Source organism: Bacillus sp. AFS018417 (assembly GCF_002560985.1).
Taxonomy (GTDB): domain Bacteria; phylum Bacillota; class Bacilli; order Bacillales; family Bacillaceae_G; genus Bacillus_A; species Bacillus_A rhizoplanae.
On the sequence record NZ_NTTM01000024.1, the window covers coordinates 115,343 to 168,872 of the forward strand.

Here is a 53,530-nt window from a genome sequence, read left to right on the forward strand (position 1 = left end):
CTGAAGATCAAATTGTAAAGAGCAAACCAAATCATTATGGAACTGAGGAAAATCAACCGGCATACGATATTTGGGGACAAACGATTTCGCAAAAAAAGGCGAATGAGTTGTTGAAGACGAATGAAGGCAAAACGTTATTATCACCACAAAACGGAGCAGTGAAAATTGACAATAATTTATTAAAAGTGGGGAGAGAGTCTTTTTATGAAGAAACATTTGGAAATGAAGTGTTTCTTACAGACATAATGGGTATTTTAAATGGAGCGTTAACTTTAGAAAATATTAAAAAAGCAATTTACGACTTGCATGGAAAAGGGACAACAAATTTACGTGTTGAACTGGCGAAAACTGTGAAACTAGGAGATAAAACGTTTGAAAAAGGAACAAAGATTGATACTGGTTTAGATGTTGCAAGTGGTTCTAATGAAGTGTTAGGGATGCCTATTATTAAGCCTGAAGGAAGAGAGAAGATAGGAGTAAGCTGTGCTGCATGCCATGCAACGGTAACTAGGGATACAAAAAAAGTTATTGAAGGTGCTGTAAATAATGATTTTAATGGCGGTCTCATTTTAGCACTAGGGACAAATTCAGCAGCTTATTTTTCTCGTGCAGAAATTCAGTCATTACAAGACTATATAAAAGATTTAGGGCGAACAGTAGTAACTTCTGATGGAAAAAAAGCTCCACTTCCTGATCCAGAGATGATAGAGGAGACTGTAGATCGTACTTTATTAAAATGGCCAAGAGGAAATTTTGATGCGAGTAGTGATTTGGTGAATAATCCAACACAAATTCCAGATTCTTTTACATTTGGAGATCATCCTTATGGGTGGAATGGGTTTGCGCAAGCTGGTCCGTTTAAAGGACTAAGTGTAATTAATAGTGCTGTAAATATTCAAGGTTCAGATTTAACGACATTAGCGCATGCTAGTCCATTCCTTTTCAAAATCGACAAGGAAGTTTATTTAGGAACAATGTTACAAAATGCAGCAAATCCAAAATATCGATATGATCCTAAAAGTGGAAAGAAACCATCTGAGTTTTTTGCTTCAGTAGATCCTACTCCAGGAGTTCCAGGAGTAAATGAGTTAATTGCGCTTCCGACGTTTCCAAGGCCGTCTTTAATCTCTCCTAATGGTTTATTATCAAGTTCTCCTGGCTATCGGGTTATGGAGCAAAATAATGGAATGTCTGCGTTACAAAATACATTTGTTTCCCCTAAACCACCATTATCTGTTGATAATAAGACGATGAAAAAAGGGAAGAACGTATTTGCACGTGCAGGCTGTATTACTTGTCATGCGGGACAAACCTACACAAATAATCGAATTATTCCAGTTAATGAAATTAAGACCGAGCCATCAAGAGCAAAATCATTTGAAGCAATAGGTAAAAACTTAGCAGAGCCTATTATGTATTCACCGGATACATCTGTACCTATACCAAAAGGAGCAAAATTGTTAAAAGTTCCAGCCTATACATTAGATAAAGAAAAGATTAACTTAGCATATATGTTAAATGGTTCACCTGGTGGTTACAAAGTTCCAAGCTTGTTAGGGCTTTATTGGGGAGCGCCGTATTTACATGATGGAGGCGTTGCGGTTGGCCAAAATGTGGAGAGTGAGCTAGGTATGACAGGAACGGTATCAAAAGGAATTGAGCCTAATCCGTTTAACAGCTTACGAGCATTAATTGACCAAAACTTGAGAAGAAAAGTAATCGAAGCAAACAAAAATTCAAAAGATTTACAAGACGCACATATTACGGGAGAAGGACACGAATATTGGGTAGATTCTTCTACAGGTTTCTCAAAACAAGAGCAAGATGCGTTAATCAACTATTTACTCACATTAGAATGATTTAGAAGTATGCTGTAGCGAACAAGCAAAGATAAACAATCTATTTTCTATCATTACAAAAAACTCATTGAGCTAAGAAGAACATACGATATTATGTGGGGGAGTATTCATTCCATATGTAACAGGAAATAAAAAAACGTCATTTTGAAAAAAGATTGATCAGAACGGCGTCTTTCTTTCCACTAAAATACAATTTTTTATAATAAAGTTTGAATCGAAGGAATTCACTCTTATCCATTTATAATCACTCCACCGTTTACATGAAGAATTTGTCCTGTCACATATGAGGAGTCATCCGACGCCAAATAAACATAGGCAGGTGCCAGTTCAAAAGGTTGTGCAGTACGTTTCATTGGTGTAATGCTTCCAAATGTTGCATAAAGTTCCGGCGGAGCGCTTGAAGGGATAAGAGGGGTCCATACAGGCCCTGGAGCAACGCCATTGACCCGGATTCCTTGATTAATGACTGATAATGCTAACGAGCGGGTAAATGCAACGACAGCTCCCTTGGAAGCGGCATAATCAATCGCGGGATCAAGTCCGTTGTATGCGGCGAGTGAAGCCGTATTGATAATAGAGCTTCCATTTTTTAAATAGGGCATGGCTGCTTGTGTTAAATAAAAATATGAAAAAATGTTTGTTTTAAAAGTACGTTCGAGCTGCTCTGCTGAAATGTCGCTGATACTTGCTTGTGTATGTGCTTCTCCTGCATTATTGACCAAGATTTCAAGATGGCCAAATGCTTCCATTGTTTTTTTTACGACATAATGACAAAACCCGGCATCTCCAATATCACCTGCGATTGTCAGGCATTGTCTGCCCAATTGGCTCACTCTGTCTTTTGTTTCGGATGCATCCCCATGCTCATTTAAATAAACAATTACAATATCCGCCCCTTCTTTTGCGAAAGCAATGGAGACAGCCCGGCCAATCCCGCTATCTCCCCCAGTAATGATGGCGACTTTGTTCAATAGTTTGTTGCTTCCAGAATAATTAGGATTTTCGGAGATAGGTCTTGGAATCATCAAAGATTCAATACCCGGCTGCTGAGGTTGGTACTGCGGGGGAAATTCGATTGGAATTGTATCGCACTTTTCTACAAACCCAAAATGCTCAAACATAATAAGCCAGCCCCCTTCGGTTATATGTGATTTAGCATATTCTTAAAAAGATTATAGGTGCATGCCCTGTGTCTTGGATTTCAATTTTTTTGACCCAATCCCTGTCTGTGTAAACACGAAGTTGGACATCATTAGGCACTTCCGTTGTGGACAGCAGCTTCCCGCAGTTGTAGAGCATCTTTACCAATGAAGTAACTCTCTCCGATTACCCGACAACTTGCATTAACCTACCACTTTAGCTCAATAAGAAAACCGAAATTATTTTATTCATTTGATATTTTCATGATAAATATTATTTAGAAATTACTGTAAATAAAAGGGCGATGTGATAATCTTATAAAGAGGTTTTTTTAAGGAGTGGGAGCTTGCCGTATGTCGTACATATTTTAAGTGTTTTTATGATTTTTGTAGGAGGAATCAGTTTATATCGCTCTCTTAAATATAAAGGGTATGGAGCGTATTTTAAAGTAAAAAAATTGAAAATTCCATTATGGATTATTACGTTAGGGGTTTCACTATTTGTTATAAGCATGGGTATTTATGCGCTAATATTAGAGGGAACATGGTAGTAATATAAAGATGGAATATACGATTGTATAAGCTTTAATCTAAGTGAATCATAATAAAGTGAAACTTCCATCAGTTGGAGGACTTCATTCCTCAACTATCTTTTTTTGCTTCTCCCTGAATCTTGAGGTGGAGTGGCTTACTGTCTGTTAATACGGGATAAATTTGTTAACTTAATATAGTCATATGTTCTCTATTAATAGGATTGAAAAGGAGTAGAATATTCTACTCCTTATATTTTTACATTTATGTATATATTGGTGTATAACATACATTCGAGCGCGGATTACGAACACTTTGTTACATTTCATAGCAGTGATTTTAAGATTCATGACGAACTAGTAGAGAAGATAGAAAAAGGAGGGATTATATGGAGTTAGCAGTTGAACAAGTGTTTACAAAAGAAATTTTACAAGAAGGGGCAAAACGCTTCGGTGTAACTGTTACGGAAGAATCATTAGGAGACTTTGAAAATTATATTTTTCGTGCCGAGGGAGAAGATTGTACACCATATGTTTTGCGTTTGACACATTCATCTCATCGTACATATAAGCAAATTGAGGCCGAATTAGATTTTCTAGCATATCTCGGGAAAAACGGTGCAAAGGTAGCTGCGCCGCATCGCTCAAAAAATGCTCTATTTGTCGAAAATCTACAAGCAACTGATGGAACTTCTTTTTATGTTTCTCTTTTTGATTATGCAAAAGGAGAAAGGGTGAAAGATAACGATCCTGATATTTGGAATGATACGCTCTTTTATGCATGGGGGAAAGCGATTGGTCAGTTACATAGACTTACAATGCATTATCCAAAAACAGAGAATCGTGTTACGTGGATGGATGATGAAATTACAATTGTTGATATGTTAAAGGAAAATCATGAACTGCAACAAATCGCCTATGAAATTATAGAAAAAATTAAGAACTTACCTTCTACAAATTATACATTTGGATTAATTCATGGAGATATTCATCATGGAAATTTCCACTATGAAAATGAAGAGTTAACAATCTTTGATTTTGATGATGCAACGTATAATTATTTTATACATGACCTTGCAATGGTTCTGTATTATTCTGTCTTACAAAAAGATTGGTCGGAAGAGCAGAAGACGATTTTTGCACGTCATCAGTTGCAAGTATTACGAGAAGGATATGAGACAGAGCACCAGCTTGATGATTCCTCATATGATGCTTTGCCGCTTTTCATGCGTCTTCGAGATGTTGCTTTATATGGAACAATCATGAAAAAGTTTAACGGTAAGAAAATGCCAGAGCATTTTCAAACATTAACAAGTGCTATTCATCAGAGAATTCTTGCAAGAAAAGCAATTATTGAATGTTAATAAAAATAAGAAACTGACCTAAAACACTCTCAGTGGAGTTATGGTCAGTTTTTTCTTTTTTAGGCTAGTTTGAATTAGCTGATTGATGCTCTGTTTTTATTAATAAACACATTTTGTGTTTTTATACAAAAATGTGTTTATTTTCTCAAAATAATATTGTATTGCATGAGGTGTATATTTTATACTTTTTATATATTCTGAAAATTCTAATTTATGAAGGAGGAGGATTTGTGGAAACCTTTGTTAATTGGTTCAATGGTATTGTATGGAGTCCTGCACTTGTTTATTTATGTTTAGGAGTAGGTTTATATTTTTCAGTTCGAACGAGATTTCTACAAGTTAGACATGTCGGTGAGATGGTAAGACTTACATTTCAGGGAGAGAAATCAGAAGCTGGTGTTTCTTCGTTTCAGGCACTAGCACTTTCTTTATCAGGCCGTGTTGGGACAGGGAATATTGCTGGAGTGGCCACAGCAATCGCTTTTGGAGGACCAGGAGCAGTCTTTTGGATGTGGCTTGTGGCCTTTTTGGGAGCTGGCTCTGCTTATGTAGAATCAACACTTGCACAAATTTATAAGACGAAGTACAAAGGGCAATTCCGAGGTGGTCCAGCATATTACATAGAAAAAGGACTAGGGATTAAATGGTATGCGATTGTTTTCGTTATGGCGACAATTCTTGCAACAGGGATGTTGCTTCCTGGTGTACAAGCGAACAGTATTGCGGTAAGTTTGGAAACAGCGTTTGGTATTAATACATCCGTATCAGGGGCAATATTAGTTGTTGTACTTGGTCTTATCATTTTTGGTGGTGTAAAACGTATTGTTAATGTAGCACAAATTGTTGTGCCGTTTATGGCAGCTGGTTATATTCTTGTTGCTTGTTTAATTGTTTTTATGAATATTGATAAGTTGCCAGATGCTTTCATGCTTATTTTGAAAAGTGCATTTGCGTTAGAATCTGCATTTGGAGGGATTATCGGTTTAGCAATTTCATGGGGCGTAAAACGCGGGATTTATTCAAATGAGGCTGGACAAGGAACAGGAGCGCATGCAGCTGCTGCAGCGGAAGTATCTCATCCGGCAAAACAAGGACTTGTACAAGCATTTTCGGTTTACATTGACACATTATTTGTGTGCTCGGCAACAGCATTCATGATGATTATTACAGGGATGTATAATGTGTTTGATGCAAGTGGAAAAGGGTTTCTTGTTAATAACTTGAACGGTGCGGAACCGGGACCTGGTTATACACAAGCTGCTGTTGAATCTGTATTCCCTGGTTTTGGAAATGCTTTTGTTGCTATTTCTCTCTTTTTCTTTGCTTTCACAACCATTATGGCATACTACTACATTGCAGAAACGAATATTGCTTATTTAAATCGCGAAAAAGATCGTCCTTGGATGATACTTGTGTTGAAATTTATATTCTTAGCAACTGTATTCTATGGCTGTGTGAAAACAGCGGCAACAGCGTGGGCGCTTGGGGATATTGGTGTTGGTATTATGGCCTGGGTAAATATTATCGCAATTCTATTCTTGCAAAAACCGGCGCTTTTAGCATTGAAAGACTATGAGAAGCAGAAGAAGGAAGGGAAAGATCCTGTATTTGATCCTCAAGAACTTGGTATTAAAAATGCTGATTTTTGGGAGCATGAATATGGAAAAGATAAACAAGAAGAGGTTTCGTAAAAAGATAAAAGTGAAAGAAGCAAAGAGAGCAATCTCTTTGCTTCTTTTTCGTGTCTAAAAGATTACTAGTTATTTTTTTAGGTGTTTTCGAATATAAAAAACTGTATAGGCTTTTTTGAGTTGTAAAGGAGGGGAGTAGATTGATTGTCTTTCGCGATGTCAATAAATATTACGGCAGCTTTCAGGTTTTAAAAAATATTAATTTGCAAATTGAAAAAGGGGAAGTCGTCGTGGTCGTTGGTCCATCGGGATCAGGAAAAAGCACGTTGCTGCGCTGCATGAATCAACTAGAGATAATTACGAATGGTGAATTGTTTGTGAATGGTGTAAACGTGCATGAGATAAAGAAAGATATAAATCAACTAAGACGAAGCATCGGCATGGTATTTCAACATTTTTATTTATATCCTCATAAAACGGTGCTTCAAAATATTACACTTGCCCCGATAAAAGTGCTCAAAAAGCCGAAAGAAGAAGCAGAAAAAATTGCTATGTTTTACTTAGAAAAAGTGGGGATTACTGATAAAGTAAATGCCTATCCGCACCAACTATCAGGCGGACAGCAACAGCGCGTTGCCATTGCAAGGGGGCTAGCAATGAGGCCGGAAATCATGCTGTTTGATGAACCAACTTCTGCACTTGATCCCGAAATGATTGGCGAGGTACTCGACGTTATGAAAACATTAGCAAAAGAAGGAATGACGATGGTTGTTGTTACACATGAGATGGGGTTTGCTCGTGAGGTAGCTGATCGTATTTTATTTATGGACAAGGGTCAAATTGTGGAAGAAGCAGCACCTGTTGATTTCTTTGCAAATCCAAAGCAAGAACGAGCACGATTATTTTTAAGTCGTGTGCTTAATCATTAAGGGAGGAATTCGATGATTAAAATGAAAAAGTGGTTTACGCTTATCGCTTTTGCGTGTTTATTTACATTGATTGTAGCTGGGTGCGGAAATAAGAAAGAGGAAACGAAAGAAACTGTAAAAAATGAGAAAGAAACTGTTATTAATCAAATTAAAGAACGCGGAAAATTAGTTGTTGGTGTGAAGTATGATACGAATCTATTTGGATTAAAGAATCCGTCAACGGGCAAGGTAGAAGGATTTGATATTGATGTTGCGAAAGCACTTGCTAAAAAAATTCTAGGCGATGAGAATAAGTTAGAATTAAAAGAAGTTACTTCTAAAACGCGCATCCCGATGTTGAAAAACGGCGATATTGACGCAATTATTGCGACAATGACAATTACCGAGGAACGCAAAAAAGAAGTTGATTTCTCAGATGTGTATTTTAAAGCTGGACAATCTTTACTTGTGAAAAAGGGAAGTAAAATTAAGGATATAGCTGACGTGAAAAAAGGTGTAAAAGTGTTAGCTGTAAAAGGCTCTACTTCTACGAACAATATTCGTGCAAAAGCACCGGAAGCGACTGTGCTTGAATTTGAAAACTATAGTGAAGCATTTACGGCATTGAAGGCAGGGCAAGGCGATGTTTTAACAACAGATAATGCCATTTTATATGGTATGGAAAAGCAAGATGCAAACTATGAAGTTGTTGGAAAAATCTTCACCGACGAACCATATGGTATTGCAGTGAGAAAAGGAGAAACAGAGCTTACGAAAGTAATTAATGAGCTATTAAAAGAGATGAAAGCAAATGGAGAGTACGATAAGTTGTATGAAAAGTGGATTGGGAAAAAGCCTGAGTAAAACTACAAAATATATGATAACAAGAGGATGAGAAATAATCATCCTCTTGTTATAAAGAAAGAGGGGGAGAGTTTGTGCCCGATTTTTCTATTCTCTCAAATAATCTAGATTTGTATTTAGAGGGATTCCGATATACATTGATGTCTAGTATTGTTGCATTAATTGGTAGTTTTATTCTTGGCATCATAATCGCAGTGATGCGAATTGCACCAATTCGGGTTCTAAATTGGATGGGTACAACATATGTAGAGTTTATTCGGAATATCCCTTTGGTTCTAATTGCATTTGCTTTTTATTTTGCTTTTCCGGTAATTGGCGTTACATTAAGTGGCTTTGTTGCTGGTACAACTGCACTTACTATATATACAGCGGCTTTTATTACAGAGGCAATTCGTGCAGGAATTTTATCAGTTCCGAAAGGGCAGATGGAAGCAGCGCGTTCTTCTGGTTTAACGTACGTGCAAGCGATGTATTATATCATTTTACCGCAAGCAGTAAAAATTGTGATTCCGCCGCTAGGTAATCAATTCCTAAATTTAGTGAAAAACTCTTCTATACTAGGTATTATCGCTGGGGCGGATTTAATGTACCAAGGTGATTTAATCTCTACAAGAACATTTGTCACATTTGATGTATATATATTTGTTGGTATGTTTTATTTACTGTTAACTGTTCCGCTTAGCATGGGTGTTCGATACTTGGAGAAACACTTGGCGAAAGGAGCTGTGTAAATGGATTTTCGGGGTGCCTATACAGGAGATCATGTTATTTTTTTACTAAAAGGACTACTTATTACGTTAGAAATCGCTCTTATAGCAATCTTCCTTAGTTTTATAATTGGTAGTGTAATCGGTACGTTACGATATGCGAAAATACCGGTTGTATCAGCATTACTTGCCTGTATTGTTGAAATCATTCGTAATTTACCGCTGTTATTAATTATTTTCTTTACATATTTTGCGCTCCCAGAAGCTGGCTTGAAATTAGAGATTACAACAGCAGCCATTGTGGCTTTGACGATATTTGAAGCAGCGATGATATCAGAAATTGTTCGCAGTGGTTTATTATCAATTGAGAAGGGACAAATTGAAGCAGCGCGCGCTTCTGGACTATCGTATGTACAAACGCTTCAGCATATTATTTTACCGCAAGCACTGCGACGTATGGTGCCGCCGATTGTCAGTCAATTTATATCCCTTTTAAAAGATACATCGTTGGCGGTCGTAATTTCATTGCCAGAATTAATGCATAATGCTCAAATTATTAATGGTCAAAATGTAAACTATATGATTCCAACTTTTATTCTCGCCGCATGTATGTATTTCATTGTAAATTATAGCTTGTCTCTTTTTTCAAGACGTTTAGAGAGCAGATAAAGTGAAACTTCCATCAGTAGGGGGCTTCATCTCCCACTGATGGTTAGTTGAACCAATCGGGCATTAACGGGCAGTTATCCCCACCTATCTTCTTCGCTTTTCTCTCAATCTTGAGGTGGGGATCTTACTGCCCGTTAATGCGGGATAACTCTTGCATATTATTTTATGCAAGAGTTATTTTTTTAGAAAAGTTTTAATTTTATATAGAAATTGTAAACGCTTTATTGTATATTTTATATTATCAGAAATTTTAAAATACAGAGTGCGTTTAGGGGAGGAAGAAGATGAAGCAAACAACGAATGAGCAATTACAGCGTACAATGAAAAGTAGACATTTATTTATGATTGCACTCGGAGGAGTAATCGGGACAGGTTTCTTTCTCGGATCAGGATATACAATTAATCAAGCAGGACCAGGAGGAGCAATTCTTTCTTACCTAGTCGGTGGGCTTATTATGTATTTAACGATGCTTTGCCTTGGTGAACTAACAGTTGCAATGCCTGTTTCTGGATCGTTTCAAAAGTATGCAACGAAATTTATCGGACCTGGAACAGGATTTATGATTGGCTGGTTGTATTGGCTTGGCTGGGCTGTGACGGTTGGTTTAGAGTTAACGTCAATTGGTTTAATGATGAAAAGATGGTTTCCAGATGTTAATACTTGGGTATGGTGCCTTGTGTTCGGTAGTCTTTTATTCATTACAAATGCAGTATCAGCAAAAAGCTATGCAGAATTAGAATTTTGGTTTTCAAGTATTAAAGTAGTTACCATTATTGGATTTATTCTTCTTGGTGGAAGTGCAATACTTGGGTTTTTACCATACGACGGAAAAGAAGCGGCGCCGCTTTTTTCTAACTTTGTACAAGATGGTGGATTATTTCCAAATGGACTTGGAGCTGTGTTACTAACAATGATTACTGTAAACTTCTCTTTCCAAGGAACAGAGTTAATTGGAATTGCAGCAGGTGAAAGTAAGGAACCGGAAAAAACGATTCCGCGTGCAATTCGTAATACAGTATGGCGCATTATGTTATTCTTCATTTTAACAATGACGATTTTAGTAGGACTGATTCCTTGGAAAGAAGCGGGAGTTATTGAAAGTCCGTTTGTTGTTGTATTTGATAAAATCGGTATTCCATATGCAGCGGATATTATGAACTTTGTTATTATTACTGCTCTATTATCTGTAGCAAACTCTGGGTTATATGCAGCAACACGTATTTTATGGTCGCTATCAAATGAAGGTATGGCACCAACTTCCTTTAAGAAGTTAAATAAAAGAGGTGTTCCTATTACTGCATTAGTTGTGACGATAGCTGTTGCAGCACTATCTTTATTAACAAGTGTATTCGCAGAAAGTACAGTATACATGTATTTACTATCTGTTGCAGGTTTATCAGCGGTAGCGAGTTGGATTATTATCGCATTTTCACAAATTCGATTTAGACAACAATATTTGAAGAATGGTGGCAAGCTGGAAGAATTAAAATATAAGACACCATTATATCCGATTGTTCCAATTGCAGCGCTTATTTTAAATAGCATTGTTGTGATTAGTTTAGCTTTTATCCCAGAACAGCGCATGGCATTATATTGCGGCATTCCATTTATCATTTTTTGCTACGTGTATTATTATATAAATAAGAAACGACAGCAAACGGTGCAAGTAGAAATGGGGAATACATATGAAACTAACAGTCAAGCGCAATGAAATAACAACTGATCTTCCGTATGGTGAATTGCAAATTGGAAAAGAAAATGGGTATACACCATTAGAACTTCTTATTGCTTCAATTGCAGGATGCAGTTCGATTGTGTTTCGAACGATTTTAGAAAAAAAACGTATTACGTATAATGAGTTTACAATTGAAGCTGACATTATAAGAAGTGAAGTTTTGTCAAAACCAGTGGAGAGCATTCATTTGCACTATAAAATAAAGGCGGAGGGAATCACGCAAGAGCAGTTAGAAAAGGCGTTAGAGCTTGCTGTGAAGAATTGTACGATTGTTCAATCCGTGAAGGATAGTATCCAAATTATTGAAACAATTGAATTGATTTTATAAAAAAGTGAAAACTACCATTGCTATGTTTTGTATACATAGTAATGGTAGTTTTTGTTGTGGAGAAATCATCCTATACTTTCATTTAACATGATTTTCGTCATTGTTTTCATCAAAAAAATACGAAAATTTTTAAGAAATAAAATCATTGACATTATTAGTTATAAGGTTTAATATTTAAAAACGTTAAATATTTTAGGGGTTAAATAAGAGGTGGAACATATGCAAAATGATGTAACTCATATTGATAAAATTCAAGCTCTTACATTTTCTATTGGAAAGAAAATGCAAACGGAGTTATTAGAGCAATTGCAATCATCTGGACTAACACCACCGCAATTTTATATTTTAAAAATTTTAAATCATTACGGCACAGCAAGGGCGACAGAATTAGCGAAAAAAATGTATGTGAAGCCAAGTGCAATTACAGTGATGATCGATCGTTTAATCGATCAAGAATTGGTGTTACGCTATCATGATAAAAATGATCGCCGCGTTGTCGTAATTGAGTTAACGGCGAAGGGGAAAGATGTATTAGAAGAGGCAATGACTGCTCGGAATCAACATATTGCAAAATACTTTTCACAATTAGAAGTACAAGAGAGAGAAGATTTACTTCGTTTGTTTGAAAAACTAGAAGCAATTATTTGCCAAACATCAGAGAAGAAAGAGAAAAAATAAAGAGAGTCGAGGAGATTACATGGAACAACAAGCAAATCAAAATAGAACATTGTTGTTAATTGGTTTAGTTATCGCAATGTTATTTGCTGCATTAGACGGAACAATCGTCGGTACAGCAATGCCGCGTATTGTCGGTGAACTTGGCGGATTAAGTTTAATGACATGGTTAACAACAGCATATATGCTATCATCAACAACGGTTGTACCAATTGCTGGTAAGCTGGCAGATTTGTTAGGTCGCCGCAATGTATATTTGACAGGATTAATTATCTTCATGGTTGGTTCTGCGCTTTGTGGTATGGCAAATGGTATGACAGAATTAATTATCTTCCGTGGTATTCAAGGGCTAGGCGGCGGTATTATGATGCCAATGGCCATGATTATCATTGGGGATATGTTTACAGGGAAAGAACGTGCGAAATGGCAAGGGATTTTTGGAGCACTTTATGGTCTTGCTTCTGTCATTGGTCCACAAATTGGTGGTTGGATTGTTGATTCAATGAGCTGGAGATGGGTGTTCTACATTAACTTACCAGTTGGGATTATAGCAACAATCTTTATCGCAATGGGCTTAAAAGGACAGAAACAAACTGGCCCAATTCAAATTGACATCGCGGGTATTTTTACTATGATTCTCGGTGTTGTGAGCTTATTATTAGCATTAACATTTGGCGGGAAAGACTACGCTTGGGGTTCTTGGCAAATTATTGGGTTATTTGCGCTTGCAGTTATTGGTCTTGTAAGCTTTGTTATTGTTGAGACAAAAGCGAAAGAACCGATTTTACCTATCCATTTCTTTAAAAATCGTACATTTACACTATTAAATACAATTGGTTTCTTTATGAGTGTTGGAATGTTCGGAGCCATTACGTTTGTACCATTCTTTATGCAAGGAATTGTAGGTGTAAGTGCTGCTGAATCGGGAACAATTATGACACCAATGATGATCACGATGATCATTACAAGTATTATTGGTGGTCAGCTTGTATTAAAGGTAGGAGTAAAACCACAAATTATCACTGGAATGCTCATTATGGCCGGTGGATTCGGGCTTTTAACTACAATGGATATGCATACAAGTAAGCTCGTCGCATCGTCATATATGATGGTTATTGGTTTAGGAATGGGTCTTGTAATGCCAACCTTAACATTAGCATTACAAGAAAGCTTCCCGAAAAAAGATCTTGGAGTTGTGACTTCATCAAGTCAATTCTTCCGTCAAATCGGTGGTACATTTGGGATTACTATTTTAGGTTCTATTATGAATAACACATCCGGTACAGTATTAACAGATAAGTTAGTACCTGTGCTAAATACGTTCCCACCACAAGCAGGGGAAATAGCGGCGAAGTTTAAAGACATGATTCACACAAATCCACAAGGGCTATATTCAATGTTATTTAGTCCAGAATCATTGAAGCAAATGCCAGAAGCAATCGCAAATAGCATTGTACCTGTCTTGAAGACATCATTATTAGATTCTCTTCATCATGTATTTATGACTGGATTAGTATTTATTGTAGTCGGTGCCGTATTTACACTTTTCTTGAAGAAAATTAAGCTTTCTAGTCGTAAAAAGGGAACAGAAGAACAAAATAGTGAAACAGAAGAACAAAAGAATGAAACAGAAGAGAAAGATGCAAGTGTATCTTATTCATAATAAGGAAGAGCATCGCCTATAATGGCGATGCTTTTTGTATTTTTACATAGATTTAATCGCGTCTTTTTACTTATAAACAATTGACGGATTTTACTGAATAAGTTATATTATTTGTGTAAACGGTTACATATGATAGAGAGGGAAAAGAATGAGTACGATAAAAGACGTCGCCAAATTAGCAGAGGTATCCGTTGCTACTGTTTCTAGAGTATTAAATAAGAATGGCTATGTGCATGAAGATACGCTCAAAAAAGTAAAGCGGGCAATTGAGTTATTAGATTATAAGCCAAGTACGGTGGCACGTTCTCTATATAATAAGAGTTCTCGTCTAATCGGATTAGTTGTCCCAAACATCGTAAATCCATTCTTTCCAGAGGTAGCCCGGGCAGTAGAAGACGTAGCTCATAAACAAGGATATACGGTTGTGCTATGTAATTCTGATGAAAGTTTAGAAAAAGAAAAGCAATACATTGATGTGCTTATACAAAATAATGTCGATGGCTTTATTGTCGCAACAAATCCGCAAAATAGTGGGAATTACATGAATTTACAAGTGCCGGTTATAGCAATTGACCGCATGTTTCATGAACGTATTCCAACAGTATATGCCGATAACTATTCTGGAAGTAAACAAGCGACAGAGCTTTTATTAGCAAAAGGATGTCAAGCGATTGCGCATATTCGTGGACCGCGAAATCTCAGTACTGCAAATGAGCGTTTTCAAGGATTTATCGATGCTGTCACGAAACAAAATGTTTCTTACGTTATTGCAGAAAGTGAATTTCATCCTATGAAAAGTGAGTATGTTGCTTCTGAACTGCTTGAGAAGCATCCGTATATTGATGGTATTGTAGCAGGAAATGATTTGATTGCACTAGGTACAGTAAAGGCAGCATTGCAAAAGGGAATATCTATTCCAAATGAATTACAAATTATCGGATTTGATGGGATTTCTTTAGCTGAAATGATGTATCCAGCTATCACAACGGTTGCACAGCCTATTTATGAGATGGGGAAAATTGCAACGCAGTTATTAATTGAGAAAATAGAAGGGCGTCAATTAAAGGAAGAGCATCATCGTTTAGCAATTACAATTATTGAGCGAAATACAACGAAGTAAGGAGAGAAAACGATTGGCGAATATTGCGGTAATCGGCAGTATTTCCGTGGATTTAGTTGCCATTTCAAAAAAACGCCCCAAAGCTGGGGAAACAGTAATTGGGGAAGCATTTCATACTGTTCCAGGTGGAAAGGGTGCAAACCAAGCTGTAGCTGCAGCACGTTTAGGCGCAAATGTTGCGATGGTTGGAGCGATTGGAAATGATAATTACGGAAAGCTTGTTCGAAAAAATTTAGAAAATGAATGTATTTTTATTGGTTGTGTGGAAACGATTACAAATGAAACAACAGGAATTGCCCATATTGTATTGGCTGAAGAAGATAATAGTATCATTGTTGTACAAGGTGCAAATCGTCTTGTAAGTGAGCAACTTGTAAATCATGCAAAAGATCTTCTTACGAAAGCGGATATGGTTGTTTTGCAGTTAGAAATCCCACTCGAAACAGTAAAGTATGTACTAAAAATTTGTGAAGAACATCAAATTCCAGTAATTTTAAATCCAGCTCCAGCACAAATACTGCCAGAGGAATTGTTACAAAAAGCAACGTATATTACACCAAATGAGCATGAATGCCGAATTATTCTAGATGATTTCACGTCACCAATTGAATTGTTACTTGAAAAATACCCCAATAAATTGTTGATAACAGAAGGCGGAAACGGTGTTCGATTTCATAATGGAACAGAGATTGTTCATGTACCAAGTATTTCTGTTGAAGTTGTCGATACGACAGGAGCTGGAGATACATTTAACGGTGCATTAGCAGTTGCAATTGCAGAAGGAGAAGAATTGCAAAAAGCGATTCATTTTGCAAACATTGCAGCGGGACTCTCTGTAACAAAATTAGGAGCTCAAGGTGGAATGCCATCACGAGATAAAGTACGAGAAGTGCAGATGATTCTTGGATGGTGAAGTATTTATTAGTGTTGTTATGGCAACATTAAATTTAACGTATATTGAACTGTCGAATACATTTAAAATTATGACTTTTAGCGTAATTTTAACTTAGAGGTATTGACTTATCAGTAGGTTCTATTTTAGCATTACTACATACACTTATTGTTGGTATGAAATCGTTTTTTGCAATAGGAGTGGGATTGCTTGCTGTTCTTATAATGGGAATTATAAACGGTGTCATCGTTGAGAAAGGGGAAGTAGCAACTTTTATCAATAATAATGTTGTTTAGGGGCTTTATACTCGTTTGTATGGACAGACGTCTGATCATTAGTCTAGTTATTGCTTTGATATTTCAGTATGAGATATAACGAAGATAACTGCTGTTGCTATACTGTACTTGATTCTAAAGAAAAACAACGTATTGGTAGGTATGAAGAAGCAGAGATGTGGCGTTACATAAATAGTAGTTGATGTACAAAATGATTCAGAAAATCTCATTCAAAAAAGCGCATATGTAACCGGTATCATCTTTACAGATTCCAAAGTAGTTGCGTCAGCGGTAAGTGTGGAAAAAGAAAAAAGCGAAGAAAAAAAGTAAAAAAATTATTTTGATTGAATTAGGCGTTATTAAGCAAAAATAAACATATACTTGAATCCAGAAAGGAAGAAAAAACATGAAATTTTTTATTGATACAGCAAACATTGATGAAATTAAAGAGGCAAATGCTCTTGGCGTATTAGCAGGTGTAACAACGAATCCATCTCTTGTTGCAAAAGAAGGCGTAGATTTTCATGAACGCATTCGTGAAATTTGCAGTGTTGTAGAAGGCCCTGTAAGTGCAGAAGTTATTAGCTTAGAAGCAGATAAAATGATTGAAGAAGGAAAAGAATTAGCGAAAATTGCACCAAACGTTGTTGTAAAAGTACCGATGACAACAGAAGGTTTAAAAGCAGTGAAGGCTTTTTCTGATCTAGGTATTCGCACAAATGTAACATTAGTGTTCTCAGCTGTACAAGCATTAATGGCTGCACGTTCTGGTGCAACATATGTATCACCATTTTTAGGTCGCCTAGATGATATCGGCCACAATGGTATGGATCTAATTCGTCAAATTGCAGATATTTTTGCAATTCATGATATTAAAACAGAAATTATTGCAGCATCTGTTCGTCATTCTGTACACGTAACAGACGCAGCATTAAATGGTGCACACATTGCAACAATTCCAGCAAATGTTATTGCTTCATTAGTGAAACATCCATTAACAGATCAAGGAATTGAGAAGTTTTTAGCGGATTGGGAAAAAACACAAGGAAAATAATTTTCTATGGAACGGTTCAACTTTCAAGTTGAACCGTTTTTTTTATCCCGAATGAACGGGCAGTAAGCCCCCCACGGAAGGAAGTTTTGTTTTATTGAATTTTCTGTAAATTTGTAGAAAAAATGAATATTTCCTGGGGAATTGCCGGAATATGGCTGATACTTGCACATTTTTTCTGCAAATTGATTGTATCAATATGCTTTTTAAAATAAAAAACAATGATGGAGTCTACCCCATCATTGTTTTTTTAAATCTTTCTCTTACATAAATCATCGAAGCAAATGTAAGCAAGAAAGCTGTTCCAATTACAAAACTTACGCTCGGTGATGCTCCGATTGCTCCAACCGTAAATGATCCGCCAACGACACCGAGTGAGAAGAACGCATAGAATAATCCGAATGCTTTTCCGCGATTATCTTCTGTTGTATTTTCAACAAGTAAGGCATTAATAGAAGGAAAGAGAATTGCAAATCCAATTCCGTAAATGATCATGACAATAAAGAGCATGCCTTTTGTTGCAAATATACCAAGTAACGATAATGCAAATGCCATAACTGCAATACCAATGACCATCATTTTTTGACGGTTAAAGTAATCGTATATACGATTTGTTGGTAGTAAGAAGAAGAGGATTGCGGTGATTCCAAAGACACTAAGCATCATTCCCGTTAAAGAAGCTTTAAGTCCTAAAGCTTCTATTTTCATAGGTAACATATATGTGACAATTCCTTGTGAGAACATTAACGTAAAGGCACCAATGTATGCTTGTAATAACGGTTCGGATTTTAATAAACCAACCATATCTTCTTTGTTCATTATTTGTGTCTGTAATGTATTTGTTCTTGTTATATGATTTGGCAACAAGAAGAGCGAGACGATTGTACCAAGTACCATTAAGATAGAAATTGTAATGAAGACCCAGTGTATACCCGCGGTTGCTTTCATAATCCCACTGAAGGCAGGACCTACGATAGCTGCTGTTCCAACAGCTGCACCAGATAAAGCCATTGCTTTCCCTTGCTTTGTTGCTTCTGTTTGTTTTGATAAGAAAGTAAAGGCAGCTGGTATTAAGAAGCCGTCACTAAATCCGTGTAGAAAACGAACGATAATAAGTTGTTCACCGTTTTGGACAACTGTATACAATAAAACTATGAGACTCGTAATTGCCATGCTAATAGAAAGAACTTTTTTGGCTCCATATTTATCAACAGACGCACCTGCAATAATATTGCCGATCATATTTGCAAATGAGTACATTCCAACGACAAGGCCGATAATAAGAGGGGTTCCTCCAAGACTTTGCGCGTATGTACTCATAATGGGTAATTGTGAAAATGTATCTAAGAATGCAATGATAACAATAAAATAAATAAAGTATTTCAATCTGTTCACCTCTCTTTTGCTATTATGGCATAATGCTATTTTTCTCTGCAATGAAATTAATTTGTTATGTATGGAAATTTGTACACTTTAAATAAAAATTAATGAAAATAGTAATGATTCTATTTTTGTAATATTTACACTATTTTATCAATCTTTTTGCACGAGATTAACATTTCCTCACTATAATTAAACTGAATCATAACAATATATATATGTATTAATTTATTTTTTATTTATATTTTTATATTGTATTTCAAAGATATAAAATCATCAAAAGATAGGATATCCGTATAATAGATTTACCAAATAACATCAGAAGTTCTACTTCATGAGGATATAAATATAAAATGGGAGGATTTTGTATGAAAAAGAAAGTATTAGCACTAGCAGCTATGGTTGCTTTAGCTGCACCAGTTCAAAGTGTAGTATTTGCACAAACAAATAGTAGTGAAAGTCCTGTACCGGTTCTAAGATGGTCAGCTGAGGATAAGCATAATGAGGGGGTTAGCACTCATCTGTGGATTGTAAATCGTGCAATTGATATCATGTCTCGTAATACAACGATTGTGAAGCCGAATGAAACTGCTTTATTAAATGAGTGGCGTGCTGACTTAGAAAATGGTATTTATTCTGCTGATTACGAGAATCCTTATTATGATAATGGTACATATGCTTCTCACTTTTACGATCCGGATACGGGAAAAACATACATTCCTTTTGCGAAACAGGCAAAAGAGACAGGTACAAAATATTTTAAGCTTGCTGGTGAAGCATACCAAAATCAAGATATGAAACAGGCATTCTTCTACTTAGGATTATCACTTCATTATTTAGGAGATGTAAATCAGCCGATGCATGCAGCAAACTTTACGAATCTTTCTTATCCAATGGGTTTCCATTCTAAATACGAAAATTTTGTTGATACAATAAAAGATAACTATATAGTTTCAGATAGTAATGGATATTGGAATTGGAAAGGGGCAAACCCAGAAGATTGGATTCAAGGATCAGCGGTAGCGGCTAAACAAGATTATCCTGGCATTGTGAACGATACGACAAAAGATTGGTTTGTAAAAGCAGCTGTATCTCAAGAATATGCAGATAAATGGCGGGCGGAAGTGACACCGGTAACAGGAAAGCGCTTAATGGAAACACAGCGCGTTACAGCCGGTTATATACATTTGTGGTTTGATACATATGTAAATCGCTAATGATTTATAGAAAGACCAAATACTTACTCTTTAAGTATTTGGTCTTTTTTCATACTAACCTGGACACAGTTATAGTTGAAGGAAAGGGCTTTATAATTGTTCACTTACAACCGTTAATACATTTTCATGTAATGAAGTGATAACATTTTGATGTTCTTTCTCTTTTTGATGCAATTGCTGTTCTAACTCTTGTACTTGATTCTGTTTTTGTAAACATAATATTCTCCCCAAGCTTCTATGATTTGCTATTTCCTTTGTTAATAGATAGTAAGATTTTGCTTATAGAAGTTTCACTTTATATTAAAATTCAAGCATTGTTTTTAAATATATATATAAAATTCAAAAAATATTTAACTGTATTTATTATATTTTTTGATATCTGCTATTTTTATCCATAAAAAATAAACTGTATTTAATGAGTTTGTAAACAAACTGTAAAACAAATAATGTATAACTATAATATGAAGGGAGTCGGATTATGAACTATTTTAAGCGTATCAGTAGCGTTGTATTAGCTGGATTCATTTGTTTTTCTAGTACAGTTGCTGTAAAAGCTGAGTCAAACGACGATAAACTAAACAACATGCAGCAGCAATTGCAGCAGAATGACAATACTATTCAGCAAAAAGAACAAGAGAAGCAAGCTGTAATGAAAGAAATTGAAGGTATTGAAAAAGAATTAAAAGACTTAAATGATACTATTTCTAAAAATAAAACAGAGCAAGACCAAATTCAGCATAAAATTGATGAGACAAATAAACAAATTGAACAAAAAAAGAAAGAGATTATTACGTTAGAAGATAAAGTACTTATGCGTAAAGATATTATGAAAAAACGTATGGTCTCTGTTCAAGAGAATTCAAATATGAATTTAGTAGTTGAAGCAATTGTGAACTCAAAAAATATTGCAGATCTCTTAGATCGTATGAGTGCAGTTTCTACAATTATGGATGCAGATAAAGAGATTCTTCGTTTACAAGAACAAGATCTTCGTCAAATCGAAGATGATAAAAAAGTGATTGATGAAAAAGAAAAATCTTTAGAAGTAGATAAACAAAAATTAGCAAAAGCACAGAATGAGTTACAAGAGAATTTACAGAAACGCCAAGAAAGCTTACAGTCTGTGCAAGCAAAATATAATGAAGTTTCAAGTCAACTTACGCTTGCTGCGCAAGAAAAATCAAAGATTGAAGCAGATATGAAGAGCGTACAAGATACAATTGCTCGTGAGCAAGCGGCAGCAAAAGCAGCAGCAGAAGCACGCGAAAAAGAAGCTGCAGCGGAAAAAGCATCTGCAGCAGCAGAAGCAAAGGCAAGGGGAACAGCATCAGGATCTACATCAAATAACAATGACGGCCCTAGCAAACCTAGCAAAGGCGGAAATGAGATGTATGTAGAAGCTACTGCTTACACAAATGATCCAAGTGAAAATGGGAAGCAGCCTGGTGAGCATGTATATACTAAATGGGGAGAATATGATTTAACTGCAAATCCAAATATGAAAGTAATTGCAGTTGATCCATCGGTTATTCCATTGGGCTCACACGTATGGGTTCAAGGATATGGAAATGCGATTGCCGCTGATACTGGTAGTGCTATCCAAGGACATAAAATCGATGTTTTCATGCCGGATAAAGGATCATCTATCTCTTGGGGTAGAAAACAAGTTCGTGTTGTCATTTTAGATTAAAAAAAAACCTACTTTGCAAAAAGCAAAGTAGGTTTTTTTATCGTTAAATGTTAAGTTGAGTTTACATTTTGTAAAGTTTAGCATACAATAATGGTAAGGGGTGGTAAATTTGACCATTTATAATCGGGTAAAAGAGCTACGAGCCCGTTTTAATTTTACGCAAAGCGTATTGGCTGAAAAAGTAGGTGTAACGAGGCAAACCGTTGCTGCTATTGAAAAAGGGGATTATGTTCCATCGTTATTATTGGCGCTCATGATTTGTGATGTGTTTGGGTTACAGATGGAAGAAGTATTTGTATTACAAAAGGAGGAAGAAAAAAATGAATAGAATTGGTCTTTCTTATGTAATAAATATATTGATTCTTGCTATAGCGGGTTGGGCATTTGTTGAGTATTTTCATGTCATTACGGATCTTGCAAACATCATACGTACTGAAAAGCAAACGTGGGCTGTTACGATGAATATAATGCCAATTACATTGATATTGATTGTAGCGGTAGGGGTATTCATTGGTTACAAGATACAAAAAAAGAAATATAAGAAATTATCATTTTGGACATTTCCGTTATTATTTCCAAGTGAAGATGAGAGAGAAGAAATATTGACTGCGAAAGCGTGTCGAACTACACTTCTTTCATCATGGTTTATTATGCCTTTTGCAGCTGCCTCGTTAATTGCTTATCCACTATTCAATCGAAACATTCCAGAATATCCGTTGTATGTACTATTTTTCATTTTACTAATCCAAATAACAGTATTTCATATTTCCTTATATCGTAATAAGGTTGTGTGAAAGATGTGCTTTGGCACATCTTTTACATATACTTAAAACGCGGTAAATTCTTCAGCATTTTTACAAAAATGTAATAAATTCTATAAGAGAGGATTTACAAATTCTTTTTATGATAGAAAATATTGAGACTAGAGAATGTTGCGATAGGGATGAGACAAGGAAGTCTAATAAATAAGAAGATGCAGTATTCTGGTTTAATATGATGCCTCCGATGTTTTCTGTGGACAGTCCCCACTGATGGAAGTTTCACTTTATTTCGCATTAGGAAGTGCTGCTCACTTTGTCTTTCGTATGTTACTTGTATATCTAGCATTCTTATTTTATGATTTTATATAAGGGAAATTTTGTGAGAGAAAGGAATTGGGGCATGAATAAAAAAAAGATTTATAGTATATTAGCACTTCTATTATTTGTGGCAGGTGGTATTTTAATTACAAAACCTTTTTATGACGGTTATAAAGCTGGGAAAATGCAAGAAGAAAACCTACAATCTATTAAGAAAATGAATTACGAAAAGCAAGAAACAAAATTTGTTGATGCTTCTAACATAAAACAACCAGATTTAGCGGATGTGGCAAATGCTTCATTAGATGAGAAGCAAGTTATCGGGCGCATTGCTATTCCAAGCATTGGATTAGAGCTACCAATTCTAAATTCTTCGACAGAGAAAAATTTATTATCAGGTGCAGCAACGGTAAAAGAGAAACAAGAGATGGGAAAAGGGAATTACGCATTAGCAGGACATAATATGTCAAAAAAAGGTGTATTATTTAGCGATATTTCGAAATTAAAAAAGAACGATAAAGTATATTTATATGATAGTGAAAATGAGTATGAGTATGTGGTACAACAGGTAACAGAAGTAACCCCGGATAAATGGGAAGTTGTTGAAGATCACGGGAAAAATGAAGTAACCCTTATTACGTGTTCATCTGTACTTGATAACTCGAAACGATATGTAGTGTCTGGGGACTTAATGCAGGTGAAGAAAGTAAATAGTTAATAAAAAAGATGAGGGATTGCACCCTCATCTTTTTTATTCCATCATTTTTACTAATTTCTTTGAAAGTAATAGCAATATACATCCTAATAAAATAGCGGTAGCTCCAATAACAGCAAATACTTCTGAATAACCTAATGAAGTTGTAAAGTTTGCTAACTGTCCACCTAAAATATTAGCGACACCTGTACTTGCGAACCAAACACCCATTAATAAAGATGCGAGTTTGACAGGAGCGAGTGCACTTACCATTGATAGTCCGACTGGGGATAAGAACAATTCACCTAACGTATGGAATAAGTAAGTAAAGACAATAAAGAGCAGATTTGCTTTTTCGGTAATGTCTTGCTCATTACTTCCTGTTTTTAATGTAGCGACAAGAAGAATCATATAACCAATTCCAAGTAAAATCATACCGAGACCCATTTTTGTTGGGATTTTTAAATCACCGCGTTTTGTAGAAGCAAGCTTTGTCCAAAGTACGGAAACAACTGGTGCTAATAAAATAATAAATAGTGGGTTTACAGATTGAAACCAAGATGTTGGAATTTCCCAACCAAATATAGTGCGATCTACAAAGCTATTTGTATATAACGTTAAAGAACTACCAGCCTGTTCAAATCCAGCCCAGAAGAAAACAACGAAACAAGTTATTATGATAATAACAGCTGTATGCTGTTTTTCTTTTTTTGTTAATGGTGTATTTCCAGCTGTTTTGTTGCCAGTTCCTGTTTGTAAAGCTGCTGTAGGTTTTTTACCAATGTCACCAAGATAACGATTGGATAATGTTGTAAATAAAATTTGTCCGATAACCATCCCGATGGAGGCAGCTAAAAATCCATATTGGTAACCATAATGAATAACGCCATCTACTGTTGTTTTAAACAAATCTTCTGATAAGTATCCGCAAACGAGTGGAGCAAGGAATGAACCAACGTTAATTCCCATATAAAAAATCGTAAAGGCACCATCACGACGTGAATCATTTTCTGGATATAACTCTCCAACAAGAGTGGAAATGTTTGGTTTAAAGAAACCGTTCCCGATAATAATGAGCGCTAACCCGAGGTATAGCCCTAAGTGACTTTGCAGTGCAAATAATGTAAGGTTACCAAGTGCAATTGTTATACCACCGATTGTAATAGCTAATCGTTTACCAAGATAACGATCTGTTAAGAATCCACCAATTAACGGGGTGAAATAACAAGCGCCTGTATAAAAACCGTAAATAGTAAGTGCCCAGCTTTTACTAAAACCAAGACCACCGTTTATTAAGGCCGTTGTTAAATATAATGTTAATAATCCTCGTAATCCGTAATAACTAAATCTTTCCCACATTTCTGTGAAGAAGAGTAAGTATAAACCTGGAGGATGCTTCTTTTTTTGCTGTTGTTTCTCATCAAGGTGTATGGCAGCTTCCATATATAATTCCTCCTGACATGAATAAAAATAAAATTAATAGTTTTCTCTAATTAATAGTTTTACATATTTAATAGTTTATATTGTTAACTATTAAAAGTCAATAAAGGTAGAGTTTCCGTAAGAAATTGGAAATGGAATTTGTATAAGTATGTTTAGTGAAACGAATACAATAAAAGTAAAAGAAAAAAGATGATTCCAAATAACACTTTAGTTAATTTGGAATCATCTTCTTTGGTTAAATTATTCATGTCATATATTACACGATCGCCGATATTGTAACGGTTTATTATATCTATTCATTCATAAACTTTTGCATGAATAGATAGTCATCAAATTGAACTGACGGGCAGTAACAACCTTGATTCGTTTAATTAATAATCAGTGTAGGGTGAAGAAAACCACTGCTAATCAAAGTTTTACTTTATCCTATCTTTGAAGGAGATCTAAGCAGTTTATCTGTTTTATGAAATCCTTTCATATAATAAACAGCAACTAAAGCGATAATCCAAATCGGTCCAACGATTAATGCGATACGTGTATCAGTAGAATATGCCATAACTCCTAATACTAAAACAAGGAAAGCGAGTGTAATATAAGAGCTAAGTGGATACAGTGGCAATTTGTACGTTAATTTATTTTGTGCTTCCTGTGATAATCCTTTACGGAAGCGTAGCTGCGCAACTAAAATGACGCCCCAAGTCCAAATTGCTCCGAATGTTGAAATACTAGTTAGCCATGTAAATACTTTCGCAGGAACAAGGTAGTTTAAAGCAACGCCTATTAATAATACGAAAGCTGTTGCTAAAATTCCTTTACTTGGAATGCCATTTTTATTTAAATGACCAAACTTCTCTGGTGCCTGTTTTTGCTGTGCTAATGTAAATAGCATACGGCCTGTACTAAAGAGACCACCATTACAAGAAGAAAGGGCAGCTGTTAATACAACAAAGTTAATAATCCCTGCTGCTTTCGCAATGCCAATTTGTTCAAATGTTAGTACAAATGGACTTCCGTTGTCGCCAAACTCATTCCACGGATAAATTGCCATCATAACGAATAGAGCACCTACATAGAAAATTAAAATGCGCCAAAAAACGTTATCGATTGCTTTAGATAATGTTTTTTTCGGATTTTCTGCTTCTCCAGCTGTTACACCGATTAACTCCACTCCTAAGTAAGCAAATAGTACCATTTGCATAGAAAGAAGAAGACCAGAGAAACCATTCGGGAACCAACCACCGTGAGACCAAAGATTTGAAATTCCAGTCGCTACGCCGCCATTTCCAAAACCAAATAAAATAATACCAGTACCAACCACAATCATACAGATAATTGTGACAATTTTAACTAGAGCAAACCAAAATTCAAGTTCTCCATACACTTTAACAGATAAAAAGTTTAATGCACTCATTAATACGAGAGCAATCAGCGCCCAAATCCAACGTGGAATGTCAGGGAACCAATATTCCATATAAATACCTGCGGCTGTAATTTCAGCCATACAAGTAACAACCCATAAAAACCAATAATTCCAGCCTGTTATATAACCTGCTAATGGGCCTAAATAGTCATGTGCATATTTACTAAACGAACCGGCAACAGGTTGTTCAATTGCCATTTCTCCAAGCGCACGCATAATGAAAAAGATAGCAAGGCCTGCAATGATATAACCAAATAAAATGGATGGTCCTGCTAGTTTAATAGCAGAAGCTGATCCTAAAAATAATCCAACTCCAATAGCAGATCCAAGAGACATAAGTGTAATATGTCGTTGTTTTAATCCGCGATTTAAAGTTTCTGCTTTGTTTGTGTGCTTCATAGTAAGCCCCCTTTATTATAAGAAAAAATATTGTATTCGCTTACAGAATGTCTAACTATTTAAAATTATAAAACATTTATCGCTGTTATGCTACAAAAAAAGACAATGTTTTCTGTACTATATCTATAGAACGTTAAATTTAATTTTAAAATTCGAACTATTAGTAAGTATATTGACGCTCTTTTTTAGTAATTGATAAGATTAAGTATTATATTTTTTCGCGCAATAAAAGCCTCATTATTATTGCTGTTAGAAGAAGTTAATTTGAGAAGGTAGTTATAATCATAATTTTATTAAGTAGGAAGGATAGCTAATATGTTTCAATTAAAGAAATACAATACTTCTGTAAAGCAGGAGGTTTTAGCTGGTATTACGACGTTTTTCACATTTGCGTACATTCTTGTCATCAATCCGAAGATTTTGTCTGATGCAGGAGTGCCGTTCGATCAAGCCTTTACGGCAACAATTATTGCAACAATTGTTGGAACATTATGCATGGCATTTTTAGCAAATTACCCAATCGTGATTGCACCGGCAATGGGAATGAATGCCTACTTCGCGTACTCTGTTGTTCAAAACGCAGAAGGCATTACATACGTTATTGCATTTTCAGCTGTATTTTTGACAGGTATTATTTTTCTTTTACTTTCATTTACATCGTTTCGTCAAAAACTAATTGAGTCGATTCCGGATAGTTTAAAGCATGCGATTGCAGCAGGGATCGGTTTGTTCATTGCATTTATAGGGCTTCGTTTATCTGGTATTATCGTAGATCATCCTACAAACTTAGTTACCATTGGAAATTTTCATTCTCCCTCTGTTGTGCTAACGTTAATTGGTTTAGTGTTAGCTGCAGTATTAATGGCATTAAACGTAAGTGGTGCACTGTTCATTAGTATGATTGTAACGGGAGTAATTGCCTTTTTTACAGGACAATTGGAGTTTAGCGATAAACTTGTAGCAGTTCCGCATTTACCAGAAGGAATGATTACATTTAACCCGATTCACGCTGTGACGGATGTAATTGAATACGGATTATATGGTATTGTTTTTTCATTTTTGCTTGTATTGTTATTTGATACAACAGGAGCATTGCTTGGGTTAATTAAGCAGACTGGTTTAAAGACAGATAATGCAGAAGGGCGTTTTGGAAAAGCATTTATTGCAGATGCAATTGGAGGAACAGTAGGAGCAATGTTTGGAACAAGTCCAACAGCTGCTACAATCGAATCTTCTGCTGGTATTGCAGCAGGAGGGAAGACAGGATTAACAGGTATAGTCGTTGTTGGATTAACAATTATTACAGCTTTCTTTAGTCCTGTAATTGCATCATTATCAAGTGTAGCGGCAATTACAGCACCTTCTCTTATTATTGTTGGTAGCCTAATGGCGCAAAATGTTCGGGAAGTAAATTGGAATGACTTTGAAGATGCGCTTCCAGCATTCTTTATTTTCGTTGGTATTCCGCTCACATCAAGTATTGCGAACGGTATAGCACTTGGCTTCTTAATTTATCCGATTTTAAAAATTGTAAAAGGAAAAGGAAAGGAAGTACATCCGTTTCTTTATTTCTTTGCAATATTATTTGGTTGTCATTTGTTTTTATAATAAGTTAAAAAAAGAGCTTCTCGTAGGAGACGCTCTTTTTTGTACATAGTAAAATAGATTATAAGATTTTGTACATTAATTTGTGTAATCCAATTGGAGGAATATCGAATACTTCACCATATTCTTGAAATCCTAATCGTATATAATAATTTGCAACAGTGATTCGGGCATTACACCATAGAAGCTGTGCACGGCGCTCTGTTAATATTGCTTCAGCACTGTGAATTAGAGTGCTTCCAGCATGCTGTTTGCGGAAATTTTGTCTTGTGGCCATTCCTCTTAAGCGATAATGAATGCCTTCTCCTAAAGAAGGATGTGTTTCATAAGAAAAGGAAGCAATACTAATAAGCATATTGTTCATAAATGCTCCGAGGTGAAAGGTATTTTCTTCATTATCAGAAGTATATTTACAGTCTTCTAAACTTTGATTAGGCCGTAAAATTTCGTGGCGAAGTGCATATGTTTGCGAGCAATCAATTCGCTTTATTTCGACCATACACATACCTCTCTTCTTATGTCATATTAACGGACAGGAACAGCTCTTATTTATCGATTTTATCCCGCATTAACGCCCCACCTCAAGATTCAGAGAAAATCGAAGAAGATAGGTGGGGGATGAAGCCTCATCCACTGATGGAAGTTGCCCTTTATTTTCATAGAATAGTAATTGCTTGTTTCCCCATTTGTTCCCATGCTTTTTCAAATTGAGCACGCGGAATACCTTTACGCGGTTTGTTTGCCAATGGATCATTTACATATACAAAATTTTGATCATAACCAACAATAACAGCGCTATGTTCATAATATGTAATCTTTACTTCTCCAGAATCTGTGTTCCAAGTTTCAAAGCTTCCCTCATCTAGCGGCTGAAAAGTTGTATTGACAATAACCCATACCGGTGAACCAGCACTAAGCACTTTATATATATCTTCTATCTCTCTTCCTGTTAAATCAATTGTTTTATCTGGAACATATTTTTGTGCTAATTGAAAAATCGGCTGATGGTATACACCGTAACCTGGTTTAGACTTTGTATAAATATTTCCTACAAATCCTTCATGAGGATTTCCTCGCAAACCGTTCGCCTCAAACGGTACACGTTCAATTTCATCCGCAAGCTTCATTTTGTCAACTTGAATTCCTTTATATTGCAGTAACATTGCTAAACTTGTCACTTCACAACCTCTTTCTAATTCAGGAAGTTGCTTTATAAATGGCACATTTTCAATCATCGCCTGATCCTTCATTTCATATGAAAAGTCTAAGCGGAGTTCCTCAGTTTTTTGTAAAATTTTATTTTTCCCTGTTTCAATTACTCCCATAACATCCTTACTGCATGCCGCACTAACAATAACTCCAATTCCTAAAACACATATGTATTTGACCATCCTAAACATATATCTAACTCCATTACATAATTATTTTCTTACATTTTCCAAAATAATACTCTCTTTATTGTACCGTTGTTTTCACTAGTTTACTAGAATGATTCTACGAATTGTTATTTTAGTATAAAGTCATAAAATTCGTATTTTTTAAAATAAAAAGATTTTTTGATATACAATTTCAGAATATTTTGTTAGAATAAAACATGCTTAACTTAGTGAACCTTCTTCATTAAGGATAAGCGAATTAACTAGGGGATTTAATTGTAATTCTACTAAAAAATATGAGGTGAGGGGTATATGATACAAAAAGAGACTCAGCAAAATGAACTAAAACGTACGATGCAAAGTAGACACCTCTTTATGATTGCTCTAGGGGGAGTTATCGGAACAGGGTTATTTATGGGGTCAGGGCAAATTGTTCACAACGCTGGACCTGGCGGAGCTATTCTTGCCTATTTAGTTGGCGGATTTGTTATGTATTTAACTATGCTTTGTCTCGGAGAGCTAACAGTTGCGATGCCTGAAGCTGGCTCTTTCCAAAGCTACGCTAGCCAATTTATTTCACCTGGTTTTGGATTTGTCGTAGGATGGATGTATTGGCTAAACTGGGCTGTTACCGTTGGAGTTGAACTAACGACTGTCAGCATTTTAATGAAACGTTGGTTTCCAGATGTTTCATCTTGGATATGGTGTGTTGTATTCGCTGCCTTGCTCTTTATTGTAAACGCTTCATCTGCACGTGCATACGCTGAAGCTGAATTTTGGTTTGCAAGTATTAAGGTAATAACGATCATTGTTTTTATTATACTCGGCGGTGCCGTCATGTTTGGTCTATTAGACTTTAATGGTAAGCCCGCGCCAATGTTCCATAACTTCACAGAAACTGGCGGATTATTTCCAAACGGACTTCCAGCTGTTCTTCTTACGATGATTACCGTTAACTTTGCATTCCAAGGAACAGAGTTAATCGGTATTGCCTCAGCTGAAAGTAAGCAACCGGAAAAAACAGTACCACGTGCTATAAAAAATACAATTTGGCGTACACTTTTCTTTTTCGTCCTTTCAATTACTGTGGTCGTTGGATTACTACCGTGGCAAGAAGCAAATCTTGTGGAAAGTCCTTTCGTACTCGTTTTTGACACAGTTGGAATTCCGTATGCAGCAGACATTATGAACTTTGTTATTATTACAGCTGTATTATCGGTAGCAAATTCTGGTTTATATGCAAACTCTCGTATGCTTTGGGCGATGTCAAAACAAGGAATGGCAAGTCCTGCCTTTTCAAAATTAACGAAAAAAGGCGTACCGCTCAATGCATTAATTTTCAGCCTTATATTTGCTAGCCTTTCTCTTTTAACAAGTGTATTCGCTGCTGATACAGTCTTTTTAGTATTAACATCTATTGCAGCGATGGCAGCTGTCGTTGTTTGGATGTCCATTGCTGCATCTCAATTTTTCTTTAGAAGAGAATTTATAAAAAATGGTGGGGATATACGAGAATTAAAATACCGCGCTCCACTTTATCCACTCGTTCCTATTTTGGCGTTCTCTTTAAACTTTATTACATTTATAAGCTTAGCGTTTATTCCAGATCAACGTATTGCTTTATATTGTGGAATCCCATTCATGATTATTTGTTACATTTTTTATCGTGTAAAATTTAAAAAAATTGTCACATTTGAACAACAAAAAAATGTTTCATGAGTAATAAAATAAATATATGAAATATTCGGCTATTTCAACTTATTATGAGATAGCTTTTTTCTATTTTTTGGATATTCTGGTATAACTTTATTTATCTTAAAATTTTTAAAATCGAGATATGGCGTCAAAAATAGTTTACAATATTAGCAAGTTACAAAAGTTTTTCATCGTAAAAACTGTGTATTTGTGTCTATTTTTTAACAATATCTTAAAAACTATTGCCATCTATAAATTAATAGGTTTATATTGTTTTATTGGCATAGTTTCAATCCAAGGAGAAAGGAGATTTTCAATCGTGCAACTGAAAAAAAAGTTTTGGAAGTTGGCTTCACTTCTTCCACTATCACTACTCTTGTTCCTCGGTGGATGCGACAAAATCGCTGTATTAAATCCACAAGGACCTGTTGCAAAAACACAGTATGATTTAATTGTTTGGTCAATGATACTGATGTCTGTAATTATTCTAGTCGTATTCGTCTTGTTTACAGTTATTTTAATTCGTTACCGTGAAAAACCAGATAATATGGACTATGAGCCACCTGATATACATGGTAATACTCTTTTAGAAATTATCTGGACTATTTTCCCTGTTATCATCGTGATTGCCTTATCAATTCCGACGGTAAAAGCAACATATGCATCGGAAAAGCCTCCAGCACAATCAAAAGATATAAAACCTGTTGAAATTTACGTTACATCTGCAAACTGGAAATGGTTATTCAGTTATCCTGAGGAAGGAATTGAAACCGTTAACTATTTAAATGTACCAGCAGGTGTACCAATTCAATTTAAATTAACTTCTGTCGGTCCAATGAATGCTTTCTGGATTCCAGAACTTGGTGGTATGAAGTATACAATGGATAATATGGTCATGGATTTATACCTACAAGCTGATAAACCAGGTTCTTATACTGGACGTAGTGCAAACTTCTCTGGTGAAGGATTTACTGACATGGAGTTTGAACTTGAAGCTAAAACAAAAGAAGACTACAACAAGTGGGTAACAGAAGTACAAGAAACTGCCCCTAAATTATCAGAAAACAAGTATAAAGAAATTATTGAACCAGGTGTAGTAGGGCGTATGACGTTCTCTAGCAACCATTTAAAATATGTAGATCCAAAATCACTTGAATATTGTGATTACAACTACTACAAAAACAAAAAGTAACAACGACTATTCCAACAGATTGGAGTGAATACAGTGAAGCTTGATGAATTTTTTGTCACAGGCGATCCGATTATCTACGGAGCGGACGTATCTATTGTTCTTGTGACATTAGGAATCCTTTTCGTACTAACAAAGTACAAAAAATGGAGATGGCTTTGGGATGAGTGGTTAACTTCTGTTGACCATAAGAAAATTGGGACTATGTATATTCTTTCAGCGATTTTAATGCTGTTCCGTGGTGGTATGGACGGCTTAATGATCCGTGCCCAATTAACGTTTCCTGACACAACTTATTTAAATGCTGAACACTATAACGGAATCTTTACAACGCACGGCACTGTAATGATTCTCTTCATGGCAATGCCATTTGTTATGGGATTAATGAACATTGTTGTACCTCTTCAAATTGGGGCGCGCGATGTTGCATATCCTTTCTTAAACTCATTAAGTTTTTGGTTATTCTTTGTAGGTGCTATGTTATTTAACATCTCCTTCGTTGTCGGTGGTTCTCCAGACGCTGGATGGACATCGTACTTCCCAATGGCTGGTAAAGAGTTTAGCCAAGGCGTAGGAAACAACTATTATTCAATTGCATTGCAGATTGCGGGTCTCGGTACGCTGATGACAGGGATTAACTTCCTTGTTACGATCTTGAAAATGCGTGCACCTGGCATGAAGTTAATGAAAATGCCAATGTTTACATGGTCTATTTTAATCACATGTGTAATCATTATCTTTGCTTTCCCAGTATTAACAGTTGCTCTTGCATTAATGACATTTGACCGTCTATTTGATGCTCACTTCTTTACGATGGCGAGCGGTGGTATGCCAATGCTTTGGGCGAACTTATTCTGGGTATGGGGTCACCCTGAAGTATATATCGTTATTTTACCGGCATTCGGTATTTTCTCTGAAATCATAAGTACATTCTCGCGTAAACGTCTATTCGGATATAGCGCGATGGTTTACTCAATGATTGCTATCTCAGTTTTAAGTGGTCTTGTATGGCTCCATCACTTCTTTACAATGGGCGCTGGACCATCGGTTAACTCATTCTTCTCGATTTCAACAATGGCGATTTCGATTCCAACCGGTGTTAAAATCTTTAACTGGTTGTTTACAATGTATAAAGGTCGTATTCGTTTTACAGTTCCAATGCTTTGGTCATTGGCGTTTATTCCAAACTTCGTAATCGGTGGAGTTACGGGTGTTATGCTTGCGATGGCAGCAGCTGACTATCAGTACCATAACAGCTACTTCCTAGTTGCTCACTTCCACTACGTATTAATTGCAGGTACAGTATTTGCGATGCTTGCTGGATTTACATTCTGGTATCCAAAAATCACAGGTCATATGCTAAATGAACGCCTTGGTAAATGGACATTCTGGATCTTTATGAGCGGATTTAACATCTGTTTCTTCCCAATGTACTTCCTAGGTTTAGACGGTATGACACGTCGTATGTACACATACTCTGCAAACCTTGGATGGGGTGGATTAAACATGATCGCATCTGTTGGTGCGGTAATGATGGGTATCGGCTTTATCTTATTATGCTACAACGTAGTTTACAGCATTCGTCATGGCGAGCGTGATTTAACTGGAGATCCTTGGGATGGCCGTACACTTGAATGGGCAACACAGTCTCCTGTACAACATTACAACTTTGCAGTAGTACCAGAAATTAAGCAGAGCGATATATTCTGGGAAATGAAGAAAAACGGTGAGTCTATTACACCAAAACCTGAAGACTTGAAACCAATTCATATGCCAAGCAATTCAGGTGTTCCAATTATTATGTCTTGTTTTATTGGTCTTGCAGGTTTTGCATTAGTATTTAGCTGGTTCGGGTTAGCAATTGTCGGTGGTATTGGTATGTTAGCTTGTATGATTTGGCGCTCGTTTGATTACGATAACGGATATTACATTAGCGTAGATGAAATTAAAAAGACAGAACATGTTGCATGAGAGGTGAAACGAAATGGCGGCTTTAGATAAAAGCTTACCTCTAGAATATCAAACTGAACAAAGCAGATTGAATATTTTAGGGTTTTGGATTTTCCTTGGGGCTGAAATCGTGCTATTTGCAACGCTTTTCGCCTCTTACCTAGTATTAGCTGGTAGTACCGCAGGTGGTCCAACACCAGCACAACTTTTCGAAGTAAAGCCTGTTATGATTGAAACACTTTTACTTTTAACAAGTAGTTTCACATGCGGGATCGCAATTCATGAAATGCGTAAAGAAAACAAAAATGGTATGCTCCTATGGTTTATCATTACATTACTGTTAGGCGCTGGCTTCCTTTACATGGAGATTGAAGAATTTGCACTGTACGCAAGCCACGGTGCTACACTACAAACAAGCGGATTCTTATCTGGGTTCTTCGTTCTTCTTGGAACGCATGGTGCCCACGTAACAGGTGGTATCATTTGGGCAACTTGTGTTATTATCCAAATTTTAAAACGAGGACTAACACCAGTTACAGCTCGTAAAGTATTTATTATCAGCTTATACTGGCATTTCCTTGATGTTGTTTGGATCTTCATTTACACACTAGTTTACTTGAACGGGATGGTGGCGTAATAATGGGACAAAACAATACACAAGCAAATCAACACGCTCATAGCGGATTTCCATGGTCACACGTTTTCGGATTTATTTTATCACTTGCATTAACGTTCCTTGCTTTATATGTAGCGTTATATACAAGTTTGCCATTTGCAACAATCTTAACGAGCATTCTTATAATGGCAGTGGCACAAGCCGCGTTACAATTAGTTATGTTTATGCACATGACAGAAGGAGAAGGCACAATACAAACACTCACAATCGTATTCCACTTCTTCATCGCTGCAGTAACGGTTGTTGGTACGGTTTGGATTTTCTTCTCTATGTAACACGTATTTTCAAAAGTCTGTTGGGGCAATGCCTCAGCAGGCTTTTTTTATATTGCTTAAATACTTATCTTATATACATATGAAGCTTTAGCACTGCGTCGTCTACTCCCCTTAGGTAAGGTACTCACTATTCAAAATTATTAATATCTCATGGTATTACGAAACTATAGCATGGAGATCCCCCAATAATGAAATTTTCATCTTATTCTTTATAGAAAGAGATTAATTCATTAAAGCTTAATTGTGCAATAAGCTCGCAATATTCCTTAAGTTACATTTTTTGTATGGTAAAATATTACTATCATATGTTGCTAAGGAAGTGTTAAGACATGTCAATATCAACTTTAGCTCTTTTATTACTCGGGGAAGTACTTATCGCAATTATACTGATTGGCCTCAGCATTGAAATTTGGAGTTATGGATGGAAAAAAACAAACGGAGTAAAGTATTCTTGCATGTTGCTTTCTCTTATTATTGGAACCAGTAGCATATTGGGGCTTTGTATAGCACCAGCCTATTTTTTCATACAACTTACAGATAAGGTAAAATTTTAACTATATGGCTATTGATTATTAGTTGAACCAATCGGGCTTTTACGGGCAGTAAAATCCCCCACCTAACTTCTTCGATTTTCTCTGAATCTTGAGGTGGGGGTCTTACTATCCGTTAATGCGGGATAAAAAAGCTATCAAACCCGATAGCTTTTTTATTTTTTAAAATTCATAAATCAATAACATTTAATAGTAAAAATTATCAGAATAATGTTTGTTTTGTTGGCTGTACGCGCTATAATAACAGGTAATTTAGTGGAGAAAGGATGATTGTATATGGATATTATACAAGAAGCATCTATTTCGAAAGAGCAGCTTATTCAATGGAGAAGACATTTTCATATGTATCCTGAGCTTTCTTATCATGAAGAAAAAACATCTCAAACGGTTTACGACATACTACAAACATTTCCTCATCTAGAAGTTTCGCGTCCAACGCAGTATAGTGTGATGGCAAAATTGGTTGGTAAACAGCCAGGAAGAACAATTGCGCTTCGTGCTGATATGGACGCACTACCTATTGAAGAAGAGAATGAGTTTGATTTTGTTTCTAGATATCAAGGAGTTATGCACGCGTGTGGACATGATGGACATATTGCGATGTTACTTGGAACAGCATACACACTTTCACAAAAACGGGATCAAATTCAAGGTGAAATTCGTTTTTTGTTTCAACATGCTGAGGAGAACTTTCCGGGCGGTGCACAGGAAATGGTTGACGCTGGTGTTATGGAAGGGGTCGATTATATTATTGGTGCACACCTTTGGGCACCACTGGAAGTTGGGAAAATTGGTGTTGTATATGGTCCAGCAATGGCTGCTCCTGATGCGTTTTCGATTACGATTGTGGGAAAAGGCGGGCATGCTGGTATTCCGCATGAAACGGTTGATAGTATTGCAATTGGCACGCAAGTTGTTTCTCAATTACAACAAATTGTCTCCAGGCTTACTAATCCGTTAGATTCATTAGTGTTATCTGTAACACAATTTCATGCAGGGACAACTCATAATGTAATTCCTGACAGTGCGACAATTGGAGGAACAGTAAGAAGTTTACGAGATGAGCTTCGGAAGCAAACAGCAGAGCGAATTGAGAGAATTGTAAAATGTATTACAGAGGCATACGGGGCATCTTATACATTTACATATGAATATGGATATCGCCCAGTTGTAAATGAAGAGAATGTAACAAGGCATGTAGAAAATACGGCATTGCAACTTTTAGGAAGGGAACAAGTTGTTCATTTACAGCCGACGATGGCTGGAGAAGACTTTTCCGCGTTCTTGCAAAAAGCCCCAGGTACATTTTTCTTTATTGGAGCTGGAAATCAAGAGAAGAGAATTATATATCCACATCATCATCCGCTTTTTACAATTGACGAGGATGCCTTGCCAGTCGGTGTAGAAATATTTGTTTCGTCTGTTTTGAATTTCATGAGAAATAGGGAATAAGATAGTGTTTTACTCGAGTTATCCTGTTACAAAAGGATAGCTCTTTTTGTATATATTTGTTTGAAGTGGAGAAATATAACTACAACATTTTGAAAAAAGAAAGTTAGATGATAAAGATGATTCAGTTAGATGCTAACTTATCGAAAATTACCAATGCAATTCGAGAAAAGTTAGATTCGCCTAATGACTTAACTGTGCGTGAATTTTCTCTTTCAGGAACAAACGATCGATGTGCAGTTATATTTTTATGCGGACTAAGCAATAAAGACATGATTTATCGTTTTGTTATTCGTCCATTGCAGTATGAAGACATTCCTAAACAAGCTCCAATTATGCAAACATTAATCGATCAATTTTTATCAGTTGGAGAAGTGAGTATCGCAAAGACATTTCCGGATGTTATGAATGCACTATTAGCAGGCGATACAATTGTGCTACTGGATGGTATTCCTTCTGCAATAATTGTAAATTTTCGTGAATGGGAGAAACGAAGTCTCGATTCACCTTCTGCGGAGACAATCATTCGAGGGCCTAATTTAGGATTTATTGAAGATGTGAATGTAAACAAAATGTTAATTCGGCGTCACATACGTGACCCACAATTACGTTTTCATTCCTATATTATGGGGAAACGTTCACAGAAGGAAGTAACACTAGCTTACATTGAAGATATTATTAATCCTTATATTGTAAAAGAATTAAACCGGAGACTGCAGTCTATTGAAACAGATATTATTTTTGAAACAGGAACGATTGAACAACTCATACAAGATAATAGTTTGTCTCCTTTCCCTCAATTTTTAAATACAGAAAGACCAGATAACGTCGCAGCTTCACTTGCAAAAGGGAAAGCAGCTATTTTAGTAGATGGTTCTCCGTTTGCACTTATTGCTCCAATGGTGATGATTGACATATTTCAATCACCGGAAGACCACTATGAACGTTGGATGATTGGAACGTTGTTAAGAGGACTTCGAATGTTAGCGGGCACGATTGCGATTTTATTACCGGCTATGTATGTAGCTCTTGTCTCTTATCATCAAGGGCTTATCCCCTCTACTCTTGCATATTCAATTGCTGGAGCAAGAGAAGGTGTTCCGTTTCCAGCATATATTGAAGCGCTCATAATGGCTTTTACAATGGAGCTGATTCGTGAAGCTGGAATTCGTCTTCCGAAGCCAATGGGGCCAACGATTGGTATTGTAGGAGGCCTTGTTATTGGGGAAGCTGCTGTAAGTGCCGGTATTGTAAATCCATTTCTTGTCATTATTATTGCAGTCACGGCCGTAGCTACATTTTCACTACCAGTATATAGTATTACAATTACCTTTCGTATTTTATTGTTTGCGTTTATGTTGGCCGCTACAGTCTTTGGCTTGTATGGAATTATTTTAGGATTAATTGCCTTAGCAATTCATATCGTAAATTTAACGAGTGTTGGAGTACCATATTCTGCACCGATTGCACCTGCTTTTTATAAAGATTGGAAAGAAGATGTTGTACGTTTGTCTAAAGCAATGTTGAAAGAAAGACCGGAGTACTTACAACCAAAGGATAAAACGCTGCGTTCAAAGGAGAGGGGATGAAGTGAAGTCGTTTGAGTATGGAGATGAAGAAGTTGGTACTCGTGAACTCACGTTTGCTATATCTTCTACCATTATTGGTACAGGTGCACTTGCCATGCCGCGTGTTATGGCGACTCATGCGCTTTTTGCGGATGGATGGATTCTTTTATTCCTAAGTGGGTTAATATGTACTTGTTTTGCGTGGTTTATCATGAAGGTTGCCATTTTATTTCCGAAACAAAATTTTGTTCAATATACGAGCGTGTATTTAACGAAGCCGATTACTTATATTATCTGTTTTATTTTAATACTAACATTTACAGGAATTACGGCTCATGAAGCGCGAACAATTTCTATTATTTCTCAAACCTATTTATTTAGTGATACACCTGTTCAGCTTTTGTCCTTTTTTTATTTGCTCGTTGTTGTTTATGGCGTTTGTGGATCTAGGGCAGGATTATTAAGACTTACTGTTCTGTTTTTACCTATTGTTTTTATTGCTATTATTTTGTTATCGCTGTTAAATGTTAATTTAATGGAATTTGAAAATTTAGCCCCATTTTTTCAAACTAAAATGAGTAAATATATGGGTGGAATCAGAGAATCCGCCTTTACATTTATTGGATTTGAAGTGGGTTTTTTCTATGCTGCTATACTCAAGTCAACAAAAAAAGCCCCTATGGCAGCAGCGAAAGGGGTTATGATTACTGTTTTATCCTATATGTTAATTTATGTTACTTGTATAAGTGTATTTACTTATTTAACAACTAGCACTTTAACATATCCAACGATTGAACTTGGAAAAGAAATTGAAATTGGGGGAGGTTTTCTAGAGAGATTTGATGCAATCTTTTTTATAACATGGATTATTACTGTTTTTAATACAACTGCATTGTATTATGATATCGCTATTTTTTTATTTTGTGCAATGTTTCCTGCAATAAAAAAACATACGTTTATTTTTATTAGTGCACCTATCATTTATGTTGTAAATAATATTCCAGGTAATTTGGATGTGATAAGTAAGTATGGTACATATTTAGCTTGGGTTGACATGTCTGTTATGTTTGTTGTCCCTCTTCTCATTTTTATTTTCTATAAAATAAAAGGAGGGGGGAATAAAAATGAACCTTCTTCTTAAAATAATGAGTTGTCTGTTTTTGATTTTACTTATAAGTGGCTGCTCTGAACGACAGGAAATTGAAGAAAGAGGGTTTGTTGTTGGTGTTGCATTAGACAAGGCAACGAATAAGGGAGAAAAAAGCGAAACGACAACTACCAGTCATTCACCCCTTATAAAAGGAACGTATCAAATTGTGTTGCCTAGTTCTTTAACGCAGCAGGGAAGTAAGCCGTCAAGTGGAAGAAATTACATTAATATTAATGCAACGGCTGATAGTGTATTTGCTCAAATTCGGATTATCTCTAAGAAAATAAGTCGATCCTTATTTTTCCCCCATATAGAAGCGCTCATTTTTTCTGAGGACTTATTGAAGAAACCTTTCGTTTTAGAAGATACATTAGATGTATTTTTTCGTGATCATGAGATGCGAAGGAATATTCGGATCTTTATTTCAAAAGGACGAGCGGAAGAAATTTTAAAGCAGAGTGCAAAACCAGAAAATTTACCCTCTAAATACGTAAGTATGATATCAAATCATGCGCAGAAAAATGCCCAAATGTTAGAAGCAGTTCGAATTGGTGATTTACAAGAAAAAATGTCTGCTGATCGAAGTTTTGTTCTTCCTGTCTTAGGACTAACTAGGCAGGGAATTAAAATGGAAGGAGCAGCTGTATTTCGCGGAAAAGATACTAAATTTGTAGGTAGTCTGAATGGGATGGAAACACTAGGATTAAATTATATTGTTGGAAAAAAAGTAGGGGGCTTTTTTAAAATAAAAAAAGGAAATCAGCTTATTGTATTTGAAATTCGTGACATGCGTCGTAAAATCCATACATTCTTAAAAAATCCTACAAAGCCTAAATTTGTAATTGATGTATATTTAGACGGAACATTAGCAGAAGTGTATTTAAGGAAAGATAATAAGGCGATGAGTTCTGAAGAAATTAGTAAATACCTTGCCAGTGAAATTGAAAAACAGATACAAAAAACAATTAAGGTTGTCCAAAAAAATTTAAAAGTAGATGCACTTGGATTAGGAGAATATTATAAGCGTCAAAATTATAAGCAATGGATAAAAATTAAAAAAAATTGGGACCAAGGTCAAAATTATTTTAGTACGAGTAACATTATTGTTCGTGTGCATCCAAGTATTGAACATACAGGATCTGTTTTACCAGTAAGAAGGTGAGTAAAGGAGCGGCATAATGTTTACAACTTTAGGGATTATATGTACGATTTTAATGGCAATCCTCCCCTATACTGCTTATTTCATTCATAAAAAAATACAAGAATACGGTGCACAGCCTTGGCAAAAACAAATACAGCAAAAAAAGAAACCCGAATAATACGTTGGGTTTCTTTTTCATATAAGTCCTAACCAATGTACCAATTGTGCCGTAAGGAATGTAACAACAATGGCAATTACAGTAGGGATGGCAAATGAAAGAAATGTCCATTTTGCACTTTTTGTTTCTTTATATATATTAACTAGTGTTGTTCCGCATGGGAAATGCAGAAGGGAGAACAACATCATGTTTAATGCAGTTAGCCAAGTCCAACCGTGATCAAGAAACAGTTGTTTAATTTGTGTTAAATTGTCTAGCTCTGTTAATGAACCTGTTGATAAATAAGCCATTAATAAAATTGGAACAACAATTTCGTTTGCAGGTAAGCCGAGAATAAATGCTGCTAAAATGTATCCGTCAAGGCCAAGTAATTGTGCAAACGGATCTAAAAAATTTACGATATACATAAGAAGACTTGTGTCTCCAATAAATACATTTGCTAATACCCATGTTAATACTGCGGCGGGTGCTGCAACGATAACGGCACGTTTCAGAACGTATATTGATTTATCAAGCGTTGCACGTACGATTGTATCCCAAATTTTTGGCTTTCTATAAGGTGGTAATTCTAACGTATAGTGAGTTGGAACACCTTTTAAAGCTGTTTTTGAGAGTGCCCATGATACGGTTAAAGTTACGATAATGCCAATTACAACCATGCCGACAACAACTCCGGCTGTTACAAGGGTTTGCATACCACCTGTATATCCAGCGGCCATAAATAAAGATGCTAATAAAATAAGCGTTGGCCATCGACCGTTACAAGGAACAAAGTTATTTGTTAAGATTGCGAGCATACGTTCACGAGGTGATTCAATAATACGTGTTGACATAATTGCAGCTGCGTTACATCCAAATCCCATTGCCATTGTTAAAGATTGCTTTCCATGTGCCCCGGCACGTTTAAAGAGACGATCCATGTTAAAAGCAACGCGCGGTAAGTAACCGTAGTTTTCTAATAAAGCAAACATTGGGAAGAAAATAGCCATCGGTGGCAACATAACACTAATAACAGCTCCTGTTCCGCGGAATAAACCGAGAATAAGGATGCCATGTAACCATTCCGGGGCATGCATCGCTTGGAACCAAGCAGTTAAATAACCTTCTGCCCATCCAAAAAATTCAGCGATCATATCAGAAGGAACGTTAGCTCCGGCAATTGTAAGATAAAAAATAACAGATAAAATAGCGAGCATAATAGGGAAACCGAATATAGGAGAAGTAAAGATTCTATCAAGCTTCTCTGAGCGATATAATTTATTTTTATCTGTGTATTGAACCGAATTCTTACAAATATTAGCTGAAGCACGGTAGATATCAACGACAATTTCATCGCGAATGTCTTCTTTAACAAGTGCTTGCGCGCGCTGCACGATATAGTCTAATGGAAGAGCTTTACTGGTTGAATGAGATTCCATTGATTACAACCTCCCTTACAAGTGGTTCTTCATGATGTTTTTGAAGAGATTCTAAGAAGTTCTTATCTCCATCTAGAATGCGAAGTGCAATCCAACGTGCAGGATAGGAATCTCCAAAAACTTTATAGACTTGTGGTTCGAGTTCTTGAATCATCTGTTCTATTTTTTCGTTATAAGTAATTTGAAAAGGAGTACAAATTACTTTTCTATTAGCTACTTTTTCAATTATATTTAACAACTGACCGAGTCCAATTTTATTACGTGCAGAAATTTTTACAACAGGAACTCCAAGCGATTTTGCTAATTTTTTCTCATCGATTATAATTCCTTTCTTTTCTGCTTCGTCAATCAAGTTAACACAAATGACAATTTCTTTTGTCATTTCCATAACTTGCAAGGCTAAGTTCAAGTTTCTTTCCATTGCAGTAGCATCTACAACAACAACTGTTACATCTGGTTTTTCAAAGATAATGTAATCACGTGCAACTTCTTCATCGGCAGAGTTTGAGTATAAGGAATATGTTCCTGGTAAATCGATTACGGTGTAGAGGCTTCCGTTATGTTCATATTCGCCTTCAGCTTTTAATACCGTTTTCCCTGTCCAGTTTCCAGTATGTTGTTTCAATCCAGTTAATGTATTAAATAATGTACTTTTTCCGGTGTTCGGATTTCCTGCTAATGCAATACGATGCTTATTCATTTCGGATCATCTCCTATCAATGTCCCTGTTATTCGTGAACTTTCTTCATTTCGAAGGGCGATTGTCGTGTTACTTACTTGATATGCAATGGGATCGCCAAGCGGACTTTTCTGTAACACTTTAATCGTTGCACCAGGAATAAATCCTAAATCAAGCAGGCGGCGTTTCATGGTTCCTTCTAATTGAACTTTTTCAATTTGTACAAGTTGACCTGTTTTAAAAGTAGAGAGTGGTTGGGTTTTAACCGATACCATAAGAGTTACCTCACTTCTATTTTTTTAGTACGAGTTCAAAATGTTTCCTTAGGGAAACATTTTGTTAATAACATACTAGGTTATATTGAGCGTTGTTGTCAATTACTACTTTAAAAATATTCAGGTATTTTTTGAATGGTTCCTATAACATCTTAAAAAAAGTAGTTCCAAAGGCGTTTGCCGNNATAGAGGGGTTGTGCCATCAGGCAGCTGTGTCAACTCCACTCGTGTTAAGCATCTCTTGAAGGTGATACACGAGAAACCCTCACTTCAAGATCCAAAGGAGATAAGTGGCGGGAGTTTTCATATGGCTAACTTGCATGTTATTCCATGTTTTGTTGTGGATGTTGGTGTTTTAACAAGGGGAAGTAAAGCTTTTGGAAAAAACATCTTAACAAAAGCGTAAAAGCGAGGATAAGAATTTACAATCAATTTACATTCTTAAAATTAAATTTACAATACGTTCTGTTTCTTAAGGTTTTTTACTTGTTTTATGTTAAAAACAATGAATATATAAGGATTTTTCTATGAATCCCCTGTCTTTACTTAAAATTAAAAAACGCTTAACACTGACATAATATTATTATCCTACAATGAATTTGTACTACGAGATATGCACATAATAATGTAGAAATGAAAAGTGATAATCAAATGGGGGTACAAGACATGGTTATGAAAAAAGGCTTTAAATTTTCGTTAGCGGCATTAGTGGTTGCTGGTGCTTTAGTAGGTTGTGGGAAAGCAGACACTACAAAGACAGAAACTGCTAAAGGTGGTAACGAAGCGAAGCAAGAATTATCCGGTACAATTACAGCAGCTGGTTCTACGGCGCTTCAACCACTTGCAGAAGAAGCTGCTAAAGAATTTATGGGAGAAAATTCAAAAGTATCAATTACGGTTCAAGGTGGCGGTAGTGGAACTGGAATTAACCAAGTAGCTTCTGGCGCTGTTCAAGTTGGTAACTCTGATGTTCCTGCTGCAGATAAAATAAAAGAAGCAGATAAAGCAAAAGAATTAGTTGATAACAAAGTTGCAGGTATCGGATTTGCGTTAGTTGTAAATAAAGATGTAAATGTTGATAACTTAACATTAAAACAAGTACAAGATATTTTCTCTGGTAAAGTTACAAACTGGAAAGAAGTTGGCGGAAAAGACGAAAAGATTAATGTAATTAATCGTCCAGCGGCTTCTGGTACACGTGCTACATTTGAAAAAACAGTTATGAAAGATGCAAAAATTAACGATGCTACAGGTACAACACAAGATTCAAACGGTGCAGTAGAGCAAGCGATCAACTCTACACCAGGATCTATTAGTTATTTAGCTAACTCTTACATGGTTGGTGACAAAAAAGGTACTTTAAAAACAATGAAAATTGATGGTGTAGAACCAACAACTGAAAATATTTCTTCTGGTAAATATCCGTTTTGGTCTTATGAATACATGATTACAAAAGGTGAAGCAAAAGACGCAACAAAAGGTTACATTGATTATGTAAAAGGTAAAGACTTCGAGAAGAAAGTAGAAGAAATGGGTTACATCCCAATGTCTAAATTAAAGCAATAATATAAAACGGGCTGGCTATTTAGCCAGTCTTGTTCATTTCAATATGGGAAGTAAGGTTGTGGTCTTGTGATGAAGGGGAAAAAACAAATTAACTACGTAAAAAGTGAATATATTGGAAGAACACTTGTGACGCTTTGTGGTTTATTAATTGTTGCTGTTACATTAGCTATTATCGCATTCATTTGTGCAAAAGGAATTCAATCATTTACGCAAAGCAATATCTCAATTTCAGAAATATTCACATCAACAAAATGGGCTCCGAATGATGGAAGTTTTGGAGCTGTTATTTTCATAGTTGGATCTACTGCTGTATCTCTCGGTGCAGTAATTATTAGTGCGCCGATTGCAATTGCACTAGCAGTGTTTATGAATTTAATTTCACCAAAGTTTGGAAACAAAGTACTAAAGCCAGTTTTAGAATTATTAGTAGGGATTCCGTCTGTTGTATATGGTTTACTAGGGGTTACCATTTTAATTCCGCTTTTACGTGATTCTTTTGGTGGTGTAGGATTTAGTTTAATTGCAGGTATTGTTGTATTAAGTATTATGATTTTGCCAACGATTGCAAGTATTGCTTCCGATGCAATTCGTGCAGTTCCTTTTGAATATTTAGAAGCCTCTTATGGTTTAGGATCGACGAAATGGCAAGCGATTAGCCGCGTCATTGTTCCGGCGGCGAAAAAGGGGATTTTAACAGGGGTTGTTCTTGGAATAGCTCGTGCTTTTGGTGAAGCATTAGCAGTTCAGATGGTAATTGGTAATACAATAAAATTACCAGAAGGACTATATAGCCCAACTTCAACTTTAACAGGTATTTTGACAATGGATATGACAAATACGTTAAATGGGACAGCTTGGAATAATGCGCTATGGACATTAGCGATGATATTACTTCTTATTTCCTTCTTATTTATCTTAGTAATTCGAGCGATTGGCCAAAGAGGTGAAAGATAACGATGAATGCTAGAACAGTTAATAGTATATGGACAGGGATTTTATATGCGGTTGCAGTGCTTGTAGTCGCTTTACTCGGTTTTCTTGTATACGAAATCTTACGACAAGGTTGGGGATTTTGGGATCCAAATTTTTTATTTGGAGAACCAAGTAATACAACAGCAGGAGGAGGGATTGGTCCTCAATTATTTAATTCCTTCTATATGCTTGTTATTACATTAATTATCTCAATTCCTTTAGGTCTTGGCGCGGGAATTTATCTTGCGGAATATGCAAAGCAAGGTCGATTTTTAAATTTTGTTCGTCTATGTATCGAAACAATGGCATCTTTACCTTCTATTGTAGTTGGTTTATTTGGATTACTTGTGTTTGTTACGATGGCAGGTTGGGGTTATACTGCTATGGGCGGGGCGTTAGCTTTAACGATTTTAAATTTACCAAGTTTAACGCGCGTTTGTGAAAATGCAATTACAGAAATTCCATCTAATGTGAAAGAAGCAAGTCTTGGATTAGGTGCAACAAAGTGGCAAACAATTGTTAGAATTATTCTTCCATCGGCATTACCACAAATTATTACCGGTGTTATTTTAGCGGCTGGACGTATTTTTGGTGAAGCGGCAGCACTAATTTATACAGCTGGATTAACGTCACCAATTTTAAATGCAGCAGCAGATCTTTCAAGTCCTGCTAATCCGTTGAACCCATTTCGACCAGCAGAAACATTAGCAGTGCATATTTGGAAGTTAAATTCTGAGGGAATTGTTCCTGATGCGAAGTTAATTGCAGCAAAATCAGCAGCAGTATTAATTATTATGGTATTACTATTTAATATTCTTGCTCGCTTTATAGCATCTGTACTGCATAAACGCTTTACTGGTACGAAAAAATCCCGAAAAAGTAAAGTAAAAGCAGCATAACTTCTTGTATCCCATATAGAATAAAGAGGGTGTCCTCTAAAAGGTCGATTTTATCGAACTTTTAGAGGACACCCTTTTTCTTTTGGTTTGTATAATGAAGGTGTAGAGAGTGGAAAAAAGAAACCATGTTATCAAGACCTAATTTATTAATTGAATTGATCAAAAAAAATTGATTTAACTGTTGTATTGAACAAAAAGTCTCGCGTATAATAAAAATATCAAAAAAAATTGATGAACGAGGTTGGATGATATGAATAAACAATTTGAACAATATGAGAAGAAATTTAAAGCCCTTGCAGATCAAAAAAGATTAGAAATTATGTATGAACTTTGTCAAAGGGGAAGAACTTGTGTATGTGATTTAACAGAAGTATTTGGGATGACACAATCTAAATTATCTTATCACTTGAAAATTTTATTAGATGCAAATTTAATAATCAAAGAAACGCAAGGTACTTGGAGTTACTACGATTTAAATGATACTGAAGTAAATAATCTATTATCAGAAGAACTTTGTTGTATATTTAGAAAAACAGGAAAAGGAACTTGTTGCTAATTTTTTTAAACTATACATCAATTTTTTTTGATTAATATTATGTAAAATCAAAGGAGGAATTTATGATGAAATACGTACATGTTGGGATTAATGTTACAAATCTAGAAAAATCTATTGAATTCTATGAAAAAGTATTTGGAGTAAAACCAGTTAAAGTAAAGAATGATTATGCAAAATTCTTATTGGAAACTCCAGGATTAAATTTCACCTTAAATGTAATAGATAATGTGAATGGAAATCAAGTTAATCACTTTGGATTCCAATTAGAAAATGAAGAAGAAATAAAGGGCCATAAGGACCGTTTAGAAAAAGAAGGTTTTTTCGCACGAGACGAGATAAATACAACATGTTGCTATGCCGTACAAGATAAATTTTGGATAACTGACCCAGACGGTAACGAATGGGAATTCTTCTATACAAGGGCGGACAGCGACGTTCATAAGATAGAATCTACATCTTGCTGTTAATATGAAAGGAGAACTTTATGAAGCGACTATCATTTTTAGATCGATACTTAACCATTTGGATTTTTCTTGCTATGGCTATAGGAATCGGTATAGGAATACTATTTCCACAAATCACAAGTAACTTAAATAAATTACAAGTGGGTACAACATCTATTCCACTTGCAATAGGTTTAATTTTGATGATGTATCCTCCTTTAGCGAAGGTTCGTTATGAAGAGATGGGGAGAGTTTTTAAAGATGGAAAAGTATTAGTTTTATCACTTGTTCAAAACTGGATCGTTGGTCCTGTTCTGATGTTTGCTTTAGCGGTAATATTTTTACCGGATAAGCCAGAATATATGGTGGGCTTAATTATGATTGGTTTAGCCCGTTGTATCGCTATGGTCATTGTTTGGAATGACCTAGCAAAAGGTGATATAGAGTATGCGGCAGGATTAGTTGCTTTTAACTCTGTTTTTCAAATGTTATTTTTCTCAGTGTATGCGTATGTATTTGTAACAGTAATTCCAGAATGGTTGGGAATTGAAGGTGCTATTGTAGATATTACAATGGGGGAGGTTGCAAAATCGGTATTTATTTACTTAGGAATTCCATTCATCAGTGGGATATTAACGCGCTTAATCTTTGTAAAAACAAAAGGACGTATTTGGTATGAAAAAGTATTCATTCCAAAGATTAGCCCGATTACATTAATCGCATTATTATTTACAATCATTGTGATGTTCTCATTAAAAGGAGAAGTCATTGTGAGTGTACCGCTTGATGTTGTACGTATTGCGATTCCGTTACTTATTTATTTTGTATTAATGTTTTTTGTTTCTTTCTTTATGGGCAAAAAAATTGGGGCAAGTTACGGAGTAACAACTACATTAGCATTTACAGCTGGAAGTAACAACTTTGAATTAGCAATTGCTGTAGCTGTAGGTGTATTTGGAATTCAGTCCGGCGCAGCATTTGCAGCAGTTATCGGGCCTTTAGTCGAAGTTCCCGTTATGATTGCTCTTGTAAATGTAGCACTGTGGTTTCAACGTAAATACTTTCAAACACAACCCAAATAACTATTCATAAAAAAGGTGGAATTCATATGGAAAGCAAAAAAACAATTTACTTCTTATGTACAGGAAACTCTTGCCGTAGTCAGATGGCTGAAGCTTGGGGTAAAAAATATTTAGGTGACAAATGGACTGTACTCTCTGCTGGTATTGAGGCACATGGAGTAAATCCTAATGCAGTTAAAGCGATGAAAGAAGTAGGAATCGATATTACTGACCAAACATCTGATGTCATTGATCCAGAAATTTTAGATAAAGCTGACTTTGTAGTAACTCTTTGTGATCATGCGAATGATGTGTGTCCAACTACACCTTCATATGTAAAACGAGTTCATTGGGGATTTGACGATCCAGCAGGAAAAGAATGGTCTGAGTTTCAACGAGTGCGTAACGAAATTGGAGAGCGCATTCAACAATTTGCAGCAAAAGGAGAATAATTCTTTCAATAAGAGGTACCGTCAACACTTTGAGCATCTGCTCTAGTTTGTTGACAGTATCTCTCTCTTTTCTTAAAACAGTTTAAGCACTTGTAATAAAGTTGTATCCAGAAGTCTGAATGTGGCTGTTGTATTTTATCCCGTATTAACGGGTAGTAAGACCCCCACCTCAAGATTGAGAGAAGTGAAGAATATAGGTGGGGGATAACTGCCCGTAAAAGACCAATTGGTTCAATTAACTATCAGTGGGGGATGAAGAAAACCCCCTACTTATGGAAGTTTCACTTTATGAGTTTGGAATATCCGTATAAGAATCATGTTGTTTTTTGCGATGCTTCCTGCTACCAATTCGATCTAGTAATTCGTACATAACAGGTACAACAACCAGCGTTAGTAATGTAGAAACTAATAAACCGCCAATTACTACAACAGCTAAGCTTTTGGATACCATGCTTCCAGCTTGTGTATCACCGAATAGTAGAGGAAGCATTGCGAAGATTGTTGTAATAGCTGTCATGATAATTGGGCGTAATCTTATTGAGCCAGCTTCTAATAGTGCTTCTCTTGTTGGCATTCCTTTTTCGCGATTTTGTTGTACACGTTCTATTAATACAATTGCATTTGTCACAACGATTCCGATTAGCATTAAGGCACCGATAAGAGAGTTTAAATCGACAGGTGTTCGTGAAATAATTAAACCTAAAATACCGCCAACAGCAGCTAATGGAAGAGAGAATAAAATTGCAAAAGGTGCACGTGCTTGCCCGAAAGTAATAACCATAATTAAGTAAACGACACCAATTGCAATTCCCATAATTTTAAATAAATCAGTGAAACTTTCTTGCATCGATTCTGTTGCTCCGGCAATGTTAACTTTCGCTCCATCAGGTAATTTTAAATTTGTAATAGCTGTATTTACATCTTTACTTACTTTACTTAAATCGTCATCTTTTGCTTCTGCTGTAACTTGAATTGTTTCTTTTCCTTCCTTATGGAATATTTCTGTTTGTATTTGTTTTTCAGAAATGGTTGCAACATCTTTTAATGCAATCAAACCAGTAACTGGAGACAGAATATTTGAGTCTAAAATCGCATCTTTATTATGGATGTCTGGTTTTTGATGTTCTAGTACAATAGTTGTTTTTTCATTATCGAGTGAAATTTGGCCAATTGGTGATTTTTTCATTAAAAATGCGACTTGTTGTGCGATGACTTCAGGAGTTAATCCCGCTTTCTCTGCTTTTGTTTGATCGACGTTGATGACCCATTCTTTTTTCTCTTCTTCCACATTTGTTTTTACTTTTGAAAGACTATCTAAGCCTTTTAATTTTGTGGTAACAAGATCGGCAGTTTTCTTTAAATCTTCACTATTGTTGGCCGTAACGTTAAATTGTAAAGTATTCCCGCCACCGAAGTTTGAAAAACTCACTTTTATATAATCAAATGTTGCGGGTTGAAATTGATTCTGCTCTTTTTTTAGTTTGTTAATGTATGCGTCAAGGTCAATTCCTTTTTTAAATCCTACATATATACTTGCAAGATTGTTTTTCGTCGTTTGTCCCCACTGCGCATCTTCTGAAGCAGATCCCATTCGTAATGTAACGTCTTGTACCTGTGTATCTGCAAGTAATTTCTTTTCTAATTCGAAAGCTTGTTGTTTCCCTTTTTCTAAATCGTAATTAGCAGGGAATGTCATATTGATAGAAAGCATTGTGTTATCGTCAGATTTAATATTCGCTTTTGGAAGTACAATGTAAGCTACAATTGAACCGACAAACAATAAGGAAGAAGTAAGTAAAATGATAAATTTATGTGATAACGACCATTTTAAAATGGCTGTATAACGTTTCGTTTCTTTTCGCTCTTCGTGTCTTGTTTTCTTTAACAGTAGAAAGGCCATGAGCGGAACAACTGTTAAGGCCACTACTAGAGAGGAAAGAATTGAATATACAACTGCCAACACCATAGGCAACATAAATTCACCGATTCCGCCTGATACAAAGCCAATTGGTAAAAAAACAGCGACGGTCGTTAAAGTGGAAGACGTAATTGCGATTGCAACTTCTTTCGTAGCATCAATAATAACGTCTTTTGAGAAAGAATCTTTTTGTAAACGACGGAAAATGTTTTCGATTACAACGATGCTATCATCGACAAGGCGTCCGACAGCAACTGCTAATCCACCTAATGTTAAAATATTTAAAGTGATATGAGATTGATCAAGTAAAAAGAGTGTGAGAAGTATAGATAAAGGGATACTGACAATAGCGATTAAAGTAGTACGAATGTTACGTAAGAAAATTAAAATGATGAATGTAGCAGCGATAGCACCGAGAACAACTTCTTTAGCCATGCTTGTAACAGCATTTTCGACTTGTTCGTGCGTTGACATAAGTGTTTTTATAGTGAACGTGTCTTTATATTGCTTGCTCATATTATGAACTTTTTTCTCGATTTCTTTTCCAATTGTAACTGCATTTTTGCTCGGTTCCTTCATAACGACTAATACGGCACCATCTTCTCCATTAATATGAGAAATTGCATCATGATGTTGTTTTAGCTCAATTTTTGCAATATCACTTAGTTTTACTTCTGGTGTGAGTGTAATGTTTTTTATGTCTTCAATATTTTTTATTTCTCCAATTACACGAAGTAGATGATTTTCATTATTTATAGATATTTGTCCAGCGGGTATAGAAACTTCTTTTCCTTGAAGGGCAGATACAATTTGTGATGTTATGATGTTTTTATCTTTCATTTTAATGGGATCTAATATAATAGATAATTCAGCTGTTGATTTCCCATAAAACATAACATTGGAAACACCATCGATATTTTCAAGTTGCGGGATAATTTCTTTTTCAATTTGTTTTTCATCGGCTTGTGTAAAACCGTTTTTCTTTTGAACTGTAATTTGTGCGAGTGGAATCATAGAAGTGTTTAGTTGGCTGACAACAGGTTTCATTGCGTCTTTTGGAAGTGGTATTCCGTTTGTGAGTTTTTCAACTTCACGTGTTGCATCTTTCATGTTTGCTTCTGAGGTGTACGTAATATCAATCCGTGATAATCCTTCGCTTGTTGACGATGTAATGGTATCGACGTGTGAAAGGTTTCGAAATTGTTTCTCGAGAGGTTCTGTTACTTCTTTTGTCATTGTTTCAGCATCTAGCCCCTCGGATAAGGTGGTGATTGTTATTACTGGATTATCGATACTTGGTAAAAACTCCATCGGTAACTTAGAGCCGGAATAAATACCTAATACAGAGATGAGAAAAACCATGATGATAATAGCGGCCCTATTTTTTAATGAAAACTTCGTCAATCTTTCCATAAATAAATTCCTCCATAATAGGGTTTGATGGTTTACTGTTTTACTATATAACAAATGACAGGGAAGTAGAGTTAAAAATATGTAAAAAATTTCTAAAAAAAATCTTAAGTAAGGGATTCACTTTGTGGTTAGTTAACAAGTTAACAATAGGTATACAAAAAACTTTATATATTTTTTAAAAAAGTACTTGCGCTTTAAAAATACAGATGATATATTAATAAACGTCGCTGCTGCACTACAGCAGAAAGCGAAAAAGAAAAATAAAAAAATGTTGACATCGAATAACTGAGATGTTAACATAGGGAAGTCGCTAATCAAGCGGCGGACAAGTTCTTTGAAAAC

50 protein-coding genes (1 of these 50 only partly in view) are annotated in these 53,530 nt (G+C 35.8%); 39 read left to right on the forward strand and 11 right to left on the reverse strand.

From position 1 onward, the window contains the following. Nucleotides 1-1,859 carry the 3' portion of an electron transport protein gene (locus CN326_RS10925; RefSeq protein ID WP_098309049.1) on the forward strand. 100 nt of this gene lie to the left of the window's left edge, so only the last 1,859 of its 1,959 coding nucleotides appear in the window; the start codon falls outside the window, past its left edge; the stop codon is at nt 1,857-1,859. Nucleotides 1,860-2,089: 230 nt separating this feature from the next. On the opposite strand, the gene CN326_RS10930 is transcribed toward CN326_RS10925, so the two are convergent. Continuing rightward, nucleotides 2,090-2,980, reverse strand: a complete 891-nt coding sequence (locus tag CN326_RS10930) for an SDR family oxidoreductase (RefSeq protein ID WP_098309050.1) — start codon at nt 2,978-2,980, stop codon at nt 2,090-2,092. A 365-nt stretch (nt 2,981-3,345) separates the two neighbouring features. On the opposite strand from CN326_RS10930, the gene CN326_RS10935 reads away from it, so the two are divergent. From CN326_RS10935 to fsa, 14 genes are all read left to right on the forward strand, one after another. Continuing rightward, nucleotides 3,346-3,549: a hypothetical protein gene (locus CN326_RS10935; RefSeq protein ID WP_098309051.1), complete on the forward strand. Its 204-nt coding sequence runs from the start codon at nt 3,346-3,348 to the stop codon at nt 3,547-3,549. Nucleotides 3,550-3,917: 368 nt separating this feature from the next. Continuing rightward, nucleotides 3,918-4,892, forward strand: a complete 975-nt coding sequence (locus CN326_RS10940) for a phosphotransferase enzyme family protein (RefSeq protein WP_098309052.1) — start codon at nt 3,918-3,920, stop codon at nt 4,890-4,892. 230 nt (nt 4,893-5,122) lie between these two features. Next, complete coding sequence (locus tag CN326_RS10945; protein ID WP_098309053.1) at nt 5,123-6,583, forward strand: alanine/glycine:cation symporter family protein; 1,461 nt, start codon at nt 5,123-5,125, stop codon at nt 6,581-6,583. A 140-nt stretch (nt 6,584-6,723) separates the two neighbouring features. Beyond that, nucleotides 6,724-7,452 (forward strand): amino acid ABC transporter ATP-binding protein, encoded by a 729-nt coding sequence (locus CN326_RS10950; RefSeq protein WP_098309054.1) that lies wholly within the window; start codon nt 6,724-6,726, stop codon nt 7,450-7,452. Nucleotides 7,453-7,464: 12 nt separating this feature from the next. Then, a complete protein-coding gene (locus tag CN326_RS10955; protein ID WP_098309055.1) occupies nt 7,465-8,295 on the forward strand; it encodes a glutamate ABC transporter substrate-binding protein in 831 nt (276 codons plus the stop codon). A gap of 74 nt (nt 8,296-8,369) precedes the next feature. After that, nucleotides 8,370-9,026 (forward strand): amino acid ABC transporter permease, encoded by a 657-nt coding sequence (locus tag CN326_RS10960; RefSeq protein ID WP_098309056.1) that lies wholly within the window; start codon nt 8,370-8,372, stop codon nt 9,024-9,026. After that, entirely contained in the window at nt 9,027-9,671 is a 645-nt protein-coding gene (locus tag CN326_RS10965) for an amino acid ABC transporter permease (protein ID WP_098309057.1), read from the forward strand. It abuts the gene before it with no gap. 284 nt (nt 9,672-9,955) lie between these two features. Next, nucleotides 9,956-11,383: an amino acid permease gene (locus CN326_RS10970; RefSeq protein WP_098309058.1), complete on the forward strand. Its 1,428-nt coding sequence runs from the start codon at nt 9,956-9,958 to the stop codon at nt 11,381-11,383. Beyond that, nucleotides 11,358-11,735, forward strand: coding sequence for an OsmC family protein (locus tag CN326_RS10975; protein ID WP_098309059.1), 378 nt, complete (start codon nt 11,358-11,360; stop codon nt 11,733-11,735). The genes CN326_RS10970 and CN326_RS10975 overlap by 26 nt, the downstream gene beginning before the upstream one ends. A gap of 219 nt (nt 11,736-11,954) precedes the next feature. After that, entirely contained in the window at nt 11,955-12,413 is a 459-nt protein-coding gene (locus CN326_RS10980) for a MarR family winged helix-turn-helix transcriptional regulator (RefSeq protein WP_098309060.1), read from the forward strand. A gap of 19 nt (nt 12,414-12,432) precedes the next feature. Further along, nucleotides 12,433-14,073, forward strand: coding sequence for an MDR family MFS transporter (locus CN326_RS10985; RefSeq protein ID WP_098309061.1), 1,641 nt, complete (start codon nt 12,433-12,435; stop codon nt 14,071-14,073). Nucleotides 14,074-14,221: 148 nt separating this feature from the next. Further along, nucleotides 14,222-15,193, forward strand: a complete 972-nt coding sequence (locus CN326_RS10990; RefSeq protein WP_098309062.1) for a LacI family DNA-binding transcriptional regulator — start codon at nt 14,222-14,224, stop codon at nt 15,191-15,193. A 13-nt stretch (nt 15,194-15,206) separates the two neighbouring features. Further along, nucleotides 15,207-16,106: a ribokinase gene (gene rbsK / locus CN326_RS10995; protein ID WP_098309063.1), complete on the forward strand. Its 900-nt coding sequence runs from the start codon at nt 15,207-15,209 to the stop codon at nt 16,104-16,106. A 660-nt stretch (nt 16,107-16,766) separates the two neighbouring features. Next, nucleotides 16,767-17,414 (forward strand): fructose-6-phosphate aldolase, encoded by a 648-nt coding sequence (gene fsa, locus CN326_RS11000; RefSeq protein ID WP_098309064.1) that lies wholly within the window; start codon nt 16,767-16,769, stop codon nt 17,412-17,414. Nucleotides 17,415-17,642: 228 nt separating this feature from the next. Here fsa and CN326_RS11005 read toward each other — a convergent pair whose 3' ends face one another. After that, nucleotides 17,643-18,848 carry an MFS transporter gene (locus CN326_RS11005; RefSeq protein ID WP_303745193.1) on the reverse strand — a complete coding sequence of 402 codons (1,206 nt, stop codon included), beginning with the start codon at nt 18,846-18,848 and terminating at the stop codon, nt 17,643-17,645. Nucleotides 18,849-19,159: 311 nt separating this feature from the next. Between CN326_RS11005 and CN326_RS11010 the strand changes: the two genes are divergently transcribed. After that, complete coding sequence (locus CN326_RS11010; protein WP_098309066.1) at nt 19,160-20,008, forward strand: phospholipase C; 849 nt, start codon at nt 19,160-19,162, stop codon at nt 20,006-20,008. A 90-nt stretch (nt 20,009-20,098) separates the two neighbouring features. Here CN326_RS11010 and CN326_RS24605 read toward each other — a convergent pair whose 3' ends face one another. Then, complete coding sequence (locus CN326_RS24605) at nt 20,099-20,239, reverse strand: hypothetical protein (protein ID WP_176524589.1); 141 nt, start codon at nt 20,237-20,239, stop codon at nt 20,099-20,101. Nucleotides 20,240-20,486: 247 nt separating this feature from the next. Between CN326_RS24605 and CN326_RS11015 the strand changes: the two genes are divergently transcribed. The 4 genes from CN326_RS11015 to CN326_RS11030 all read left to right on the forward strand — a co-directional run bounded on the left by CN326_RS11015 (nt 20,487) and on the right by CN326_RS11030 (nt 23,495). Beyond that, a complete protein-coding gene (locus CN326_RS11015) occupies nt 20,487-21,698 on the forward strand; it encodes a 3D domain-containing protein (protein ID WP_098309067.1) in 1,212 nt (403 codons plus the stop codon). A gap of 100 nt (nt 21,699-21,798) precedes the next feature. Then, nucleotides 21,799-22,026 (forward strand): helix-turn-helix transcriptional regulator, encoded by a 228-nt coding sequence (locus CN326_RS11020; RefSeq protein ID WP_098309068.1) that lies wholly within the window; start codon nt 21,799-21,801, stop codon nt 22,024-22,026. Beyond that, nucleotides 22,019-22,492 (forward strand): DUF2178 domain-containing protein, encoded by a 474-nt coding sequence (locus CN326_RS11025; protein ID WP_098309069.1) that lies wholly within the window; start codon nt 22,019-22,021, stop codon nt 22,490-22,492. The genes CN326_RS11020 and CN326_RS11025 overlap by 8 nt, the downstream gene beginning before the upstream one ends. Before the next feature lie 367 nt (nt 22,493-22,859). Then, complete coding sequence (locus CN326_RS11030; protein WP_098309104.1) at nt 22,860-23,495, forward strand: class A sortase; 636 nt, start codon at nt 22,860-22,862, stop codon at nt 23,493-23,495. Nucleotides 23,496-23,528: 33 nt separating this feature from the next. Here the strand turns inward: CN326_RS11030 and CN326_RS11035 are convergent, their stop codons facing one another. Both CN326_RS11035 and CN326_RS11040 read right to left on the reverse strand, forming a co-directional pair. Continuing rightward, nucleotides 23,529-24,914 (reverse strand): peptide MFS transporter, encoded by a 1,386-nt coding sequence (locus CN326_RS11035; RefSeq protein WP_098309070.1) that lies wholly within the window; start codon nt 24,912-24,914, stop codon nt 23,529-23,531. A 421-nt stretch (nt 24,915-25,335) separates the two neighbouring features. Next, nucleotides 25,336-26,733: an amino acid permease gene (locus tag CN326_RS11040; RefSeq protein ID WP_098309071.1), complete on the reverse strand. Its 1,398-nt coding sequence runs from the start codon at nt 26,731-26,733 to the stop codon at nt 25,336-25,338. 315 nt (nt 26,734-27,048) lie between these two features. On the opposite strand from CN326_RS11040, the gene CN326_RS11045 reads away from it, so the two are divergent. Continuing rightward, nucleotides 27,049-28,341: an NCS2 family permease gene (locus CN326_RS11045; RefSeq protein ID WP_098309072.1), complete on the forward strand. Its 1,293-nt coding sequence runs from the start codon at nt 27,049-27,051 to the stop codon at nt 28,339-28,341. 58 nt (nt 28,342-28,399) lie between these two features. On the opposite strand, the gene CN326_RS11050 is transcribed toward CN326_RS11045, so the two are convergent. Beyond that, entirely contained in the window at nt 28,400-28,837 is a 438-nt protein-coding gene (locus tag CN326_RS11050; RefSeq protein ID WP_098309073.1) for a GNAT family N-acetyltransferase, read from the reverse strand. Nucleotides 28,838-28,994: 157 nt separating this feature from the next. Next, a complete protein-coding gene (locus tag CN326_RS11055) occupies nt 28,995-29,738 on the reverse strand; it encodes a C39 family peptidase (protein WP_098309074.1) in 744 nt (247 codons plus the stop codon). 288 nt (nt 29,739-30,026) lie between these two features. Between CN326_RS11055 and CN326_RS11060 the strand changes: the two genes are divergently transcribed. The 11 genes from CN326_RS11060 to CN326_RS24610 all read left to right on the forward strand — a co-directional run bounded on the left by CN326_RS11060 (nt 30,027) and on the right by CN326_RS24610 (nt 41,536). Then, nucleotides 30,027-31,433 carry an amino acid permease gene (locus CN326_RS11060; protein WP_098309075.1) on the forward strand — a complete coding sequence of 469 codons (1,407 nt, stop codon included), beginning with the start codon at nt 30,027-30,029 and terminating at the stop codon, nt 31,431-31,433. A 295-nt stretch (nt 31,434-31,728) separates the two neighbouring features. Continuing rightward, a complete protein-coding gene (qoxA, locus tag CN326_RS11065) occupies nt 31,729-32,601 on the forward strand; it encodes a cytochrome aa3 quinol oxidase subunit II (RefSeq protein ID WP_098309076.1) in 873 nt (290 codons plus the stop codon). 33 nt (nt 32,602-32,634) lie between these two features. Beyond that, entirely contained in the window at nt 32,635-34,569 is a 1,935-nt protein-coding gene (qoxB, locus tag CN326_RS11070; protein WP_141525027.1) for a cytochrome aa3 quinol oxidase subunit I, read from the forward strand. Nucleotides 34,570-34,582: 13 nt separating this feature from the next. Next, nucleotides 34,583-35,185, forward strand: coding sequence for a cytochrome aa3 quinol oxidase subunit III (gene qoxC, locus CN326_RS11075; protein WP_098309078.1), 603 nt, complete (start codon nt 34,583-34,585; stop codon nt 35,183-35,185). Between the two features lie 2 nt (nt 35,186-35,187). Further along, nucleotides 35,188-35,499, forward strand: a complete 312-nt coding sequence (gene qoxD / locus CN326_RS11080) for a cytochrome aa3 quinol oxidase subunit IV (protein WP_098309079.1) — start codon at nt 35,188-35,190, stop codon at nt 35,497-35,499. Between the two features lie 329 nt (nt 35,500-35,828). After that, on the forward strand, nt 35,829-36,053 hold the full coding sequence (locus CN326_RS11085) for a DUF4022 family protein (protein WP_098309080.1): 225 nt from the start codon (nt 35,829-35,831) through the stop codon (nt 36,051-36,053). Nucleotides 36,054-36,326: 273 nt separating this feature from the next. Next, on the forward strand, nt 36,327-37,502 hold the full coding sequence (locus tag CN326_RS11090; protein WP_098309081.1) for a M20 family metallopeptidase: 1,176 nt from the start codon (nt 36,327-36,329) through the stop codon (nt 37,500-37,502). 116 nt (nt 37,503-37,618) lie between these two features. Further along, entirely contained in the window at nt 37,619-39,088 is a 1,470-nt protein-coding gene (locus CN326_RS11095) for a spore germination protein (RefSeq protein ID WP_098309082.1), read from the forward strand. Nucleotide 39,089: 1 nt separating this feature from the next. Continuing rightward, a complete protein-coding gene (locus tag CN326_RS11100; RefSeq protein ID WP_098309083.1) occupies nt 39,090-40,208 on the forward strand; it encodes a GerAB/ArcD/ProY family transporter in 1,119 nt (372 codons plus the stop codon). Further along, complete coding sequence (locus CN326_RS11105) at nt 40,192-41,379, forward strand: Ger(x)C family spore germination protein (RefSeq protein ID WP_098309084.1); 1,188 nt, start codon at nt 40,192-40,194, stop codon at nt 41,377-41,379. The genes CN326_RS11100 and CN326_RS11105 overlap by 17 nt, the downstream gene beginning before the upstream one ends. 16 nt (nt 41,380-41,395) lie before the next feature. Further along, nucleotides 41,396-41,536, forward strand: a complete 141-nt coding sequence (locus CN326_RS24610; protein WP_098309085.1) for a hypothetical protein — start codon at nt 41,396-41,398, stop codon at nt 41,534-41,536. Nucleotides 41,537-41,553: 17 nt separating this feature from the next. Here the strand turns inward: CN326_RS24610 and CN326_RS11115 are convergent, their stop codons facing one another. The 3 genes from CN326_RS11115 to CN326_RS11125 are packed head-to-tail and all read right to left on the reverse strand — an operon-like array spanning nt 41,554 to nt 43,908. Next, nucleotides 41,554-42,954, reverse strand: coding sequence for a nucleoside recognition domain-containing protein (locus tag CN326_RS11115; RefSeq protein ID WP_098309086.1), 1,401 nt, complete (start codon nt 42,952-42,954; stop codon nt 41,554-41,556). Further along, nucleotides 42,932-43,654, reverse strand: a complete 723-nt coding sequence (locus tag CN326_RS11120) for a FeoB small GTPase domain-containing protein (RefSeq protein ID WP_098309087.1) — start codon at nt 43,652-43,654, stop codon at nt 42,932-42,934. The genes CN326_RS11115 and CN326_RS11120 overlap by 23 nt, the downstream gene beginning before the upstream one ends. Further along, nucleotides 43,651-43,908: a FeoA family protein gene (locus CN326_RS11125; protein ID WP_098309088.1), complete on the reverse strand. Its 258-nt coding sequence runs from the start codon at nt 43,906-43,908 to the stop codon at nt 43,651-43,653. Before CN326_RS11125 ends, CN326_RS11120 begins: the two co-directional genes overlap by 4 nt. 666 nt (nt 43,909-44,574) lie before the next feature. Between CN326_RS11125 and CN326_RS11130 the strand changes: the two genes are divergently transcribed. The 7 genes from CN326_RS11130 to arsC all read left to right on the forward strand — a co-directional run bounded on the left by CN326_RS11130 (nt 44,575) and on the right by arsC (nt 49,857). Continuing rightward, nucleotides 44,575-45,474 carry a phosphate ABC transporter substrate-binding protein PstS family protein gene (locus CN326_RS11130; RefSeq protein WP_141525028.1) on the forward strand — a complete coding sequence of 300 codons (900 nt, stop codon included), beginning with the start codon at nt 44,575-44,577 and terminating at the stop codon, nt 45,472-45,474. Nucleotides 45,475-45,543: 69 nt separating this feature from the next. Further along, nucleotides 45,544-46,428: a phosphate ABC transporter permease subunit PstC gene (pstC, locus tag CN326_RS11135; RefSeq protein ID WP_141525029.1), complete on the forward strand. Its 885-nt coding sequence runs from the start codon at nt 45,544-45,546 to the stop codon at nt 46,426-46,428. Nucleotides 46,429-46,430: 2 nt separating this feature from the next. Beyond that, nucleotides 46,431-47,345 (forward strand): phosphate ABC transporter permease PstA, encoded by a 915-nt coding sequence (pstA, locus tag CN326_RS11140; protein WP_098309091.1) that lies wholly within the window; start codon nt 46,431-46,433, stop codon nt 47,343-47,345. A gap of 250 nt (nt 47,346-47,595) precedes the next feature. Beyond that, nucleotides 47,596-47,901 carry an arsenical resistance operon transcriptional regulator ArsR gene (gene arsR / locus CN326_RS11145; RefSeq protein WP_098309092.1) on the forward strand — a complete coding sequence of 102 codons (306 nt, stop codon included), beginning with the start codon at nt 47,596-47,598 and terminating at the stop codon, nt 47,899-47,901. 65 nt (nt 47,902-47,966) lie between these two features. Then, nucleotides 47,967-48,368: an ArsI/CadI family heavy metal resistance metalloenzyme gene (locus tag CN326_RS11150; RefSeq protein WP_098309093.1), complete on the forward strand. Its 402-nt coding sequence runs from the start codon at nt 47,967-47,969 to the stop codon at nt 48,366-48,368. 17 nt (nt 48,369-48,385) lie between these two features. After that, nucleotides 48,386-49,426, forward strand: a complete 1,041-nt coding sequence (gene arsB, locus CN326_RS11155; RefSeq protein ID WP_098309094.1) for an ACR3 family arsenite efflux transporter — start codon at nt 48,386-48,388, stop codon at nt 49,424-49,426. 26 nt (nt 49,427-49,452) lie between these two features. Further along, nucleotides 49,453-49,857 carry an arsenate reductase (thioredoxin) gene (gene arsC / locus CN326_RS11160; protein WP_098309095.1) on the forward strand — a complete coding sequence of 135 codons (405 nt, stop codon included), beginning with the start codon at nt 49,453-49,455 and terminating at the stop codon, nt 49,855-49,857. Nucleotides 49,858-50,143: 286 nt separating this feature from the next. On the opposite strand, the gene CN326_RS11165 is transcribed toward arsC, so the two are convergent. After that, entirely contained in the window at nt 50,144-53,188 is a 3,045-nt protein-coding gene (locus tag CN326_RS11165; protein WP_098309096.1) for an efflux RND transporter permease subunit, read from the reverse strand. Between the last annotated feature and the right edge of the window lie 342 nt (nt 53,189-53,530).

What these genes read in the sequence shown, in the direction of transcription:
- CN326_RS11125 (WP_098309088.1), bottom strand. Translation starts at nt 43,908, where the DNA reads ATGGTATCGGTTAAAACCCAACCACTCTCTACTTTTAAAACAGGTCAA.
- CN326_RS10930 (WP_098309050.1), bottom strand. Translation starts at nt 2,980, where the DNA reads ATGTTTGAGCATTTTGGGTTTGTAGAAAAGTGCGATACAATTCCAATC.
- arsC (WP_098309095.1), top strand. Translation starts at nt 49,453, where the DNA reads ATGGAAAGCAAAAAAACAATTTACTTCTTATGTACAGGAAACTCTTGC.
- CN326_RS10955 (WP_098309055.1), top strand. Translation starts at nt 7,465, where the DNA reads ATGATTAAAATGAAAAAGTGGTTTACGCTTATCGCTTTTGCGTGTTTA.
- CN326_RS11150 (WP_098309093.1), top strand. Translation starts at nt 47,967, where the DNA reads ATGAAATACGTACATGTTGGGATTAATGTTACAAATCTAGAAAAATCT.
- CN326_RS11060 (WP_098309075.1), top strand. Translation starts at nt 30,027, where the DNA reads ATGATACAAAAAGAGACTCAGCAAAATGAACTAAAACGTACGATGCAA.
- CN326_RS11025 (WP_098309069.1), top strand. Translation starts at nt 22,019, where the DNA reads ATGAATAGAATTGGTCTTTCTTATGTAATAAATATATTGATTCTTGCT.
- CN326_RS11040 (WP_098309071.1), bottom strand. Translation starts at nt 26,733, where the DNA reads ATGAAGCACACAAACAAAGCAGAAACTTTAAATCGCGGATTAAAACAA.
- CN326_RS11055 (WP_098309074.1), bottom strand. Translation starts at nt 29,738, where the DNA reads ATGTTTAGGATGGTCAAATACATATGTGTTTTAGGAATTGGAGTTATT.
- CN326_RS10990 (WP_098309062.1), top strand. Translation starts at nt 14,222, where the DNA reads ATGAGTACGATAAAAGACGTCGCCAAATTAGCAGAGGTATCCGTTGCT.
- CN326_RS11090 (WP_098309081.1), top strand. Translation starts at nt 36,327, where the DNA reads ATGGATATTATACAAGAAGCATCTATTTCGAAAGAGCAGCTTATTCAA.
- CN326_RS10970 (WP_098309058.1), top strand. Translation starts at nt 9,956, where the DNA reads ATGAAGCAAACAACGAATGAGCAATTACAGCGTACAATGAAAAGTAGA.
- CN326_RS10965 (WP_098309057.1), top strand. Translation starts at nt 9,027, where the DNA reads ATGGATTTTCGGGGTGCCTATACAGGAGATCATGTTATTTTTTTACTA.
- CN326_RS11050 (WP_098309073.1), bottom strand. Translation starts at nt 28,837, where the DNA reads ATGGTCGAAATAAAGCGAATTGATTGCTCGCAAACATATGCACTTCGC.
- CN326_RS11115 (WP_098309086.1), bottom strand. Translation starts at nt 42,954, where the DNA reads ATGGAATCTCATTCAACCAGTAAAGCTCTTCCATTAGACTATATCGTG.
- CN326_RS11165 (WP_098309096.1), bottom strand. Translation starts at nt 53,188, where the DNA reads ATGGAAAGATTGACGAAGTTTTCATTAAAAAATAGGGCCGCTATTATC.
- fsa (WP_098309064.1), top strand. Translation starts at nt 16,767, where the DNA reads ATGAAATTTTTTATTGATACAGCAAACATTGATGAAATTAAAGAGGCA.
- CN326_RS11010 (WP_098309066.1), top strand. Translation starts at nt 19,160, where the DNA reads ATGAAAAAGAAAGTATTAGCACTAGCAGCTATGGTTGCTTTAGCTGCA.
- CN326_RS11030 (WP_098309104.1), top strand. Translation starts at nt 22,860, where the DNA reads ATGAATAAAAAAAAGATTTATAGTATATTAGCACTTCTATTATTTGTG.
- CN326_RS10975 (WP_098309059.1), top strand. Translation starts at nt 11,358, where the DNA reads ATGAAACTAACAGTCAAGCGCAATGAAATAACAACTGATCTTCCGTAT.
- CN326_RS11095 (WP_098309082.1), top strand. Translation starts at nt 37,619, where the DNA reads ATGATTCAGTTAGATGCTAACTTATCGAAAATTACCAATGCAATTCGA.
- CN326_RS10980 (WP_098309060.1), top strand. Translation starts at nt 11,955, where the DNA reads ATGCAAAATGATGTAACTCATATTGATAAAATTCAAGCTCTTACATTT.
- arsR (WP_098309092.1), top strand. Translation starts at nt 47,596, where the DNA reads ATGAATAAACAATTTGAACAATATGAGAAGAAATTTAAAGCCCTTGCA.
- pstA (WP_098309091.1), top strand. Translation starts at nt 46,431, where the DNA reads ATGAATGCTAGAACAGTTAATAGTATATGGACAGGGATTTTATATGCG.
- CN326_RS11105 (WP_098309084.1), top strand. Translation starts at nt 40,192, where the DNA reads ATGAACCTTCTTCTTAAAATAATGAGTTGTCTGTTTTTGATTTTACTT.
- qoxD (WP_098309079.1), top strand. Translation starts at nt 35,188, where the DNA reads ATGGGACAAAACAATACACAAGCAAATCAACACGCTCATAGCGGATTT.
- CN326_RS10985 (WP_098309061.1), top strand. Translation starts at nt 12,433, where the DNA reads ATGGAACAACAAGCAAATCAAAATAGAACATTGTTGTTAATTGGTTTA.
- qoxC (WP_098309078.1), top strand. Translation starts at nt 34,583, where the DNA reads ATGGCGGCTTTAGATAAAAGCTTACCTCTAGAATATCAAACTGAACAA.
- CN326_RS11035 (WP_098309070.1), bottom strand. Translation starts at nt 24,914, where the DNA reads ATGGAAGCTGCCATACACCTTGATGAGAAACAACAGCAAAAAAAGAAG.
- CN326_RS11015 (WP_098309067.1), top strand. Translation starts at nt 20,487, where the DNA reads ATGAACTATTTTAAGCGTATCAGTAGCGTTGTATTAGCTGGATTCATT.
- CN326_RS11045 (WP_098309072.1), top strand. Translation starts at nt 27,049, where the DNA reads ATGTTTCAATTAAAGAAATACAATACTTCTGTAAAGCAGGAGGTTTTA.
- CN326_RS11085 (WP_098309080.1), top strand. Translation starts at nt 35,829, where the DNA reads ATGTCAATATCAACTTTAGCTCTTTTATTACTCGGGGAAGTACTTATC.
- CN326_RS10940 (WP_098309052.1), top strand. Translation starts at nt 3,918, where the DNA reads ATGGAGTTAGCAGTTGAACAAGTGTTTACAAAAGAAATTTTACAAGAA.
- CN326_RS11130 (WP_141525028.1), top strand. Translation starts at nt 44,575, where the DNA reads ATGGTTATGAAAAAAGGCTTTAAATTTTCGTTAGCGGCATTAGTGGTT.
- pstC (WP_141525029.1), top strand. Translation starts at nt 45,544, where the DNA reads ATGAAGGGGAAAAAACAAATTAACTACGTAAAAAGTGAATATATTGGA.
- arsB (WP_098309094.1), top strand. Translation starts at nt 48,386, where the DNA reads ATGAAGCGACTATCATTTTTAGATCGATACTTAACCATTTGGATTTTT.
- CN326_RS11120 (WP_098309087.1), bottom strand. Translation starts at nt 43,654, where the DNA reads ATGAATAAGCATCGTATTGCATTAGCAGGAAATCCGAACACCGGAAAA.
- CN326_RS24610 (WP_098309085.1), top strand. Translation starts at nt 41,396, where the DNA reads ATGTTTACAACTTTAGGGATTATATGTACGATTTTAATGGCAATCCTC.